This window comes from Sphingobium sp. MP9-4, assembly GCF_005281675.1.
GTDB lineage: Bacteria > Pseudomonadota > Alphaproteobacteria > Sphingomonadales > Sphingomonadaceae > Sphingobium > Sphingobium yanoikuyae.
In genome coordinates, this window is sequence record NZ_LUFI01000060.1 from 112,714 (window position 1) to 166,753 (window position 54,040).

Annotated in this window: 64 protein-coding genes and 1 tRNA gene (2 of these 65 running past the window's edge); 22 read left to right on the forward strand and 43 right to left on the reverse strand. The window is 65.4% G+C overall.

Going from position 1 to position 54,040, the window contains the following annotated elements:
* On the forward strand, positions 1-10 hold the final stretch of the coding sequence (locus A0U87_RS19035) for a 3-deoxy-7-phosphoheptulonate synthase class II (RefSeq protein WP_004208138.1). It extends 1,361 nt beyond the left edge of the window; only the last 10 of its 1,371 coding nucleotides appear in the window; the start codon falls outside the window, past its left edge; its stop codon occupies positions 8-10.
* A 65-nt stretch (positions 11-75) separates the two neighbouring features.
* Here A0U87_RS19035 and A0U87_RS19040 read toward each other — a convergent pair whose 3' ends face one another.
* On the reverse strand, positions 76-1,404 hold the full coding sequence (locus A0U87_RS19040; protein ID WP_137405879.1) for a cytochrome P450: 1,329 nt from the start codon (positions 1,402-1,404) through the stop codon (positions 76-78).
* Between the two features lie 139 nt (positions 1,405-1,543).
* Here A0U87_RS19040 and A0U87_RS19045 point away from each other — a divergent pair, with 139 nt between their 5' ends.
* Positions 1,544-3,397 carry an acyltransferase family protein gene (locus tag A0U87_RS19045; RefSeq protein WP_048937790.1) on the forward strand — a complete coding sequence of 618 codons (1,854 nt, stop codon included), beginning with the start codon at positions 1,544-1,546 and terminating at the stop codon, positions 3,395-3,397.
* Position 3,398: 1 nt separating this feature from the next.
* On the opposite strand, the gene A0U87_RS19050 is transcribed toward A0U87_RS19045, so the two are convergent.
* Complete coding sequence (locus A0U87_RS19050; protein WP_048937747.1) at positions 3,399-4,295, reverse strand: N-formylglutamate amidohydrolase; 897 nt, start codon at positions 4,293-4,295, stop codon at positions 3,399-3,401.
* A 135-nt stretch (positions 4,296-4,430) separates the two neighbouring features.
* Here A0U87_RS19050 and A0U87_RS19055 point away from each other — a divergent pair, with 135 nt between their 5' ends.
* Positions 4,431-4,808 carry a response regulator gene (locus tag A0U87_RS19055; protein WP_004208143.1) on the forward strand — a complete coding sequence of 126 codons (378 nt, stop codon included), beginning with the start codon at positions 4,431-4,433 and terminating at the stop codon, positions 4,806-4,808.
* Here A0U87_RS19055 and A0U87_RS19060 read toward each other — a convergent pair.
* Complete coding sequence (locus A0U87_RS19060) at positions 4,801-6,141, reverse strand: dicarboxylate/amino acid:cation symporter (protein WP_010338427.1); 1,341 nt, start codon at positions 6,139-6,141, stop codon at positions 4,801-4,803. The genes A0U87_RS19055 and A0U87_RS19060 overlap by 8 nt on opposite strands.
* Before the next feature lie 143 nt (positions 6,142-6,284).
* Here A0U87_RS19060 and A0U87_RS19065 point away from each other — a divergent pair.
* Positions 6,285-6,359, forward strand: a tRNA-Val gene (locus A0U87_RS19065).
* 109 nt (positions 6,360-6,468) lie between these two features.
* Positions 6,469-7,065: a 5'-methylthioadenosine/S-adenosylhomocysteine nucleosidase gene (locus tag A0U87_RS19070; RefSeq protein ID WP_107917652.1), complete on the forward strand. Its 597-nt coding sequence runs from the start codon at positions 6,469-6,471 to the stop codon at positions 7,063-7,065.
* Here A0U87_RS19070 and A0U87_RS19075 read toward each other — a convergent pair.
* From A0U87_RS19075 to petA, 5 genes are all read right to left on the reverse strand, one after another.
* Positions 7,062-8,135: an endonuclease/exonuclease/phosphatase family protein gene (locus tag A0U87_RS19075; protein ID WP_137405880.1), complete on the reverse strand. Its 1,074-nt coding sequence runs from the start codon at positions 8,133-8,135 to the stop codon at positions 7,062-7,064. The genes A0U87_RS19070 and A0U87_RS19075 overlap by 4 nt on opposite strands.
* Before the next feature lie 71 nt (positions 8,136-8,206).
* A complete protein-coding gene (locus A0U87_RS19080) occupies positions 8,207-8,743 on the reverse strand; it encodes an adenine phosphoribosyltransferase (protein WP_048938714.1) in 537 nt (178 codons plus the stop codon).
* An 80-nt stretch (positions 8,744-8,823) separates the two neighbouring features.
* Positions 8,824-9,672, reverse strand: a complete 849-nt coding sequence (locus tag A0U87_RS19085; RefSeq protein WP_037507701.1) for a cytochrome c1 — start codon at positions 9,670-9,672, stop codon at positions 8,824-8,826.
* 14 nt (positions 9,673-9,686) lie between these two features.
* Entirely contained in the window at positions 9,687-10,979 is a 1,293-nt protein-coding gene (locus A0U87_RS19090) for a cytochrome b/b6 (RefSeq protein WP_048938713.1), read from the reverse strand.
* Between the two features lie 11 nt (positions 10,980-10,990).
* Positions 10,991-11,557: a ubiquinol-cytochrome c reductase iron-sulfur subunit gene (gene petA / locus A0U87_RS19095; RefSeq protein ID WP_004208161.1), complete on the reverse strand. Its 567-nt coding sequence runs from the start codon at positions 11,555-11,557 to the stop codon at positions 10,991-10,993.
* A gap of 193 nt (positions 11,558-11,750) precedes the next feature.
* On the opposite strand from petA, the gene A0U87_RS19100 reads away from it, so the two are divergent.
* From A0U87_RS19100 to A0U87_RS19110, 3 genes are read left to right on the forward strand one after another with little or no spacing between them, the layout of a single operon-like run.
* Positions 11,751-12,209: a tRNA (cytidine(34)-2'-O)-methyltransferase gene (locus A0U87_RS19100; protein ID WP_004208162.1), complete on the forward strand. Its 459-nt coding sequence runs from the start codon at positions 11,751-11,753 to the stop codon at positions 12,207-12,209.
* Complete coding sequence (gene hemF / locus A0U87_RS19105) at positions 12,206-13,081, forward strand: oxygen-dependent coproporphyrinogen oxidase (protein WP_048938712.1); 876 nt, start codon at positions 12,206-12,208, stop codon at positions 13,079-13,081. The genes A0U87_RS19100 and hemF overlap by 4 nt, the downstream gene beginning before the upstream one ends.
* Before the next feature lie 4 nt (positions 13,082-13,085).
* On the forward strand, positions 13,086-13,685 hold the full coding sequence (locus tag A0U87_RS19110; protein ID WP_048938711.1) for a GNAT family N-acetyltransferase: 600 nt from the start codon (positions 13,086-13,088) through the stop codon (positions 13,683-13,685).
* On the opposite strand, the gene A0U87_RS19115 is transcribed toward A0U87_RS19110, so the two are convergent.
* Positions 13,667-14,461: a hypothetical protein gene (locus tag A0U87_RS19115; RefSeq protein WP_048938710.1), complete on the reverse strand. Its 795-nt coding sequence runs from the start codon at positions 14,459-14,461 to the stop codon at positions 13,667-13,669. The genes A0U87_RS19110 and A0U87_RS19115 overlap by 19 nt on opposite strands.
* A gap of 76 nt (positions 14,462-14,537) precedes the next feature.
* Between A0U87_RS19115 and lipB the strand changes: the two genes are divergently transcribed.
* The 3 genes from lipB (at position 14,538) to A0U87_RS19130 (ending at position 16,391) form a co-directional block, all read left to right on the forward strand.
* Complete coding sequence (gene lipB, locus A0U87_RS19120) at positions 14,538-15,242, forward strand: lipoyl(octanoyl) transferase LipB (RefSeq protein WP_048938709.1); 705 nt, start codon at positions 14,538-14,540, stop codon at positions 15,240-15,242.
* Between the two features lie 62 nt (positions 15,243-15,304).
* On the forward strand, positions 15,305-15,592 hold the full coding sequence (locus A0U87_RS19125) for a hypothetical protein (protein WP_048938722.1): 288 nt from the start codon (positions 15,305-15,307) through the stop codon (positions 15,590-15,592).
* Positions 15,593-15,695: 103 nt separating this feature from the next.
* Positions 15,696-16,391, forward strand: a complete 696-nt coding sequence (locus A0U87_RS19130; protein ID WP_048938708.1) for a hypothetical protein — start codon at positions 15,696-15,698, stop codon at positions 16,389-16,391.
* A 12-nt stretch (positions 16,392-16,403) separates the two neighbouring features.
* Here A0U87_RS19130 and queE read toward each other — a convergent pair whose 3' ends face one another.
* The 25 genes from queE to A0U87_RS19255 all read right to left on the reverse strand — a co-directional run bounded on the left by queE (position 16,404) and on the right by A0U87_RS19255 (position 38,564).
* Positions 16,404-17,048 carry a 7-carboxy-7-deazaguanine synthase gene (gene queE / locus A0U87_RS19135; protein ID WP_037507690.1) on the reverse strand — a complete coding sequence of 215 codons (645 nt, stop codon included), beginning with the start codon at positions 17,046-17,048 and terminating at the stop codon, positions 16,404-16,406.
* Positions 17,049-17,051: 3 nt separating this feature from the next.
* The gene (queC, locus tag A0U87_RS19140; RefSeq protein ID WP_004208170.1) at positions 17,052-17,753 is read right to left on the reverse strand and encodes a 7-cyano-7-deazaguanine synthase QueC; all 702 of its coding nucleotides are present in this window, start codon (positions 17,751-17,753) and stop codon (positions 17,052-17,054) included.
* Between the two features lie 47 nt (positions 17,754-17,800).
* Positions 17,801-18,208: a hypothetical protein gene (locus A0U87_RS19145; RefSeq protein WP_037507688.1), complete on the reverse strand. Its 408-nt coding sequence runs from the start codon at positions 18,206-18,208 to the stop codon at positions 17,801-17,803.
* A 126-nt stretch (positions 18,209-18,334) separates the two neighbouring features.
* On the reverse strand, positions 18,335-19,240 hold the full coding sequence (locus tag A0U87_RS19150) for an Hsp33 family molecular chaperone HslO (RefSeq protein ID WP_004208172.1): 906 nt from the start codon (positions 19,238-19,240) through the stop codon (positions 18,335-18,337).
* Between the two features lie 123 nt (positions 19,241-19,363).
* Positions 19,364-20,290: an ornithine carbamoyltransferase gene (gene argF / locus A0U87_RS19155; protein ID WP_037507687.1), complete on the reverse strand. Its 927-nt coding sequence runs from the start codon at positions 20,288-20,290 to the stop codon at positions 19,364-19,366.
* Positions 20,291-20,415: 125 nt separating this feature from the next.
* Complete coding sequence (locus A0U87_RS19160; RefSeq protein WP_048938706.1) at positions 20,416-21,612, reverse strand: aspartate aminotransferase family protein; 1,197 nt, start codon at positions 21,610-21,612, stop codon at positions 20,416-20,418.
* Positions 21,613-21,787: 175 nt separating this feature from the next.
* Entirely contained in the window at positions 21,788-22,189 is a 402-nt protein-coding gene (locus A0U87_RS19165; protein ID WP_004208175.1) for a flagellar protein FliS, read from the reverse strand.
* 16 nt (positions 22,190-22,205) lie between these two features.
* A complete protein-coding gene (fliD, locus tag A0U87_RS19170) occupies positions 22,206-23,618 on the reverse strand; it encodes a flagellar filament capping protein FliD (protein WP_137405881.1) in 1,413 nt (470 codons plus the stop codon).
* Positions 23,619-23,719: 101 nt separating this feature from the next.
* Complete coding sequence (locus tag A0U87_RS19175) at positions 23,720-24,199, reverse strand: hypothetical protein (RefSeq protein WP_010338839.1); 480 nt, start codon at positions 24,197-24,199, stop codon at positions 23,720-23,722.
* Between the two features lie 110 nt (positions 24,200-24,309).
* Positions 24,310-25,446: a flagellar type III secretion system protein FlhB gene (locus tag A0U87_RS19180; protein ID WP_137405882.1), complete on the reverse strand. Its 1,137-nt coding sequence runs from the start codon at positions 25,444-25,446 to the stop codon at positions 24,310-24,312.
* Between the two features lie 3 nt (positions 25,447-25,449).
* Positions 25,450-26,232 (reverse strand): flagellar biosynthetic protein FliR, encoded by a 783-nt coding sequence (gene fliR, locus A0U87_RS19185; protein ID WP_004208179.1) that lies wholly within the window; start codon positions 26,230-26,232, stop codon positions 25,450-25,452.
* On the reverse strand, positions 26,229-26,501 hold the full coding sequence (gene fliQ / locus A0U87_RS19190) for a flagellar biosynthesis protein FliQ (RefSeq protein WP_004208180.1): 273 nt from the start codon (positions 26,499-26,501) through the stop codon (positions 26,229-26,231). Before fliQ ends, fliR begins: the two co-directional genes overlap by 4 nt.
* A 10-nt stretch (positions 26,502-26,511) precedes the next feature.
* A complete protein-coding gene (gene fliP, locus A0U87_RS19195) occupies positions 26,512-27,249 on the reverse strand; it encodes a flagellar type III secretion system pore protein FliP (protein ID WP_169863187.1) in 738 nt (245 codons plus the stop codon).
* A 40-nt stretch (positions 27,250-27,289) separates the two neighbouring features.
* Positions 27,290-27,553, reverse strand: a complete 264-nt coding sequence (locus tag A0U87_RS19200) for a flagellar biosynthetic protein FliO (protein WP_004208182.1) — start codon at positions 27,551-27,553, stop codon at positions 27,290-27,292.
* Between the two features lie 83 nt (positions 27,554-27,636).
* Positions 27,637-27,975 (reverse strand): flagellar motor switch protein FliN, encoded by a 339-nt coding sequence (fliN, locus tag A0U87_RS19205; protein ID WP_004208183.1) that lies wholly within the window; start codon positions 27,973-27,975, stop codon positions 27,637-27,639.
* Complete coding sequence (locus tag A0U87_RS19210) at positions 27,972-28,856, reverse strand: FliM/FliN family flagellar motor switch protein (RefSeq protein WP_170978428.1); 885 nt, start codon at positions 28,854-28,856, stop codon at positions 27,972-27,974. Before A0U87_RS19210 ends, fliN begins: the two co-directional genes overlap by 4 nt.
* A gap of 48 nt (positions 28,857-28,904) precedes the next feature.
* Positions 28,905-29,576, reverse strand: coding sequence for a flagellar basal body-associated FliL family protein (locus A0U87_RS19215; RefSeq protein WP_137405883.1), 672 nt, complete (start codon positions 29,574-29,576; stop codon positions 28,905-28,907).
* A gap of 34 nt (positions 29,577-29,610) precedes the next feature.
* Positions 29,611-31,770, reverse strand: coding sequence for a flagellar hook-length control protein FliK (locus A0U87_RS19220; protein WP_137405884.1), 2,160 nt, complete (start codon positions 31,768-31,770; stop codon positions 29,611-29,613).
* A 1-nt stretch (position 31,771) separates the two neighbouring features.
* Positions 31,772-32,197: a hypothetical protein gene (locus A0U87_RS19225; RefSeq protein WP_010338845.1), complete on the reverse strand. Its 426-nt coding sequence runs from the start codon at positions 32,195-32,197 to the stop codon at positions 31,772-31,774.
* On the reverse strand, positions 32,194-33,522 hold the full coding sequence (locus tag A0U87_RS19230) for a FliI/YscN family ATPase (protein WP_010338846.1): 1,329 nt from the start codon (positions 33,520-33,522) through the stop codon (positions 32,194-32,196). The genes A0U87_RS19225 and A0U87_RS19230 overlap by 4 nt, the downstream gene beginning before the upstream one ends.
* Positions 33,519-34,160 carry a FliH/SctL family protein gene (locus tag A0U87_RS19235; RefSeq protein ID WP_069335732.1) on the reverse strand — a complete coding sequence of 214 codons (642 nt, stop codon included), beginning with the start codon at positions 34,158-34,160 and terminating at the stop codon, positions 33,519-33,521. The genes A0U87_RS19230 and A0U87_RS19235 overlap by 4 nt, the downstream gene beginning before the upstream one ends.
* Positions 34,153-35,169, reverse strand: coding sequence for a flagellar motor switch protein FliG (fliG, locus tag A0U87_RS19240; protein ID WP_004208190.1), 1,017 nt, complete (start codon positions 35,167-35,169; stop codon positions 34,153-34,155). Before fliG ends, A0U87_RS19235 begins: the two co-directional genes overlap by 8 nt.
* The gene (gene fliF, locus A0U87_RS19245; RefSeq protein WP_004208191.1) at positions 35,162-36,910 is read right to left on the reverse strand and encodes a flagellar basal-body MS-ring/collar protein FliF; all 1,749 of its coding nucleotides are present in this window, start codon (positions 36,908-36,910) and stop codon (positions 35,162-35,164) included. Before fliF ends, fliG begins: the two co-directional genes overlap by 8 nt.
* Positions 36,911-36,913: 3 nt before the next feature.
* The gene (fliE, locus tag A0U87_RS19250; RefSeq protein WP_037517575.1) at positions 36,914-37,273 is read right to left on the reverse strand and encodes a flagellar hook-basal body complex protein FliE; all 360 of its coding nucleotides are present in this window, start codon (positions 37,271-37,273) and stop codon (positions 36,914-36,916) included.
* A gap of 13 nt (positions 37,274-37,286) precedes the next feature.
* The gene (locus A0U87_RS19255; protein ID WP_137405885.1) at positions 37,287-38,564 is read right to left on the reverse strand and encodes a sigma-54 dependent transcriptional regulator; all 1,278 of its coding nucleotides are present in this window, start codon (positions 38,562-38,564) and stop codon (positions 37,287-37,289) included.
* Between the two features lie 312 nt (positions 38,565-38,876).
* Here A0U87_RS19255 and A0U87_RS19260 point away from each other — a divergent pair, with 312 nt between their 5' ends.
* Positions 38,877-39,776, forward strand: a complete 900-nt coding sequence (locus tag A0U87_RS19260) for a flagellin (RefSeq protein ID WP_137405886.1) — start codon at positions 38,877-38,879, stop codon at positions 39,774-39,776.
* Here the strand turns inward: A0U87_RS19260 and A0U87_RS19265 are convergent.
* Positions 39,740-39,997: a hypothetical protein gene (locus A0U87_RS19265; RefSeq protein ID WP_137405887.1), complete on the reverse strand. Its 258-nt coding sequence runs from the start codon at positions 39,995-39,997 to the stop codon at positions 39,740-39,742. The genes A0U87_RS19260 and A0U87_RS19265 overlap by 37 nt on opposite strands.
* Between A0U87_RS19265 and A0U87_RS19270 the strand changes: the two genes are divergently transcribed.
* Positions 39,990-41,477, forward strand: a complete 1,488-nt coding sequence (locus A0U87_RS19270) for a glucan biosynthesis protein (RefSeq protein WP_137405888.1) — start codon at positions 39,990-39,992, stop codon at positions 41,475-41,477. The two genes, A0U87_RS19265 and A0U87_RS19270, sit on opposite strands and share 8 nt — an antisense overlap.
* A gap of 60 nt (positions 41,478-41,537) precedes the next feature.
* Entirely contained in the window at positions 41,538-43,424 is a 1,887-nt protein-coding gene (gene mdoH / locus A0U87_RS19275) for a glucans biosynthesis glucosyltransferase MdoH (RefSeq protein ID WP_037490449.1), read from the forward strand.
* Positions 43,425-43,440: 16 nt separating this feature from the next.
* On the opposite strand, the gene A0U87_RS19280 is transcribed toward mdoH, so the two are convergent.
* The 8 genes from A0U87_RS19280 to A0U87_RS19315 all read right to left on the reverse strand — a co-directional run bounded on the left by A0U87_RS19280 (position 43,441) and on the right by A0U87_RS19315 (position 49,735).
* Positions 43,441-44,178 carry a FliA/WhiG family RNA polymerase sigma factor gene (locus A0U87_RS19280; RefSeq protein WP_097384312.1) on the reverse strand — a complete coding sequence of 246 codons (738 nt, stop codon included), beginning with the start codon at positions 44,176-44,178 and terminating at the stop codon, positions 43,441-43,443.
* Between the two features lie 12 nt (positions 44,179-44,190).
* Positions 44,191-46,308 carry a flagellar biosynthesis protein FlhA gene (flhA, locus tag A0U87_RS19285; protein WP_004208198.1) on the reverse strand — a complete coding sequence of 706 codons (2,118 nt, stop codon included), beginning with the start codon at positions 46,306-46,308 and terminating at the stop codon, positions 44,191-44,193.
* Between the two features lie 9 nt (positions 46,309-46,317).
* Positions 46,318-47,151 carry a hypothetical protein gene (locus tag A0U87_RS19290; protein ID WP_026109018.1) on the reverse strand — a complete coding sequence of 278 codons (834 nt, stop codon included), beginning with the start codon at positions 47,149-47,151 and terminating at the stop codon, positions 46,318-46,320.
* Between the two features lie 146 nt (positions 47,152-47,297).
* On the reverse strand, positions 47,298-47,609 hold the full coding sequence (locus tag A0U87_RS19295; RefSeq protein ID WP_004208200.1) for a hypothetical protein: 312 nt from the start codon (positions 47,607-47,609) through the stop codon (positions 47,298-47,300).
* Between the two features lie 15 nt (positions 47,610-47,624).
* On the reverse strand, positions 47,625-47,900 hold the full coding sequence (gene flgM / locus A0U87_RS19300) for a flagellar biosynthesis anti-sigma factor FlgM (protein ID WP_125986388.1): 276 nt from the start codon (positions 47,898-47,900) through the stop codon (positions 47,625-47,627).
* Between the two features lie 45 nt (positions 47,901-47,945).
* Positions 47,946-48,494 (reverse strand): flagella basal body P-ring formation protein FlgA, encoded by a 549-nt coding sequence (locus A0U87_RS19305; RefSeq protein ID WP_125986390.1) that lies wholly within the window; start codon positions 48,492-48,494, stop codon positions 47,946-47,948.
* 63 nt (positions 48,495-48,557) lie between these two features.
* Positions 48,558-49,070, reverse strand: coding sequence for a flagellar motor protein MotB (locus tag A0U87_RS19310; protein ID WP_137405889.1), 513 nt, complete (start codon positions 49,068-49,070; stop codon positions 48,558-48,560).
* Positions 49,067-49,735, reverse strand: a complete 669-nt coding sequence (locus A0U87_RS19315; RefSeq protein WP_170978429.1) for a MotA/TolQ/ExbB proton channel family protein — start codon at positions 49,733-49,735, stop codon at positions 49,067-49,069. Before A0U87_RS19315 ends, A0U87_RS19310 begins: the two co-directional genes overlap by 4 nt.
* Here A0U87_RS19315 and A0U87_RS26275 point away from each other — a divergent pair.
* From A0U87_RS26275 to A0U87_RS19350, 8 genes are all read left to right on the forward strand, one after another.
* Positions 49,715-49,987, forward strand: coding sequence for a hypothetical protein (locus A0U87_RS26275; RefSeq protein WP_170978430.1), 273 nt, complete (start codon positions 49,715-49,717; stop codon positions 49,985-49,987). The genes A0U87_RS19315 and A0U87_RS26275 overlap by 21 nt on opposite strands.
* A 6-nt stretch (positions 49,988-49,993) precedes the next feature.
* Positions 49,994-50,362, forward strand: coding sequence for a flagellar basal body rod protein FlgB (gene flgB, locus A0U87_RS19320; protein WP_004208205.1), 369 nt, complete (start codon positions 49,994-49,996; stop codon positions 50,360-50,362).
* Positions 50,363-50,364: 2 nt separating this feature from the next.
* The gene (gene flgC / locus A0U87_RS19325; protein ID WP_004208206.1) at positions 50,365-50,775 is read left to right on the forward strand and encodes a flagellar basal body rod protein FlgC; all 411 of its coding nucleotides are present in this window, start codon (positions 50,365-50,367) and stop codon (positions 50,773-50,775) included.
* Positions 50,772-51,431, forward strand: coding sequence for a flagellar hook capping FlgD N-terminal domain-containing protein (locus A0U87_RS19330; protein WP_137405891.1), 660 nt, complete (start codon positions 50,772-50,774; stop codon positions 51,429-51,431). Before flgC ends, A0U87_RS19330 begins: the two co-directional genes overlap by 4 nt.
* Before the next feature lie 34 nt (positions 51,432-51,465).
* A complete protein-coding gene (locus A0U87_RS19335) occupies positions 51,466-52,311 on the forward strand; it encodes a flagellar hook-basal body complex protein (protein ID WP_137405892.1) in 846 nt (281 codons plus the stop codon).
* A gap of 24 nt (positions 52,312-52,335) precedes the next feature.
* Positions 52,336-53,079: a flagellar basal body rod protein FlgF gene (locus A0U87_RS19340; protein ID WP_004208209.1), complete on the forward strand. Its 744-nt coding sequence runs from the start codon at positions 52,336-52,338 to the stop codon at positions 53,077-53,079.
* Positions 53,080-53,147: 68 nt separating this feature from the next.
* Positions 53,148-53,936 carry a flagellar basal-body rod protein FlgG gene (flgG, locus tag A0U87_RS19345; RefSeq protein ID WP_010338863.1) on the forward strand — a complete coding sequence of 263 codons (789 nt, stop codon included), beginning with the start codon at positions 53,148-53,150 and terminating at the stop codon, positions 53,934-53,936.
* 8 nt (positions 53,937-53,944) lie between these two features.
* Positions 53,945-54,040: the 5' portion of a flagellar basal body L-ring protein FlgH gene (locus tag A0U87_RS19350; RefSeq protein ID WP_026109016.1), read on the forward strand. The gene runs 585 nt beyond the window's last position; the window shows 96 of its 681 coding nt (coding positions 1-96); it begins with the start codon at positions 53,945-53,947; the stop codon falls past the right edge of the window.

Sequence of the window (54,040 nt, forward strand, 5' to 3'; positions counted from 1 at the left end):
CGCGGCCTAACGAAAAAGGAACCGGCCCCTCCGAATCGCAAGGAGGGGCCGGCTCATCCGGCCTCTGCTCCCTGTTCAGCCGGGATCCGCGATCGGATCGAACTCCAGATGCAGGTGCCGCAGCGCCCGCAATATATAGGTGGGCTCATAATCGAAGCGCAGCGCCTCACCCGCCCCATGATGGGCCGGGGACAGGCGGATATTGCCCATCCGCGCCAATAGCCGTTCGATGCTGACCGCCACCTCGCGCCGGGCCAGCGGCGCGCCGATGCAGGTATGGGCGCCCCGGCCAAAGGCCAGATGCTCCTTGGCGCGCGGCCGATCCATGTCGAACTGCGCCGGATTGTCGATGCGGCGCGGATCGCGATTGGCGGCCATGTGCGACATCAGGATCGTCGTCCCCGCCTTGATCTCGACCCCGCCCAGCTCCGTCGTCCGTGTGCAGATGCGCCCGCCACTCTTCACCGACCCGTCATAGCGCAGCACCTCCTCCAGGAAATTGGGGATGCGCTTGGGGTCGGCGCGCAACTGCGCCTGGATATCCGGCCGGATGGCGATGATGCGGAAGGCGTTGGCCAGCAGCCGGTTGGTCGTGTCCTGCCCCGCACCAAACAGGAAGGCCGCCATCGCCGTCAGATCGACCAGGGTCGGGTTCGTCCCATCCGGGAACTTCGCCAGCGCCAGCGTCGTCAATATGTCCTTCTTCCCCGTGTCCGCGCCCAGCAGCCGGCGCACCGGCAGCACCGCCGGATGGTTCTGGAAGCGGCGCCAGGCGATGTAGCGGAACATATGCTTGCCAAGACCGACCAGCGGATTGTGCTTCAGATCCTCGGGTGATCCGTCGATCTGGGCCGGCACCGCCCCCTCCAGCAGGACGCGGAAGGCCGCACGCCCCTTGGCCGGGATGCCCAGCAGGTCGGCGATCACCAGCGTCGCATAGGGGCCGCCATATTGGCGCACCAGATCGACCTTACCATCGACGGCAAATTCGTCGATCAGGCTGTCGGCGGTCGCATAGAGGGATGGCTCCAGCGCCTTCAAGCGGCTGGGTGTGAACAGGCTGCCGATCACCGATCGCAACTTGGCATGGCGGGTGCCGCTTTCCGTCACGATCTGGTCGGCGAAGGCGATCTTGGGTCGCGCCGCCTCCAGTTCCGCCGCGATATCGTCGCCCTGCGGCGTGAACGGCAGGTCCGTCATTGGCCCGGTCACGGCGTTGATGCTGGAAAAATGCTCGGTATCGAGCATCACCTGCACCGTTTCCTCATAGCCCGTCACCGCCACCACATTGCGATGGGGCAGCCGCGTCACCGGCCCCCGGGCACGCAGAAAGTCGAAATAGGCATGGGGATCATCGACCAGATCCACATCCTTGTAGAAGTCCGCCGTGGCGTAATCGCGCATGATCCTCACCCATTTATGATATACATTGGATCATATCACCCGCAATGCCGCTGTCAACGACGGCAAAATGGTAAAGCAAATCGCAGGGCTTTCGCGCTAGGACAGCGCCATGCATGGGTCGGCACCACAGGAAAGCAGCATGATCGCGGCGGGTCGCTATCGCCGCGACATTGACGGGCTGCGCGCCATCGCCATTCTGCCGGTGCTGCTCTTCCATGCCCATGTGCCAGGCTTTTCCGGCGGCTATGTCGGCGTCGACATCTTCTTCGTGATCTCCGGCTTCCTCATCACCGGCATCATCGCACGCGAGGTGGATGAACAGCGCTTCTCGCTCGTCCATTTCTACGAACGCCGCTTCCGCCGGATCATGCCGGCGCTCAGCCTGATGATCCTGGCCGTGCTGGCGGCGGCCTGCTGGCTCTATCTGCCCGGCGATATAGAAGGCGTGCCGAAATCCGCGCTCGCCGCCACGCTGTTCGCCTCCAACCTCTGGTTCTTCACCGACACCGGCTATTTCGCCGGCGGCGCCGACGTAAAGCCCCTGCTCCACAGCTGGTCGCTGGCGGTGGAGGAGCAATTCTACATCGGCTTTCCGATCCTGCTGATGCTGGTCGCGCGCTTTGCCGCCCGCTGGCGCGGCCTGATCGTCGGCGCGATCGCTGCGCTGTCGCTGGCACTGGCGATCGCGCTTCAGCGCGACACCAGCGGCTTCACCTTCTATCTGCTGCCCACCCGCGCCTGGGAATTATTTGCGGGCGCCTTGCTGGCGCTCGGCGCCATCCCGCCAGCGCACACGCGCTGGCTGCGGGAGGCGCTCGCGTGGAGTGGCCTTCTATCTGTCGCCTTCGCTGTCATCTTCTACACGCGCGAGACCGTCTTCCCCGGCATCACCGCCCTGCCCCCGGTGCTGGGCGCGGTGCTGCTGCTCCACAGCGCGCCGGGCACCAGCGTCGGGCGCCTGCTCAGCCTGCGCCCTTTCGTCGGCGTGGGCCTCATCTCCTACTCGCTCTATCTGTGGCACTGGCCGCTGATCGTCTTCACCGAATATGCGACCGATGCGGCCCTGACCGGCTGGACGGCAAGTGCCGTCGTGGCCACCTCCTTCATCGCTGCCATCCTCTCCTGGCGCTTCGTCGAGCGTCCCTTCCGCGATGCCCGCCGCATCCCCGCCCGGCGCATCTTCCAGTTCACCGGCGGCGCCATGGCGCTGCTCTGCCTCCTGTCGCTGGCGCTGCTGGCGATGGGCGGCTGGCCGCAGCGCTTTGCGCCGCAGGTGCTGCAACTCGCCGCCGGCCGCACTGACATCAGCCCCGCGCGCAAGGCCTGCCACGACACGTTCGCCCGCGGTGCCCAGCCCTGCATTCTCGGTGCCAAGGTCCGGCCCGACGCCCTGCTCTGGGGCGACAGCCATGGCGTGGAAATGGCCTATGCCCTGTCGCTCAGGGCCAGGGCAGAAGGCCGCGCCCTGATCGAGCGGACCACCTCCAGTTGCCCGCCGGTGCTGGGCTATGACGCGCCCAAGGATGCCCGCTGCGCCCGCGCCAACCAGGCCGCCTTTGCCGCGATCCGTGCCGATCCGGGCATCCGCCGCGTCTATCTCGCCGCCTTCTGGGCCAATAGCGAATTTGACGATCCCGCCTTCGTGGCAAAACTCGACGCCACCATCCATGCGCTGCGCGCCGAAGGACGGCAGGTCATCCTGATCGGACCGGTGCCGCCCCAGCCTTTCGACGTGCCACGCCATTTGGCCCATCTCGCCCGCGCCGGACAAATGGGCCAGGCCCAGGGTGTAGACCGCGCCATGATCGAGGCCCGCACCCGCAATCTGCGCGCGCTGTTCGCGCGATGGCAGGCTCGGGGCGTGACGCTGATCGATCCGATGGCGCGGCTATGCGACGCCCGCCGCTGCGCCATCATCCATGACGGCAAGCCGCTCTATTTCGATTCCCATCATCTGAGCGTCGCCGGCGCGCGGCTGGTGATGAACGACTAAATCATTCCGCCGCCATCGCGTAGCTGCGCGGCAGTTCGTTCGCCAGCGCCTCGGCAATCGCTGCCACCATGCCCTGCATCCGCGTCAGTCCCGGTCCCGGCCGGTCGAGCGTGACGTCGAGATAGAGGGCACGGTCCACCTCCAGCTGCAGCGCATGGAAATCGCGCTCCGGCCGGCCATGCCGCTCGATCAGATGGTCGCCGGCATAGGGATGGTTCTGCGAGGTCAGCACGCCATGCCCGGCCGCGACATCGGCCGCCAGCATCATCAGCCGTGTCGCGGCGCTGCGGCCGAAGCGATCGCCCAGCACCAGCGCCGGGGCAGCCTGTCCGGCGGCCGGTGGCGGCAGCGGCGGCATGGAATGCAGGTCGATCAGGATGGCATGACCATGCCGCTCCCGCGCCGCCGTCATCATCTGTGCTAGCCGGGCATGATAGGGCCGATGCACCGTCTCGATCCGCCGCCGCGCTTCTTCCCAGGGGATGGGGCGCTGCCACAATTCCAGGGCGCCGGGCAGGCGACGGGGAATGAGGCCCAGCCCGCCGCGCAATTTGGCGCTGCTCTGCAGCGGCTGGTCGCGGGGCAGGCCGGTCACCATCACCGGATCCAGCTCCCGCTCATGCCGGTTGAGGTCGATCATCGCACGCGGCGCGCGGGCGACCAGCACGCTGTAGCCCCGCGCGACCAGCGGCCCCGCCAGCATGTCGGCCCAGCGATCCTCCAGCCGACGCAGCACCTCTGGCCGCACCCGCGCCAGAGCGAGCAATTCAGGGGAATAGTCGCGCCCGGCATGGGGCACGGACACAATCAAAGGACCATTGGGAAGAGCAGGACCATGAAGATCATAGGCCGCCGTCGATTCGGTTGGCGGACACGTACCAAAATGATCCAACGCCATTCCTTTCACCGGCCGTGGAAAAATTTGGTCGGCTGGATAATCTTTAATCCTTGTCGCATATATCCGAACGGCTTGCCAGTCTGTGGGCAAGGCAAGGGGCGCCGCGGAAGACGGCTTACAGGAAATTTGGGGTCAATGGTTCGAATCCTGCTGGCGGAAGATGATGACAGCATGCGCGCCTATCTGGCGCGGGCGCTGGAAAAGTCGGGTTATGAGGTGGTGGCGGTCGCCACCGGCACCCAGGCCGTGCCGCATATCGAATCGGATCGGTTCGACCTGTTGCTGACCGACATCGTCATGCCCGAGATGGACGGCATCGAACTGGCGCAGCACACCGCCAATGTCGCGCCCCAGACCCGCATCATGTTCATCACCGGCTTTGCCGCAGTGACGCTGAAGGCCGGCAAGGCGGTGCCGCAGGCGAAGGTGCTGTCAAAGCCCTTCCACCTGCGCGACCTGGTGCTGGAAGTCGAACGGATGTTCGGCAGCGAGACGCTGACCGGCCTTAGCTGAGCGCTTCGGCCTCATCCGCGCCTTGCCCCAGCGGCGGCAGCGGCTTGCCCGCCATGGCCGCCGCGAAGCGCTCGCGATCCAGACCCTTTTCCCAGACCGACACCACCACCGTCGCCACCGCATTGCCGACGAAGTTGGTGAGGCTGCGGCATTCGCTCATGAAGCGATCGACGCCCAGGATCAGGGTCATGCCCGCGACCGGCACCGACGGCACGATCGACAGGGTGGCGGCCAGGGTGATGAAGCCCGCGCCGGTCACGCCCGCCGCGCCCTTGGACGACAGCATCGCCACCAGCAGCAGCAATATCTGCTCCTCCAGGCTCAGATGCACGTTGGTCGCCTGCGCGATGAACAGCGCCGCCAGCGTCATGTAGATATTGGTGCCGTCGAGGTTGAAGCTGTAGCCAGTCGGCACCACCAGCCCGACCACCGACTTGCGGCACCCCGCCTGCTCCATCTTCTCGATCAGGCTGGGCAAAGCCGCTTCCGACGAGGAGGTGCCCAGCACCAGCAGCAGTTCGGCGCGCAGATAGCGGATCAGGTGCAGGATGTTGAAGCCGGCGAACCAGGCGACCGTCCCCAGCACGACAAGCACGAACAGCAGCGAGGTGAGGTAGAAGGTCGCGACCAGCCCGGCGAGGTTGGCGAGCGTCCCGACGCCATATTTGGCGACGGTGAAGGCCATCGCGCCGAACGCGCCGAAGGGCGCCGCCTTCATCAGGAAGGATACCAGCTTGAAGATGGCGAGACTGGCCGATTCCAGCACCGTCATCAGCGGCTCGGCCTTCTCCCCGATCATGCTGAGCGCGATGCCGAACAGGATCGCGACGAACAGCACCTGCAGGATATTATGCCCGTCGGCCACCGCCGACACCAAGGTCGCGGGAATGACGTTCAGGAGGAAGGCGACCAGCGTGCGATCATGCGCCTGCTGCGCATAATCGGCGATCTTGCTGGCATCCAGGGTCGCCGGATCGATGTTGAGCCCGGCGCCAGGCTGCACGACATTGGCGATGATCAGGCCGACGATCAGCGCCAGGGTGGAGAAGGTCAGGAAATAGGCAAAGGCCTTGGCCGCGACCCGGCCGATCGCGCCCAGTTCCTTCATTCCGGCAATGCCGGTGACGATCGTCAGGAAGATGACCGGCGCGATGATCATCCGCACCAGCGCGATGAAGGCATCGCCCAGCGGCTTCATCGCCTCGCCCGTCGCCGGGAAATAATGGCCCAGCAGCACGCCCAGCGCGATCGCCACCAGCACCTGGAAGTAGAGATGGCGATAGAAGGGGAGCGGCCGAACCGGTTCCGTCGGCGTCGATGGCGTAGGCAACATGATGTTTTTGCGTCCCCCCTTATTTGCACCGCAGCATATGGCCTCCCCACCCCCTGTCCAGCGGGTTGGAAAAGTTTCTACAAAAAAGTGTCATTTAGCGCTTGCGCGAGTCACCGACCCCCGTTATTGGCCCCCTCCACGGCGGGCGTGTAGCTCAGTGGTAGAGCACTGTGTTGACATCGCAGGGGTCGCAAGTTCAATCCTTGCCACGCCCACCATGATAAGGCCTTGGAAGTCTCCGGATTTCCGAGGCCTTATTTTTTGCGCTTTTCCGGCTATGACGCGCAGCAGCGAGACGGAGACCAGCAGATGACGGCGACATGTGGGATGATGGGCGGACGGCGGCTGCTGTTCGTGATGGCGATCGACGCCGAATATGGCCCGCATCTGCAAGCCCGGATCACCCCGCTGATGACCGGCGTCGGCCCTGTCGAGGCGGCACTGGCCATGGCCGTGACGCTCGACCGGATGGCGCAGGCGGGCACCCTGCCCGATCTGGTGGTGTCACTAGGCTCCGCCGGGTCGCGGGTGGGCATGCTGGGCGAGGTCTATCAGGTCGCCAGCGTCTCCTGGCGCGACATGGATGCGTCGCGCCTGGGGTTCACCAAGGGGGTGACGCCGCTGATCGACCATCCGGTCGACATTCCGCTGGTCACGCCGCTCGAAATCCGCGCCCTGCGACTGTCGACCGGCGCCAATGTCGTAGGCGGCGAGGAATATGCCGCGATCGACGCCGACATGGTCGACATGGAAACTTTTGCGATTGCCCGCGCCTGCCAGCGCTTCGGCGTGCCGCTGATGGGGTTGCGCGGCATTTCCGATGGGCCGGGCGAGCTTGAAGACATGCTCGGCTGGACGCAGTTGCTCTCGCTGATCGACGAGAAGCTGGCGGTGGCCGTCGATGCCCTGGGCGAGGCGCTTTAACAGCCGCCCGGCTGGCGCGCGGCGCCGCGCGGCCAGGACAGTTCATAGGTAACAAGGAAGCCATCATGGTCGGACAGTTGCGGCCCGCTCGGCCCGCCATCGAACATCGCCTCCACCCGGATCGGGCGAACCGAGACCCGGTCACCGGGCCAGAAGAATTGCAGATCCTGCGTATCCATCCAGGGTTCGTCGCCATCCCAGGACATGCGCACATCGCAGCCTGACGCCGCATCGGCGCAGACGCGATGGACCAGGTTGAGCGCCTGATAGCGGGAGAAATTCTCCCAGCGCGGTTCGGAATGGCGCATGTTGAAATCGCCACCAAAAATCAGCGGATAGGCGTCGTCATGGCTGGCATCGATGAAGGCCGAGGCTTCGAGCGCCTGCCGTTCATGGGCGGCGAGGTTGCGCGGTCCGGGCGCGCGGGAGGCCCCGCGCGAGTTCATGTGGGTGTCATAGATGTCGATCGGCGTCGGCACGCCGGGCATGGCGATGCGGGCCAGCACGATCCCCTTGTTCGACAGGCAATCGAGGCCCGCACAGGATTTGCGCCCATAGGCGCGCCTCTGTGTCAGGAGAATCGGATAGCGGGAGGCGACCGCCAGACCGCTGCCGGAAAAATGGATACCAATCTCGCCCCGGTTGATATGCGACTTGCCGGGCAGCTTGTCCTTGGTCGACCCGCGCGCGCGGGTCGTGCGATGCGGGCCGGCGGCGATCGCCGGATAGCCGGTATCGGCCACCGCCTGCTTCGCCGATCCGCTGAACATTTCCTGGAACAGCACCACGTCGGGCGCCGTTCCCGCCGCGCGCATGGCGGCCAGTCGCTCCGCTATCTGGTCAAGGGACGGCCCCCGTCCGCTGCGTGCCGGCCAGCCCAGCCCCTCAATATTATAGGTCAGCACCGACAGGGTGGTGGTGATCCGCTGTGCATCCGGGGCGGCGAGCGTGGGCGCGACTGCCGCGCTACAGGACAATTCCCGATAGGGTGCCGGCGTCGCACAGGCCGATAGCAGCAGCGGCGCCACACAGCCGCCGAACCGGTGGAGGAAGCGGGAAGTAGCGGCCATATGCTCCTCGTCATCGGATCGGCGCATCATGGCGCGAAAGGGCGCCGGCGACAACCGGCGCCTAGACCGGATCAGTCGCCCTCGAACAACAGGATCGCGCGCGAGGGGACACCGTCCTGCTCCAGCGCGGCAAGCCCGCCCAGGTCCGGCAGGTCGATCGCGAACAGCGCCATCAGCACCTGCGCGCCCTGCTCGCGCAGCAACCGCGCCGCGGCCTGCGCCGTCCCGCCGGTGGCGATCAGATCGTCGACCAGCAGCACGCGCGCGTCCTGCTGCACCTGTCCTTCATGCAGTTCCAGCCGGTCGGTGCCATATTCCAGCACATAGTCGATGCCGACGGTCTTGCCCGGCAGCTTGCCCTTCTTGCGGACGGGCACGAAACCCTTGCCCAGCTTCAGCGCCAGCGCAGCGCCGAGGATGAAGCCACGCGCCTCCACGCCGACGATCAGGTCGGGGTCGAGCGGTCCTGCCACCTTCGCCATCTGGTCGATCAGTTCGGCCAGACCCGGCCCGTCGGCCAACAGGGTCGTGATGTCGCGGAACTGGATGCCCGGCTTGGGGAAGTCGGGGATGGTGCGGACCAGCGCGGTCAGACTGTCGATGCTCATGGTTGAAGCCCCATAAGGAAAGGGCGCGCTCCCGACAAGGAAGCGCGCCCTTTCTTTCATGCCATCGGGCAGAGGTGCGGTCAGGCCGCCTTCTTCTTGTCCGCCCAGATATTCTGATAGGCCATATAGGCAAGGCCCGTGGCGATCAGCAGGAAGAGGATGGTCGCCACGCCCGCGCGGCGGCGATTTTCCAGCTTCGGCTCGGCCGTCCAGGTAAGGAAAGCGGCCACGTCCTGCGACATCTGGTCGATGGTCGGCTTGGTGCCGTCGCCATAGGTCACCTGGCCATCAGCCGACAGCGGCGGCGCCATGGCAAGGTTCAGGTTGGCGAAATAGGGGTTGAAGTGCAGCCCCTCGGGCGTCTTGGCATCCGGGAAATGCTTGAGCAGTTCGGCCGGCTGTTCCTGGAAGCCCGTCAGCAGCGAATAGACATAGGCCGAACCATGATGGCGCGCCTTGGTCATCAGCGACAGATCCGGCGGGATCGCATTATTGTTCGCCGCCGCCGCCGCGACATTGTTCGCGAAGGGGGACGGGAAATAATCGGCCGGAATGCCATCGCGGGTCGAGGCCTCACCCGTCGCCGGATCGACGCTGGGGGTCTTGATCGCCCAGTTCTTGGCGATCGCCTTGATCTCCGCCTCGTTATAGCCAATGCCGGCCAGGTCACGGAAGGCGACGAACTTCAGGCTGTGGCAGGCCGAGCAGACCTCCTTGAACACCTGGAAGCCGCGCTGGAGTTGCTGATTGTCATAACGTCCCAGCGGCCCGTCGAACGAGAAGGAGACATGCTTGGGGGCCAGGTGGAACTCATGCTCCACCGTCTTGGCCGGAGGCTCCACCACGTAGGAATAGGCACCCACGAGGAAGGAGATGAGCAGCCAGCCGGCGAAGAAGAGGCCGACAAGGAATGCGCCGATGCGTACCATGCTTGTCTTCCCCCTTATTCGGCCGGGACTGCGGCGGTTTCGCCGTCAGCCTTGGCATATTTGGCCAGTACCGCTTCGGTGATCGAATTGGGCAGCGGCAGCGGCTTTTCGAAACGCGCGATCATCGGCAGGATGATCAGGAAATGCGCGAAATAATAGGCCGCGGCGACCTGGCTGATCATCACATAGGGCTCTTCCGCCGGCGCACCGCCGCAATAGCCCAGGATCAGCACGTCGAGCACCAGGATCCAGAAGAACGTCTTGAAGGTCGGGCGATAGCTGCCCGAGCGCACCGGCGAGGTGTCGAGCCAGGGCAGGAAGAAGAGCAGCAGGATCGATGCGAACATCGCCAGCACGCCCAGCAGCTTGGCCGGCACGAAGAAGAAGTCGACGGTGAAGGCGCGCAGGATCGCGTAGAAGGGCCAGAAATACCATTCGGGCACGATATGCGCCGGGGTCGAGAGCGGGTTCGCCTCGATATAATTGTCCGGGTGGCCCAGATAATTGGGCGCGAAGAACAGCAGGATCGCGAACAGGATCAGGAAGACGCCCGCCCCGAAACCGTCCTTCGCCGTATAATAGGGATGGAAGGGCACGGTATCCTGGGGGCCCTTCACCTCGACACCGGTCGGGTTGGAGGAACCGGGAATATGCAGCGCCCAGATATGCAGGATCACCACGGCCGCGATCACGAAAGGCAGCAGGAAGTGGAGCGAGAAGAAGCGGTTCAGCGAGGCATTGCCGGGAGCAAAACCGCCCAGCAGCCAGGTCTGAATCGGCTCGCCCACCACCGGGATCGCGCCGAACAGGCCGGTAATGACCTTGGCGCCCCAATAGCTCATCTGCCCCCAGGGCAGGACATAGCCCATGAAGGCGGTCGCCATCATCAGCAGGAAGATGACGAGGCCGAGCAGCCAGACCATCTCGCGCGGCGCCTTGTAGCTACCGAAATAGAGACCGCGGAAAATGTGCAGATAGACGACGATGAAGAAGAAGCTGGCGCCGTTGGCATGGGCATAGCGCATCAGCCAGCCCGCATTCACGTCACGCATCGTCTGTTCGACGGTGCCGAAGGCGACCAGCGTGTTGGCGCCATAATGCATCGCCATGACCACGCCGGTGACGATCTGGATCACCAGCGCCAGCCCGGCAAGCACACCGAAATTCCAGAAATAATTGAGGTTGCGCGGCACCGGATAGCCGGCACCGACAGCATTGTAGACGAGGCGCGGCAGCGGTAGCTTCTCGTCGACCCACTGCATCAGCGGATGCTTGGGGGTATAATGTTCAGCCCATGGAAAGCTCATGACGGTCCCCCTCAACCCACAAGAATGGCAGTGTCGGAAGTGAAGCTATACTTCGGCACTTCCAGATTCTTGGGGGCAGGCCCCTTACGGATGCGGGCGGCCGTGTCATAGGACGAACCGTGGCAAGGGCAGAAATAACCGCCGAATTCGCCGCGATTTTCGCCCTCGCCCGCGCCCAGCGGCACGCAGCCCAGATGGGTGCAGACGCCCATGGTGATCAGCCACTGCTTCTTGCCGTCGACGGTGCGTTCCGCCAGCGTCTGCGGATCGCGCAGCGTGGACGGGTCGACCTTGTCGGCCTCGGCAATTTCCTTGTCGGTGAGCTGGCGAACGAACAGCGGCTGCGACCGGAAGGTCGTCTTGATCGCCTGGCCCGGCTGGATCGCGGAAAGATCGACCTCGGTCGATGCGAGCGCCAATACGTCGGCGCTGGGGTTCATCTGATCGATGAGCGGGAGAATGACGCCAACGGCGCCCACCCCTGCGAAGCTCACCGCAGCGATATTGATGAAATCGCGGCGACGCACTCCGTCTTCGCCGGATAGACCCTGCCCGTCAACTTGTTCTGAGTTCGCCATGCACCTCTACCCTTGCAAGACTTCCCTATTCACGCCGGAATGCCTTGAGTGATCCTGATTATCAAGGGAGTTAGGGTATACCCCGCCTCCCCCCGGCGTGGGTCAAAGGTCTGATAACCGGACTGTCAGGGCTTTGCCAACCGCAAAGTCATCCAGACTATGACAAATCGCCGCGCTGCATTATGCGACAGCCATGCGTATCGCTCTCTACCAGCCCGAAATCGCCGGCAATGTCGGCGCCATCCTGCGCCTCGCCGCCTGTTTTGCCGTGCCCGTCGACATCATCATGCCGACCGGATTCGCCTTTTCCGACGCCCGGCTGAAGCGCGCGGCAATGGATTATGGCGCAGCGGCCGAAGTCGTGCGCCACGCCAATTTCGAGGCATTTGATGCCGAAAGACGGGCCGCCGGCCGCCGTTTGCTGCTGATGAGCAGCCACGCGTCGGAACGGCTGCCCGACGTGACATTTCGCAGTGACGATGTCTTGCTGATGGGATCGGAAAGCGCGGGCGTGCCCGATCATGTCCGCGATCTGGCCGATATTCGCGTGCGCATTCCGATGGCGCCGGGCTTCCGCTCGCTCAACATCGCCGTTTCCACCGGCATCGCCGTTGCCGAGGCCCTTCGCCAGACCGGGAGCTTCCCCGCATGACGCCTGACATACGCTTCACCCTGAACCCGCAGCAGCAGGCGGCCCGTACCTGGTTCGAATCGCTGCGCGACCGGATCTGCGCAGAGTTCGAGGCGATCGAGCGCGAAGCCGGCAGCGACGCCAGCTTCGCCTACACCCCCTGGGACCGCGAGGCCGACGGCGTGGCGCCGGGCGAAGGCGGTGGCGGCGTGCGCGGGGTGATGAAGGGCAAGGTCTTCGAGAAGGTGGGCGTCAATGTCTCGACGGTGACCGGCGATCTTGCCCCCGGCTTTGCCCAGACCATCCATGGCGCGGCCGACAATCCGGCCTTTTTCGCCACCGGCATCAGCCTGGTCGCGCATATGGCGAACCCGCATGTGCCGTCCGTCCACATGAACACCCGCTTCCTCAACACCAGCAAGACCTGGTTCGGCGGCGGCGCAGACCTCAATCCGCCCCTGCCGCGCGACGAGGATACGGCGGATTTCCATGCGGTGTTGCAGGCCGCCTGCGACGCCCATGATCCGGCCTTTTATCCGCGCTTCAAGGCCTGGGCGGACGACTATTTCTTCATCCCCCATCGCGGCGTGCATCGCGGCGTCGGCGGCATCTTCTACGATCATCTCGACTGCGCGGACGATGCCGCGTTCGACGCCAATTTCGCCTTCACCCGCGATGTCGGCGATGCTTTCCTGGCCGCCTTCCCGCCGATCGTACGGCGGCGGATGAACGAGGCGTGGAGCGAGGAAGAGTATCGCACCATGCTGGAATGGCGCGGCCGCTATGCCGAATTCAACCTGGTTCATGACCGCGGCACCCTGTTCGGGCTCAAGACCGGCGGCAATATCGACGCGATCCTGATGAGCCTGCCGCCGATGGCGAGCTGGAGCTGACCCGATGGCGCTGACCCCGGTCGATCCGCGCGAGATCGCGACCATCGTCACCCATCTGGAAATGCGCGAACGGCCAAAACCCGCGCCGATCCCGCCCGCGCCGCTGCGGCTGGTGCCGTGGAAGACGCCGGACCTTGCCGCCTATCGCGCCCTGTTCCGCCGCGTGGGCGAGCCATGGCTGTGGTTCTCGCGGCTGGTGATGCCGGACGATCAGCTCGCGGCCATTCTGCATGATCCCTTGGTCGAGGTCTATGCCGTCACCGATCCGCGCGGGGTGGAGGTCGGCCTGCTGGAGCTGGATTTCCGCAGCCCGTCACAATGCGAGCTGGCCTTTTTCGGGCTGGTGCCCTCGCTCAACGGCAAGGGCCTTGGCAAATGGCTGATGGCGCAGGCCAAGTCACTCGCCTGGCGCAAGGGGGTGGAGCGCTTCTGGGTCCATACCTGCACGCTCGACAGCCCGGCGGCGCTCGGCTTCTACATCAAGTCGGGCTTCACGCCTTATGGCCGGGAGATCGAAACCTTCGCCGATCCGCGCCTGCTGGGCCTGCTGCCGCCCGACGCGGCGCCGCAGATTCCGATGTTCGGTCAGCCCGCCGACGCCTGACGATAGATGCGGGCCAGCATCACCAGCATATAGACCTGGATCACCGTCGATACCGCCGCCGAGGCGACGCCGCCCACCAACCGGGCGGCCTCCGGCCCAGCGGCAAGGCCAGCGAGCGCACCGAAGATCGTCTGCGCCGCCATGCTGGCAATGCCCGACAGCAGGGTGATCAGGATGATGAAGCCCAGCAACCGCCAGAAGCAGCCCCGCGTCAGCACCCAGGCATGGCGCAGCGAGGGCACCACCCCCTGATTGCCGTCGATCACCGCCGGATTGAGCAGCATCAGCCGGACGCTGGCGAAGATCGTGGCGCCGCCGACAAAGGCGCCGAGGATAGCGCCGATGCTGGTGCCCACAGACTCCGAGACCAGGCTGGCCAGAACGGCGACCAAAATCGCGGCCAGCATCAGCCCGCCGATCAGGAACATGGCGAGCAAGGCTGTGCCCAGCAGCACAGGCAGTCGCGCGAAGCCGAGGCGCAACGCCTCCCCCACGCTGATGCCCGGCCGCAGCGCCAGCGCAAACAGCGTCAGCGATCCGAACCAGATGATGATAACGCCCAGCAGCGTCGCCAGCGCAAAGCCCGGCGGAATATCGGGCAGGCCGGTGCGCTGGGGATTGGCCATCCATTCGGCCAGTTGCGGCGGCGTCATTTCCTGCAGGATCAACCCCGGCAGGGCCAGGAACAGCAGCGCGACGGGAAAGAGCAGCGACGCTTCGCGGGCGACGAAGGCAACCGCCTCCTCCCACGCCTTGCCGATCGAGACTGCCGCCATATCTAATGCCTACCCCTGTCCTGCGAAATGCGGCCCGAGACTTGATCGCTCGCCCCGCTCAAGTCAAGGAAGCGCCATGACCGATCCCCTGCCCTTTCCTGACGTCGAGTGGCGCAGCGATGCTACCCCCGTCGACTATCCGACCGCCCTTGCCGATATGGAGGCGCGGGCCGCCGCCATTTATGAAGGCGATGCGCGCGAGCGCGTCTGGCTGCTAGAGCATCCGCCGCTCTACACCGCCGGCACCAGCGCCGATCCGGCCGAACTGATCGACCCGCGCTTTCCTGTCCATGATGCCGGACGCGGCGGCCGCTACACCTATCATGGGCCGGGCCAGCGCATCGGCTATCTCAACATCGACCTGCGCGAACGCGGCAAGGATGTGCGCAATTTCGTCCATCATCTCGAAGGCTGGATGATCGACGCGCTCGCCGACCTGGGCATTGCCGCCCGCCGCGCCGAAGGGCGCATCGGCATCTGGACCGACGACCGGCAGGGGCGCGAGGCGAAGATCGGTGCGCTGGGCATCCGCGTCCGTCGCTGGGTCACGCTGCACGGCTTTTCGATCAACGTCGATCCCGACCTGTCCCATTTTGGCGGCATCGTGCCGTGCGGGATCAGCGAGTTTCCGGTGACCAGCATCGCCGCACTGGGCCGCAATGCCTCGATGGAAGCCCTTGATGCCGCGCTCAAGGCGCATTTCCCCGCCTTTCTCGGCCGGCTGCGGCGCTGCGGATCGGGCGACGGCACGGGACTTGAGCAATGCGGGACCGCCCGCTAGGGTCCGCCACTTCGCCAGGTGGGGGGCCGCCGGGCATGTTGAGCCATGTTATGGAGACCCGGATGCGCCTTGACGCAAGGATGATGACTGCCGCCCTGTTGATCGGCTGCATGCCGCTGGCAGGCTGCGGCGGTGGCGGCGAAAAGAGCGGCAACACGGTGCAGATGAAGGATATGGAAGTGGTCGATGGCACCGCCACCGACGCCATGACCGATCTGGACGGCGTGCAGAGCGAGGGCACCAGCCTGGCCCTGCCGGACAACCGCACCGAACCCAAGGCCGCTGCCCCGGCCAAGGCGGACAATGGGACCGCACCCGCCAATGATGAGGAAGTCGTGTCGGATCAGTGAGGCTTTTGCCGTTCACTTCCGATACAGCCGCGCTATAGTCGATGCCGTTATGGGGGTATGGGGCGTTCGCGCCGTCAAGACCCCGGCTGAGAGGGTTTATTCAATGACGTTCCGTTTTCGCTCGCGCCAGGCCTTTGCCGCCCTGACGATCGCTGCCGCGTCGCTCGCCGCCGCGCAGCCGGCCACCGCGCAATTCTTCTGGTCGCCGCCCGACATGTCGGCCCCTGCCCTGACGGACGAAGCCGCCGCCACCGCGCTGGGCCTGCCTGGCGCCACGGCCGACGAGATCAAGGCTGGCCTCACCTGGAACCTGCGCGCCGCGATCAACGTCGCCGCGCTGCAGTGCCAGTTCGAACCGACCCTGCTGTCGGTCAGCAACTACAACGCCATGATCGCCCATCATGACGCCGAACTTGACGCGGCGCAGGCGACGCTGCTCAGCTATTTCCAGCGCACCAAGGGCAAGGGCAAGCCCGGCCAGTCGGCGTCCGACATGTATAATACCCGCATCTATTCGGGCTATTCGACGGTCCAGGCGCAACGCGGCTTTTGCCAGGCGGCGGCGGCGGTCGGTCGCCAGGCGATCTTCGCCGATCGCGGCCAGCTCAACGTCGTCGCGCGCCAGGGCCTGGCTTCGATCAAGAAGTCGCTCGTCCATGCCGGCGAGCAATATTATGGCGATCCGGGCTGGAACTATCAGCTCGCTTTGCCCTCGCTCGACGCCAAATGCTGGAAGAAGGGCGTGCTGCTGCCCGAATGCCACCAGCAGTGGAACCAGAAGGCAGGCGTCCAGCCCTGATCTGACGGAGACTTAACGCAGGCCCAGATATTTATGGGCCTGCACCGTCAACCGCCAGCGCGGCCGGGCCATCACCAGATCGATGGCCGCGCGGGCATTGTCCACGGCATGGGCATCGTCGAGCGGCTGGACCAGCAGATGGTCGAAGCCCCAGCCCTCCATCGCCTCGACATCGGCCAGGCTGTGGCCGCCATCGGGCTGCGGCCAGACCAGCTTCAGCTCATTGCCCTTCACTTGGACCACGTCGCTGCCCGCCTTGGGGCTGATGCAGACCCAGTCGATGCCCGGATGCGCCGGCAAGGTGCCGTTGCTTTCGATCGCGATGGTGAAGCCACGGGCATGGAGCGCGTCGATCAGCGCATCGTCGACCTGCAACATCGGCTCGCCACCGGTCAGGACGATATAGGGGCCTTCCCCCTCGCCCCAGAAGGCGAATGCCGCATCGGCGAGCGCGTCGGCGGTCGCGAACTTGCCGCCGCCATCACCGTCGGTGCCGACGAAATCGGTATCGCAGAAGCGGCATACGGCATCGCGCCGGTCCTGCTCGCGCCCGCTCCACAGGTTGCAGCCGGCAAATCGCAGGAAGACCGCGCGCCGCCCCGCCTGCACCCCTTCGCCCTGCAGGGTCAGGAACATTTCCTTGACCGCATAGGTCATGTGTCAGGCCTTTCCAGGACGCGTCGCATAGACGGTGGGATCGGGCAGCCCTGCTTCCTCGAAGCCCTTCGAGCGCAGGCGGCAACTGTCGCACAGGCCGCAATGCTTGTTGTCGGGCGTCGGATCATAGCAGGACCAACTGAGCCCGGCATCCAGGCCCAGGCGATGCGCCTCGCGCACGATGTCCGCCTTGGTCATGAACTGCAGCGGCGTATTGATGCGGATCGGATGGCCCTCGACCCCCGCCTTGGTCGCCAGCGTCGCCATTTTCTGGAACGCGTCGATAAATTCGGGACGGCAGTCGGGATAGCCCGAATAGTCGAGTGCATTGACGCCGATATAGATGTCGCTGGCCGAAGCGACTTCGGCCAGGCCCAGCGTCAGCGACAGGAAGATGGTGTTGCGCGCCGGCACATAGGTGACGGGGATTTCGTCGCCCACGCCGCCCTTGGGCACTTCGATGTCGGCGGTCAGTGCCGACCCGCCAAAGGCCGTGAGGTCGAGCGGCAGCACGATATGCGACATGGCATTGAGCGCCGTCGCCACCTTGGCCGCGGCGCGCAGTTCGACGCGATGGCGCTGATTATAATCGATCGTCAGCGCCAGGACGCGATAGCCCGCTTCGCGCGCGAGCCCGCCCGCGACCATTGAATCCAGCCCGCCCGAAAGCAGGACGACGGCGAATTTTCCATTCTGTGCGACCATGATGCTGCGCTAGACCTCGTTATGTTGCAGTGCAAGGGGGCCGCCGGTCAGCGGCATGCCCCGACATGGCGCCCTTCGACCATGTTGGAAAAGGGCGCGCCGTCGCTGATCCCCTGCGATCGTATCTGGATGAGGCGCGGCGTTTCGACGCGCAGGTCGGTGCGCGCATTGCCGGCCGCACCGCAATCGAAGGTCACGGTGGCGGCAGCAGGCGCATCGCTGACCACGAACGGCTTGCAGCCGGGGCCGGCATTGGCCGGCTCCAGCAACTGATGCGGCATCGTCACGCACAGGCGGCGGGGCGGCGCGGTGGGATCATCGCGCAGGCGCAATTCCCATTCGCCCGTTTCCAGCTTGGCGAGCGCAGCCAGTTGCGGAGCATTCGCCGCCCCGGCCCAGCTTGCCATCATCATTGCCGCCGCGGCGCCCAGCGCCTGCAGCCCCAGCCTTGCCATCTTGCGTCCAGACCTTGTCATCGGCGCCGGGGAGCGGCGCCATGCTTCATCCTGTTGTGCCGCGCAATTGCGGCAATTTGATAGCGCGGGGCGAACGGCCCTGCCGCAATTGCCCCGCGCCAGCTTTCAATGGGTGACGAAACTGTCCAGCGCCAACGGGAACAACCGCGAGCAGAAGGCGCAATCGACGCCGATAATGCCCTTCTCGTCCGCCATCGCCACCCGTTCGTCGGCCGGGAAGCGGCCGATCACATCGCGAATATGGGCAAGGTCACAGCGACAGCCCTTGGCAAGCGCCGTCGTTTCGGTGACGCGCACCTCTTCCTCCTCATGGAACAGGCGCCAGGCGATGTCGGTCAGCGGCAGGTCGAGATCGGTCAGTTCCTCGTCGCGCAGCGTGCCGGCCAGCGCCTGCACATGTTCCCATTCGGGATGGTCATGGCGCACATGCAGGCGCTCGCGCCCCACTTCGCCCTCGGGCAGATGCTGGAGCAGCAGGCCCGCCGCGACGCAGCCTTCGCCCGGCTCATGCCGGGTCGCGATCTGGACGATGCTGGGGATCTGTTCGGACTGGAAGAAATAATGCTCCGCCGCCTCGGCCAGCGACGATCCGTCCAGCGGCACGATGCCCTGATAGCGCTCGCCGGTCGCCGCCTGGTCGAAGGTGATCGCCAGATAGCCCTTGCCGAACAGGCCGAACAGGGTCGGATCGCTGCCGATTTCCGCCAGCCGTTCGGCATCGAACTTGGCATAGCCGCGCAGTTCGCCGCCCTTGTAATCGGCCACCAGCAGGCTGACGACGCCATTTTCGGTCTGCGCCTGCAGGGTCAACTGGCCGCCGGCATCCTTGAGCAGGCTACCGAGCAGCGCGCCCAGCACCAGCGAGGACGCCAGCACCCGCTCGATCGCCGGGGGATAGGCATGGGCAGACAGCACCTGGTCCAGCACCGGCCCCAGCCGAACGAAACGGCCACGCACATGGCGCGAGGGGATGGTGAAGCCAAGGGCCTGATCGACATTGCTACTGGTCACGATATTTCCTTCCGATCCACCCGCCCCGAAAGCCGCGAGGGCCCGTCCTCCGCTTCCCAGCGCAGGACAGGCCCCGTCATCTTTCAGGGCGAACGGAAAATTTCGCCCGAATATAGGGTGAGCTTACAGCTTTCCAAGCGCCCAGAGCAGAACCGACTTCTGGGCATGGATGCGGTTCTCCGCCTCGTCCCAGATCAGCGACTGCGGACCGTCGATCACCGCCTCGACCACTTCCTCGCCGCGATGGGCGGGCAGGCAGTGGAGGAATTTGGCGTCGGCCTTGGCGCCCGCCATCAGCTCCGGCGTCACCTGATAGGGCATCATCGCCGCCAGCTTTGCCTCGGCATGGGCCTGGCCCATGGAGATCCAGGTGTCGGTGACCACGACGTCGGCACCGGCCACCGCCTGCGCCGCATCGCGGGTCAGGGTGATGGTCGAACCCGCTGCCTGCGCTGCGGCGGCAAAGGACGGATCGGGATCATAGCCCTCAGGGATGCCCATGCGCACGTCGAACTTCATCAGGCCGGCGGCCTCGACGATCGAGTGGAGGACGTTGTTGCCGTCGCCCAGCCACGCCCATTGGCTGCCGGGCAGCGCCAGGCCATGCTCGACCACGGTCAGCAGGTCGGCAACGATCTGGCAGGGATGCGACAGGTCCGTGAGGCCATTGATGACCGGGACGCTGGCATATTCGGCCATTTCCTCGATCTTGGCATGGTCATCGGTGCGGATCATGATCGCGTCGGCCATGCGGCTGAGCACGCGGGCCGTGTCGGCGACGGTCTCGCCGCGTCCCAACTGACTGGTCGCGCCGTCCAGGATCAGCGAATTGCCGCCGAGCTGGCGGATCGCCATGTCAAAGCTGACGCGGGTGCGCGTGCTGTTTTTCTCGAAGATCATCGCCAGCGTGTGGCCGGCGAGCGGCGCATCGGCGTCGACCCAGCCCTTGGGCTTGCCTGCCCGTGCCGCCTTGCGATCGATGGCATCAGCGATCATCGCGGCGATCGCGTCGCCGCCCGCATCGGTGAGATTCAGGAAATGCTTGGTCATTGGAAACAACCTCTAACCCGTTCAGGCTGAGCGAAGTCGAAGCCCCCGCCTGAACGAAGTGAAGGCACCTCGCTTTGCTCGGCGATACCCTTCGACTTCGCTCAGGGCGAACGGAAACTAAATGGTCAGGCCGCCTTGGCGTCCGCGAAGCTCCGCGCACCGGCGGAAATCTTCTCGATGCACTCGGCGATATGGCTTTCGTCGATGACGAGCGGCGGCAGGATGCGCAGCACATTCTGGCCCGCCGATACCGACAGGAAACCATGATGGTCGCGCAGATGGCCGACGAAGGCGCGCGCATCATAGGCGTCCTTCATCTTGACGCCCAGCATCAGCCCCATGCCGCGCACATCCTCGAACATGTCGTCATGGTTTGGGATCATCTGCTCCAGCGCGGAGCGTAGACGCGCGCCCATCGCCGTCACCTGCTCCAGGAAGCCGTCCGCCAGCACCTCTTCCAGCACCGCGATGCCCACCGCCATGGCGAGCGGGTTGCCGCCATAGGTGGAACCATGGGTGCCGAACACCATGCCCTTGGCCGCTTCCTCGGTGGCGAGACAGGCGCCGAGCGGGAAGCCCGCGCCGATGCCCTTGGCCACCGCCATGATGTCCGGCGTCACGCCATATTGCTCATGGGCGAAGAAGGTGCCGGTGCGGGCATAGCCGCACTGCACTTCGTCCAGGATCAGCAGCAGGCCATGCTCGTCGCACGCCTTGCGCAGGCCGGTTAGGAATGCCTGGGTTGCCGGGGTCACGCCACCTTCACCCTGCACCGGTTCCAGCAGGAAACCGGCGGTATTGTCATCGATCGCGGCCAGTGCCGCGTCGAGATCGTTGAAGGGCACGACCTGGAAACCGGGCAGCAGCGGCTCGAAACCATCGCGCATCTTGGGCTGGCTGGTCGCCGAAATGGTGCCCAGCGTGCGGCCGTGAAAGGCGTTGTCGAAGCTGATGATCTTGTGCCGGTGCGCTTGCCCATTGGCATAATGATAGCGGCGCGCGGTCTTGATCGCGCACTCGACCGCTTCGGCACCCGAATTGGTGAAGAAGACGGTGTCCGCGAAACTATTATCAACCAGCTTCTGCGCAAATTCCTCCCCCAGCGGCGAACCGTAGAGGTTGGAGATATGCATCAGCGTCGCAGCCTGATCGGCAATGGTCTTCACCAGCTTGGGGTGGCCATGGCCCAGCAGATTGACGGCGATGCCGCTGGCGAAGTCGAGATAGCGCTCGCCGCGCTCCCCGATCAGGTAGCAGCCCTCGCCTCGGACCGGACGCACATCGCACCGGGGGTAAACGGGCATGAGCGGCGTAATCGACATGTGCCTTCCCTTTCTGGGTTGATGCTGCGCGTCCGTGCGCATTGGATATAACGCAAAAAGGCGGCCCCCGCCGGGCCGCCCTTGTGCGAGTGCCGCCTATACAGGCCACCGGAAGGGGGTGCAACCCCGCAACCGGGCCAGTCGACAGCCTATGGACTGATCGCGCCGTGAGCGATCAGGGCTGGCCGATCTGGCTCCAGGCATCGGCAATCTCGCCGACCATGGCGCGGGCCTGCTCGACCGGCGCGGCATCATGCTCCTTGGCGCTGACCAGCAGCAGGCGGCGGGCCTCGCGATAGATGCGCGCCAGGCCGGTGGCAATGTCGCCGCCCTTGTCGAAGTCGAGGCTCGCTTCCAGCGCGAACAGAATCGACATGGCGCGCGCCTGCTTGTCGGACACCTTCAGCCGGTCGCCATTGCGTTCGGCCAGCGCCGTGGCATCGAGCGCGATCAGCAGTTCGTCGAACAGGATCTTGACCAGCGCGTGGGGCGTGGCGCCCTCGATCCGGCTGCCCGAATGCACCGCCGCATAGCGCCGTGCCGCTGCCGTACCCGCAAAGCTGTGATTATAGAACATGTTTCAAAGTCCCCGATTAACTGTCGCTCTTGTTCCAGGCATCGATCTGCTGCTGGAGATAGCTTTGGGTTGCGTTGAGCGCAGACAGCTTGGTCTGCATTGCCGAATAGATGGAAGTCAGGCGCGCCTCATAGTCGGCCATGTCCTCGTCCAGCTTTTCGAGCTGTTCGGTCAGGCTGTCGGCCAGCTTCTCATAACGGTCCTGCGCCGCCCTGATCGGGCCGTTGTCCAGCTCGATATTGTCGCGCACGCTGTCCATCAGGCCCGACAGGCCCAGATTATCGGCGGTCGACTTGGCGGGATTGAGCATCTTGGTGATGCCCGCCGGATCGGCGGCCAGCGCCTTGTCCAGCGTATCGGTGTTGAGTGTCAGCGTGCCGTCGCGGTTGGTCGCGATGCCGATATCGGCCAGCGTCTTGTAGCTGCCGATCGAGGCCAGCTGGGTCGATGTGATCTTCGACAGCTGCGACTTCATGTCGCGCACTGCCGACACACCGTTGAGGACGCCCGCGGTCGACGAATCCGTGCCGGTCGAGGTCGACGTGTTCAGCGCCTTCATCAGCGTATTATAGGCGTCGACAAATTCCTGCAGCAGATCCTTCATCGTCGCGGTCGGCTGCGTCATGGTCAGGTTGACCGTGCTGTTGACGTCCGCCGCGGTCAGTTCGATCCGCAGATAGGGGATCGCATCGTCGATGGTGTTGCTGGCATATTCATAGTCGGTGCCGTCGAGCGTGATCTTCGCATTGGCCGGGTCCGACGTCGAGGTCATCGCGCTGCTGTTGAGGCCGGCGAGAACGCTGGTCGAGCTGTCGGCCGAGCTGGTGATGGTGAAATCATTGGCCGCGCCGGTTTCGCCCTTGAACACCAGCCGCGTGCCCTGTGCATCGGTGACGACGCTCGCGGTCACGCCGATGTCGGCGGCGTTGATCGCCGAAGCCAGGCCGGAGAAACTGTTATTGCTCGAATCGACGGTGATCGTCGCGGTCTTGCCGCCCGCCGTCGTGATGGTGAGCGATCCGGTGCCGACCGCCGTGCTGCTGGTAGCGCCGCTGGTCGCGGCCGAGGCGAAGATGCGGGCGGTCGCCAGCGACTTCACCACCAGCTGCGCCGGCAGACCAGCCGGCGTGCCGCCGCTCAGCAGGCTGACCGACGCGATGTTGGTGTTGGTCGAATTGGGCGTGCCGGTATATTCGGCACCCGACAGGACGCTGGTCAGTGCATCAGCGAAGGTGTCGAGCGAACTGATGGCCGACGCCAGTGCCGAGATGCGGGCATTGTTGGTCGTCTGCTGGGTGGTGATCGCGGACTGGCGCGGGTCACGGGTCGCGCTGACCAGGCTGGTGACGAGCGCGCTCGTGTCGATGCCCGAATTGGCACCCAGCGCCGACAGGATGCTGCTCCCTACCGATGTCGTCGTCGTTGCCATGGGCCGTCCTTTCAAATGAGAGAACGGCCGTAGCGCGAAGATGTTTAGGAATGATTTTCAAGCTGATGGCAAAGCCCGCAAAAAAGCGGGCATGGCCGCGATCAGATCGCCGATGCGGACAGGATCTGGTCGACGGTCCCGCGCGCGACATGCGCCTGGGCCGCATAGGCATAGCTGGCCTGCTGGGCGATCCGCTTGGCCAGGTCGGCGGCCTGCTCCACCGCCTCGCGGGTGGCGGGCGGCAGCGGAATGTAGATGAAGGGCTGCGGCATCATCGCCTGGACCGCCGCCGATGCGCCATCGACCGACACATCCCCCTGCCCGGCGCGCATATCGGCCAGGATATCGGCGATCCGGGCATGGATGCGCGCATATTCGGCGGCGCCGGCGGCATCTTCGTCGACCGCAACGATATCGACTGCAAAACTCTCCTGCCTGCGCGCATCGCTGGCAGACATGTTGCCCTGCTCGGTCGCAGATTCCGTCGCTGAAACCGGCTGAACGGCCGCAGCCGGCACCGGCGCGCGAACGACGCTCCGATCCACTGGCGAAATCTCGCTACGCGAAAAATACTCGTTCATGACGCACCATCCTAATGCGTCCCCGTAAACAGAATACGGACAAGCGTGGCTAAACCTTAATTCACCATCGCCCTATTTCTTCGATCAACTGCCAAGTATCAGCAAATTCTCTACAATTTCTTTCCATCCGGATCGAAACGCAGATCTTCGGGTACGGTAATGAATGGACGGTCCATTTCCGTCGCCATCTTGTTCTCGACCCGGAAGACGAAGGCCAGCACCGTCGCCACCGCCATGTAGAGGCCTTCATTGACGATTTCGCCAGCGCGCGAGGTGAAGTAGATCGCGCGCGCCAGTTCGGGATATTGCAGCACCGACACGCCATGATCCTCGGCCAGTTCACGGATCGAGGCCGCGATCGCGTCACAGCCGCGCGCGACCACGACCGGCGCGGCATCCACGCCGGGTCGATAGCGCAGCGCCACCGCGAAATGGGTCGGGTTGGTGATGATGACGCTGGCCTCTGCCACCGCCTGGCGGGTCGATCCGTTCAGCACCTCGAACTGGCGCCGGCGGATCTGGCCCTTGAGTTCGGGCGAGCCTTCGCTTTCCTTATGCTCGTCCTTGATGTCCTGCTTGCTCATGCCCAGCCGCTTGCCGCGCTGGAAAATCTGCATGGGCACGTCGATGCCGGCGATCACGAACAGCCCGCCCGCCATCACCAGGCAAACCAGGATGAACATGTTGCCAAGGTCGCTGATCGCATTGCCGACCCCCGCCTTGCCCAGGCCGATGATCGCGGTCAGCCGGTCCCAGATCATCCAGAAGCCGACCGCGCCCAGCAGCCCCACCTTGGCGATCGACTTGACCAGTTCGATCAGCCCCTGTGCGCCGAACATGCGCTTGAGGCCAGAAGCCGGGTTCATCTTCGACGCCTTGGGCGCGAAGGCGCCGGGACGAAAGCCCAGCGAACCGAGCAGCGCCGGCGCCGCGATCGCGGCAAAGAAGGTCGCGAGCAATACGCCGCCCACCGGCAGCGCGATGTCCGCCAGCAGGTCGGTGCCACGCGTCACCGGCGAGAAGTTCACGATATCCTCGCGCCCGAAGCGCAGTGCGCGGGTCAGCATGCCCGACAGCGCGTCGATCAGGCCCGGCCCGGCAACCGCCAGCCAGCCGATGCCGGCCATCACCACCAGGGCCGTCCCCAGTTCGCGGGACTGGAGGATGTCGCCTTCCTTGGCGGCATCCTGCAATTTCTTCTGTGTCGGTTTTTCGGTCTTTTCGCCGCCCTCGGACCCGCCCGCCATGGCTCAGCGTCCTTCCGAGATGGCGCGGGCCTGTTCCAGCCCCGACTTGAGCGCGATGGTGATCCCCTCGCCCATCACCGGCACCGCCATCGCCAGCAGCACCAGCCCCGCCATCACCGCCATCGGCATGCCGACGGCGAACAGGTTGAGCGCGGGCGCGGTGCGCGCCAGCATGCCCATGACGATCTGCACCAGCACCAGCGCGAAGCCGACCGGCAGCGCGATCGTCACCCCGGCACCCAGCAGCGAGCCGCCAAACTGGATCATGTGCCAGACCGCATCATTGCTGAGCATCGCCGCGCCCGGCGGCAGCGCCTTGTAGCTCTGCACCACGAAGCTGACGAGCAGCAGATGGCCGTCCATCGCCAGCAGCAGGAAGGTCGAGAGGATCGACAGGAACTGGCCGACCGCCTGCGTCCCCTGCCCCGATCCCGGATCGACCATCGCGGCAAAGCCCAGCCCCATGGTGTTGGCAATCGCCTCACCCGCGACGAAGGCGGCGGAATAGCCGATCTGCACGGCAAAACCCATGGCAAGGCCCGTCAGCACTTCGCCGGCGACCAGCATTACGCCTTCGAAACTGGCGACGCCGTCATGCGGCAACTGGATGGTGACGCTGTTGAGGGCGGCCATGCCAAGCGCGAGCGAGAGGATCAGGCGCAACTGAAGCGGCATCGCGGGCGCACCGAAGACGGGCGCGGCCAGAAAGGCCGCACCAGGGCGGATCATGGCGATCAGCCAGATCCACAATTGCGTCTCGACGCCTGCGAAGCCGGGTGCGATCATTGCAGCAGGTCCGGTATCCGCTCGAATATCTCGCGCGTGAAGTCAGCGATCAGCACCATGATCGATCCGCCGAACAGGGTCAGCATCGCACCCACGACCAGAATCTTGGGAATGAAGCTGAGCGTCTGTTCGTTGATCGACGTTGCGGCCTGGACCATGCCGATCAGCACGCCCGCGACCAGCGCCGGAATCAGGATCGGCGCCGTCGCCAGCGCCGTGATCCACAGCGCATGCTGTGCCAGGCCCATGAAGAAATCCGCATTCTCCATTGCCGCCCTCCTATGTCGCGAAGGAGCCGGCGAGCGACCCCATCGTCAGCGCCCAGCCATCGACCAGCACGAATAGCAACAGCTTGAAGGGCATGGAGATGATCGTGGGCGACAGCATCATCATGCCCAGCGCCATCAGGGTCGATGCGACGACCAGATCGATGATGAGGAAGGGCAGGAAGATCATGAAGCCGATCTGGAACGCGGTCTTCAACTCGCTGGTGACGAAGGCCGGCAGCAGGATCGTGAAGGGGATGTCGTCGGGCGTGCGGAAGGCCGGGGCCTCGGCCATGTTGGCGAACAGCTTGAGGTCGCTCTCGCGCGTCTGCTTGGCCATGAAGCCGTGCAGCACCTTGCCCGAACGGCCGACCGCTTCCTCGATCGATATCTGGCCCTTGCCATAGGGATCATAGGCCTGGCCGTTGATCTGGTCGATCACCGGTCGCATCACGAACAGCGACAGGAACAGGGCAAGCCCCACCAGCACCTGGTTGGGCGGCGTCTGTTGCAGGCCCAGCGCCTGGCGCAGCAGCGAGAGGACGATGATGATCCGAGTGAAGCTGGTCATCATGAGGATCAGCGACGGCAGGACCGACAGCAGGCTCATGAGGACGAGGATCTGCAGCGACAGCGACAGCGAGCGGCCGTCGCCCGAAATCTGACCCATCGCGCGGGTCAGCGCGCCGCCATTGTCGACCGGCGCCGGCGCGGCCGGCACCGCCTGCGCCAGCGCAGGATCGACCAGCATCAGCCCGGCGGTCAGCAGGATGCCGCCGACCAGCCAGTGACTAGCGCGCACGATAGGGGTCGCCTTCCGCGATCTTCTCGATCCGGCCACGGGTGACCGACAGCAGGATCTTCTTGCCCTCGAACTCGACCACGGCCAGCTTGCCGAACGTGCCCATCGGCAGCGCTTCCAGCAGCTTCAGCGACCGGTCATTCTGGCCGACCATCATGCCGGGCTGATATTTGCGCCACAGCCACAAGGCACCAAAGGCCATGCCGCCCACAAGCGGCAGCAGGATCAGCAATTTGACGAAATACCAGAACATGCACGCGCCCCGCGTTTAGGTTAATGCGTCATCCGATCCGCAAGAATGGGCCGCAAGGCAAGCGCAAAAGCACGGCCCTGCGATCAGCCGCGCCGTTCGACCCCGGCCATGCGGGTTTCGGTGGCGGCGATATCGACGATGCGGATGCCATAGCGGCCGTTCACCGTCACGACCTCGCCCTTCGCGATCAGCGCGCCATTGACCATGATGTCGAGCAGTTCGTCGGCCTGGCGATCCAGTTCCACGATGCTGCCTTCGGCCAGGTCCATCACTTCTGCCAGGCGCAGCGAGGTCGATCCGACCTCCACCGACATGCGCACCGGAATATCGGCCAGCAGCTTGAACTGGCGGTTGGCCGCCATGCGGCTGGCGCTGTCTTCCCCACGGGGATCCATCATCGGGGCGTCGCTCATATCACTCATTGTTCCGGTCCCTGTGCAATCTTTTCAATCTGGAAGGCGGCACGACCATCCTGTTCGCCGATCGTGCCGTGCGCGACGATCCTGTCGCCGACGATCAGCGGCAGACTGCGGCCGATCGTCACGGGTATGATGTCGCCGGCCTTGAGCTGCATCAGCTCCGCCAGCGAGAGATTGGGGCGGGCCAGCACGGTGCGGGCCGGCAGGCGGATGTCGCGCATGCGGCGCGCCACACGGGCCTGCCATACCGGATCAACATGCTCGTCGTCGCTTGCGACCTTGCTGCCCATCAGGGCCTCGACGCCGCGCAGCGCCGCCAGCGGGAAGACCATGTCGATCGACCATTCGCGATCCCGGTCCAGCCCGACGCGGAAGCGCTGCACCACCATCTGGTCGGCGGGCTGGGCAGCGGCGGCAAAGCCGATGCCGGTTTCACGCAGCAGCAGGCCGGGTTCCAGCGGCAGGACTTCGGACCAGCATTCGACCATGCGGGCCATGATGGTTTCCGACAGGCGGGCGATCAGCCGGTCTTCGGTCGGGGTAAATTCGCCGCGCGCGGGCAGCGCCCGGTTGCCAAGGCCGCCATAGAAGCAGTCGACCAGGGTCGAGATCATGGTGGCGTCCATGCACAGCAGCATCTGGCCCTTCAGGGGCAGCAGGCGATAGATGGACAGGCTGCAGAAATTGGGAGCGCCGGCCGACCAGGCGCCAAACTCCAAGACCCGCGCATCCTCTGCCGCGACATGCGGGCGGATGCCGGAAATGGGTTCGATCAGCGCACGGATACGCCGGCCGAGCTTTTCACCCAGCCGGTCGAGGCCCGACAGCATTACCGGAGCTTGCGCGTCTCCCCGCCCGAAGGCGAAGGATTGAACGTGATTCATGTCTGTCCCCTGCCCTCGGCCAGGGGACTTCCCAGCGTTCAGGCAGCGCTATTGAATAACGAAATTGGTAAAATAAACGTTATCGACACCGCCATAGCCGGTCTTCTGCTTGAGTACATCGTTGATGATGCCCCGGATTTTTCCTTGCAGCATGCGCTTGCCGTCGGGCGTGACCAGCTGCTCCTCGGGCTGTTCGGCGAGCATCATCAGCACCTGACTGCGAATCGCCATCTCGTGCATCTTGATCGCGGCGATCACGCGATAGTCATAATAGGTCGACACCGCGACGGTGATCTGGGCGAAGGCGTCGGTGTCCGTCATGTTCGACGTGAAGGGCGCCTGGAGCTGGAAATAGGTGGCCTGATAGGCGGTCGGATTGGCCGGCGCGGGCAGGTCGATGCCCTTGCCCGGCGCATGGGCGGCCGACGGGGCATGCCCCTCGCCACCGGCGCTCGCATGGCCGCCGCCTTCGCCACCACCACCGCCTTCACCGGCCCAGCCATGGGCGGTGGCGACAGCCTGCGCATCCTCGCCCGCCAGGACGAGCACGGGCTTGTTGGGATCTTCCTTGGGGCCCTCAGCCTTGGGGCTGAAGAAGCCGGCGGCATACAGGCCGCCCGCGGCGCCGGCACCGCCCACCACCATGGCGACGGCGACCAGCAGGATGAGCTTCATCCCCCCACCCTTCTTCTTCTTCTTCGCCTTGGGTTCATCGCTCATCGTTCACGTCCCCTGGAATATCCCGTCCCGGCCGTCAGGCGTAGCGCGCGCGGCGGACGTCACCGGCGCTATCGCCGGTGTCACCATGGTTAAGAACGGCCGGATCGCTCCCGGCTTTATGGCCAAGGCCATTATTTTCACGGCCCTGCCAGCGGCCCTGCGACGAGGATTGGCCCATCGACTGGCCCGCCATCTGGCCGGCACCTTGCCAGGCGCCCTGCTGTTGAGAGGCATTGCCCTGCTGGCCGTTCGACTGGCTGCCGGTCTGGCCATTGGCATCGGCCTTGGCCGCTTCGGCGACATGCGGCGCGCGCTCGATCTTCACCTCATGGATGCGCACGGCGGCAAGGCCCGCGTCCAGCTTCAGCCGGTCGCTATCCTGGCGCAGCGCCATTTCCGCCGCCTCGCTGGCAACGGTCAGGCTGACCGCCGCGCCATCGCCATCCTGGCGGATATCGACCTGGATCGGGCCAAGCTGGTCGGCGTTGATCTGGAACCGGCCCTGCGCGCCATTGGCCGACAGGCCAGCAATGTCGCGGGCCAGCCCGTCAATCCACTGTCCCGACACGCCCATATCGACCACCTGCTGGCCAAGGCTGGCCGACAGGTCGACCGTCGGCATCGCCGCCGGGGTAACCGAAGGGGTCTGAGGGGCTGCGGCCTGTGGCATGGACATGTCTGCACCACGATGGGGCGCGGCCGGGGTGGCGGCGACCAGCGGATCGACGGCCGTGGTCGCCTTGTCCGGCGTGCGATCGCTGACCGGCGCTGCCGCATCGGCGCTGTCGCGCACCGGCATCCCCCGGCGGTTCATATGGTCGCGCACCAGTTGCAGCAGCGACAGGGCCTCCGCCTTGGCCGGCTTGGCGGCCACGGGCGCGGCCGGGACGTCGGTGCCGGCGGATGCGATCTCGACATCGGCCTCTTCCGGGCTGCTGGTTACAGCCGCAGGCGCGGTCTTCTCGGTCGGTTTGACGGCCGCCACGACCATTTCGGCCGGCATGTCAGGGTTGACCTCCGGCGCCGCAGCGACGGCGGGCATGACCTGCTCGACCGGGCGCGGTGCCATCACGGGCTGTGGGGCGGCCTGGACCGGGGCCTGCACGACATTCGGGGCCGCGTTGACGGCTGGCGCAGGCTGGGCCGGGATCATCGCAGCGACCAGTTCGGGCATCATTTCAGGCGTCGTTGCAGGCGCCGCAACGGGCGTTGCAACGATCTGGTCATCCTGCCCATCCGCGCCGACCACCGGGGCCATCACCGCTTCCTGTCCCACGGCCGGTTTCGAAGGGGCCTGGGTTTGGGACAATGAAGGTGACAGCGAAGGAGACACGCTCAAAGGCATCTCCCGGGTCGGCGCGGATGGAGCCGAAGATGCGGGGGCATCGATCGGCGCCTGCGGCAAGGGGGGGAGTGCAGCAGGCAAGGAATGGGCAATCGGATCGGCGACAACTGGCGCATCGCTGTCGACGGGCGCATCGGCCGTCACTATGTCAGCTTCGCTGTCACCATCGGCGATGTCGTCGGCCTCGGGCGCGACCATCGCAGCCGGCAGAGGCTGCGGCGCGTGCGTCGGCACGGTCTTGATCGGCGCGTCGGCAAGGGCGAGCGCGATCGGGCCTTCGGCTTCCACCGGCAGCGGCGCGGCCATATCGGCAGTCGGAACCGGCGCCGGAGTGCGGATATCGGCAGGCGCAGGCGCGACCACCGGCGCCGGGGTCGGCAAGGGCAGCGGCAGGGCTTCAGCGTCAGCCTCGCCTTCGGGCAGGACGATCGGCGCGGGCTCGGCCGATACGGGCGCGATGGCCGCCTGATCCTGGACCGGCGCAGCGACGGGCAGGACCGGCTCGGCGACCGGCAATGCGGCCTCAATGATCGGCAACGCCGGTTCTGCGACCGGCTGGACCGGCATGGCCCGCTGGGTCAGGAATTCGGCGGTATCCGGCAGAGCCGGCGCCTCGATTGCTTCGGGCATCACGACCGGCGCATCGCCCTCGATCGTCGCTTCCGCCGGCAGGGCGGCCGCACCCACGGTCGTGGCAGGCGCAGCCGGCTGCGGCGCGCCATCGACATCGCTCAGCAGCGCGGCGAAGTCGGCCGCACCCTCGGCCACGGCCGAAGCAGCGGCCGTCGTCGCACCGGCCAGCGGTGTCGAGGAGAAGAGCAGCGATTTGAGGCTGGCGAGCATGGTCATGTCAATTGTCCCCCGTGCGCTGCATGCGGCGATAGCGCGGCAACGCGGCAAGCTTGTTCTCGCGCCATTCTTCCAGCGCGACGCGGGCCCGATCCTTCAGGCGCGCAGCAATTTCCTTCTCGCGGTTGGCCGCGATGCTGAGCCCTTCCTTCGCCTCCACCTTGCGGCGGGCGTCGTAGAGCGCGCCGTCAAGCTGGCGACCGGCCTGCTCCAGACGGCTGGCCAGTTCCTGCATCGAGGCGAAGGAGGCACCGGTAGCGCCGCCCTGAACGCCGAACAGCTCGCCCCGCACCCGACGCAGACGTTCGAGGTTGGTGGCAATCCCCTCCGCCTCGTCACGGGCGCGCGCGGTCTCGGCCATGGCCATGGCATGCTGGACATGGCGCACGCGCAGCACGCGATGACGGCGGGACACCAGCCCCTTCACGCGCCGAACTCCGCGATCAGCGCGTTGGCGCTGGTATCAAGGTCGATCCGGCTCTTCTGGTCCTGGCGGATGAAATTCAGGATTTCCTGGCGACGCTGCACCGCCTCGTCGATCACCGGATCATTGCCGGGGCGATAGGCGCCCATCAGGATGAGGTCGCGATTTTCCTCATAGGCAGCCCAGAGACGGCGATAGGCGGCAGCGGCCTGGCGATGCTCGTCGGGCACGACGTCGGCCATAACGCGCGACAGGGACTTGCCGATGTCGATCGCCGGGAAGATCGCCTGTTCCGACAGGCTGCGCGACAGCACGAAATGCCCGTCGACAATCGCGCGGGCAGCGTCGACGATTGGATCGTCGGTGTCGTCGCCATCAGCGAGAACGGTGTAGAGCGCGGTGATCGAGCCGCCGGTGCGGGCATCGACGCCGGCCCGTTCGACCAGACGCGGGATCAGCGCCAGCGCCGAGGGTGGATAGCCCTTCATCGCCGGTGGTTCGCCAAGCGCCAGGCCGATCTCGCGCTGGGCATGGGCGCAGCGGGTCAGGCTGTCGATCAGCAGCAGCACCTTCTTGCCGCGGGCGCGGAAATATTCGGCGATGGCGGTAGCGCGGGCGGCCGCGCGCAGGCGCAGCACCGGCGGATGGTCGGCCGGCACGGCCACCACGATGCTCTTGTGCATCGCGTGCTTGAGCTTGGTTTCGAGGAAGTCGCTGACCTCGCGGCCACGTTCGCCGATCAGGCCGGTGACGACGATATCGGCTTCCGCGCCGGCGATCATCTGGCCCATCAGCACCGACTTGCCGACGCCCGAACCGGCGATGATGGCGATACGCTGGCCGCGACCGGCGGTCAGCAGCGCGTTGACGGCGCGCACGCCAAGGTCGAACGGCTCGGTCACGCGGCCGCGATCGAGGACATTGCCCTTCACCCCGTTGAGCGGCCAGACGCCGCCGGCGATGATCGGCCCCTTGCGGTCGAGCGGCTGGCCCATGGCGTCGATGACGCGGCCGATCAGCCCCTCACCCACCTGCACCATATTGGCCTGGCTGTCGGGTTCGACACGAATGCCGTTTTCCAGCGGCGCGTCGGCATCGAGCGGCACCAACAAAGTGCGCTCACCACGAAAGCCAACGACTTCGGCGCGGCAGACCGACCCGTCGCTGGCAAGGACGCGGGCGCCCGAACCGATCGGACGGCGGAAGCCGGTGACTTCCAGCATGCCGGCATCATGGCTGACCAGACGGCCGACATGGCGCGGCTGGCGATTCTGGACCTGAAGATGCTCGAACAGGGTTTCGGCCTGCGCCAGCTCGGCGCGGATCATGCCTTACCCTCCATGTCATCCATCAGGGCACGCAGGCGCGCCAGACGAACGTCCGGGCCATCCTCGACCCAGCCATCGGCGGTTTCGAGGCGCACGCAGCCGCGCTGCATGCTCTTGTCCGACACCAGCGGCACGCCGATCTGCTCGCCTTCGAGCAGGGCTACGTCGTCAGGATGCAGATGCAGCGCGCTCTTGTCGCTGCTGTCATCGATGAAGGCGGCGACCGCTTCGCAGCGCTGGGTCAGCCGGTCGAGATCGATCTGCACTTCGCCGACAATCTGTTCGACCAGGCGGACGACCGTGGCCGACAACATGGTCGACAGGCTGCCGCTGGGTGCCGGCGCCAGCATTTCAAGCGCGGCGGTCAGGCGGTTGCGCGCCTCGATCTCGTTCGCCTGATCCTCACCGGCGGCGCGATAGCCTTCCTCGAACCCCTGCGAGAAGCCCGCCATATGGGCTTCGTCGATCGGATCGGTTTCCGGTTCGGCATGGATCGGCGCGCGGGCGGGCGCCGCGACGACGTCGCCGGGCAGCGCCGAATAGAGGCTGCGGAAGCCGTTGCTGGCCACCTGGCCAACGCCGATCATCGGCACGCTCGATACGTCGTGGCTGGCTTCGGCGGCCCAGATCTTAGACAAAGTCGTTCCCCTTGCCACCCAGCATGATGGTGCCGGCATCCGCCATGCGCCGGGCGGTGGCGATGATCAGCTTCTGCGCGTCGATGACTTCGGCCAGGCGGATCGGGCCGCGTTCCTCGATTTCGTCGGCGATCGCCTGCGCGGCGCGGGCCGACATGCAGCTGAAGATCTTCGCCTTGAGCATGTCGTTCGCGCCCTTGAGCGCCACGACCAGCACCTGGCTGTCGACGGTGCGCATCAGCGTGCCCAGATTCTTGTCATCCATGTCGATCAGATTATCGAAGACGAACATTTCCTCTTCGATGGTCTGGGCGATCATCTTGTCGCGCTTGGCGACGGCCTTCATGATCCGCTGCTCATTGTCCTTGCGGACATTGTTCATGATCGCAGCCGCTTCGACCGTGCCGCCGCGCTGCGACGCCGCACCCTGCTTGTTCACCGGACCGCGCAGCAGCAACTGCTCCAGATCGTCCAGCGCCTCGTTCGACACCGGGCCGAGCGTGGCGATGCGATAGACGATCTCTTCCTGATATTCGGTCGGCAGCAGTTGCAGCACGTCGGCGGCAACCGGCGCTTCCAGATGCGCCAGCACGATCGCCATGATCTGCGGATGCTCCATCTCGATCAGGACGGCGATTTCCTTGGCGTCCATCCACTTCAGCATTTCCAGCTGGGTGGAGCGGGTCGGCGGGGTGATGCGGGCCAAGATGGTTTCGGCCCGTTCCTCGCCCAGCGCCTTGGTCATCGCGCCGCGGATATGGCGGGTCGCGCCATAGCCGATGGTGGTGCGCTTCTTGGCCTTGGTGACGAAATGGTCGAGCGCCTCGTTCACTTCCTCCGGATCGACATCCTGCACGTCATACATGGCGTAGCCGAGCTGACGGACTTCTTCGGGCTCCAGGCGCGACAGGATCTGGGCGGCCTCATCCTCATCGAACAGCATCAGCAGGACGGCGGCGGCGGCGCTGCCCTTGAGCGCCTCGGGACGGCCGGGGACGATCTCAGGCATTTTCCTTCTTCCCTTCCTTCAGAAGGTCGCGGACCACCAGGGCGGCGCGATCGGGATCCTGCTTCACGAAATTGCGGATCAGGTCGGCGCGCTGGGCATAGTCATAGGTGGACGAGATCATGTCGAGCGTCACCGGACGGCTGGGATCGGGATTTTCGGTCGCCTGCTTGGTCAGTTCGCCCGAGATTTCGCGACCCAGGCGCTGACCGGCTTCAGCGGTCTCCACGACCTTCGCTTCCTGGGCGGCGGCGCGGCGCTTGAGCAGCGGGCGACCGATGCCGAAGATCACCAGCAGCGCGACCAGCAGGGCCGAGACATTGCGGATCAGCGGCGACATCCAGTCGGCCTCATACCAGGGGGCCTTGACCTCTTCGGCCTTGGCGAAGCTGCGGGCCGACAGGGCGACGACGTCGCCACGGGCCTGATCGAAGCCGACGGCACCCTTCACCAGCGCTTCCAGCGCGGCGATTTCCTGGGCGGAGCGCGGCTTGCCGTCGGCGCCGGTGTCGAGCGCCACGGCGACCGACAGGCGCTTGACCGTGCCGACCGCATCCTTGGTGACCGACACTTCACGGCCCAGCTCGAAGCTGCGGTTGAAGGTTTCCTCGGTCTTCATCGGCGGCAGGCCCGGCGTGGCCGGCTGCTGCTGTTCGGCCGTCTGGCCCTGCGTCACGGCCTGGCCGTTCGGGTTGGTCTGGGTCACGGTCGGGTTGACCGGCGCCTGGTTGCTGAGCGCGCCGGGGATGCCCGAAGCCTCGCCAGCCTTCTGGCCCCGCTCGTCCGACGACCAGCTACCCTGCTCGGCACGCAGGCGCGCCTCGTCCTGGGGGAAGCTTTCGCGGGTCGCCTGGCGTTCGGCGAAATTCAGTTCGGCATGGACCTCGGCCGAGAATTTGCCGTCGCCCAGGATCGGGGTCAGCAGCGCGACGACCGACTGGCGATAGCGATCCTCGATCCGGGTCTGGATGGCGAGCTGGCGATCGTCGGCGGCATTGCCGTCATTATTGCTGAGCAGGCGGCCATTCTGGTCGACGACCGAAATATCTTCCGGGTTCAGTTCCGGGATCGACGAGGCGACGAGATGGACGATGGCGCTGACCTGCGCATCGGTGAGCGTGCGGCCCTGCGACAGACGCAGCATCACTGAGGCAGACGGCTTGGTGCGTTCGCGCAGGAAGACGCTGGGCGCTTCGACCGCGAGATGAACCTTGGCGCTTTCGACGCTGTCGATCGCCTCGATCGTGCGGGCGAGATCGGTCTCGCGGGCGCCGCGCAGCTTCTCATTCTCGACCGCGCGGCTGGCGCCCATCGGCAGGCTGTCGATCATGCTGTTGCCGTCGGGCGCGCTCTTGGGCAGGCCCTGGGCGGCGAGCATCATCTTCGCCTTGAAATAATCGCCTTCGCCAACGGTCATGCCGCCAGCATTGTCGAAGTCATATTTGATGCCATTCTGGTCCAGCACCTGGGCGACGGCGGACTTGTCGCCATCGGGCAGGCCGCGGAACAGGTCGCGCTGCGGCGGTTCGCGCAGGGCCAGCCAGGCAGCGCCGGCCACCGCGACGGTGCCGAGCAGGCCGAGCAGCGGCAGGCTCTTGGCCACGGCCGGCTGCTTGATGAAGCCGGCGAAGCGCGCCTTGAGCGCATCCACGCCCTTGGCATTGCCGAAGCTGGCACCGGTGACGGCCGGGAGGGCCGGGGCAGCGGCCGAGCCGCCATCGATGGTGAGTGCGTTCTCGCTCATGGGTTAGACCGGCATGCTCATGATGTCCTTGTAGGCGGACAGGAGTTTGTTGCGGACCTGGAGGGTCGCCTCGAAGCTGACCGATGCCTGCTGCTTGGCCAGCATGACCGCAGCGATATCGGTGGTTTCGCCCCGCTCGAACGCCGAGGCGGCATCGCCAGCCTGGGTCTGCAAGCCGTTGACCTGCTGGAGCGCGTTGTTGAGCGCGTCGGTGAAGCCGCCCGGCGCAGTGCCCTGGGTGGCGCCGGCGCCACCGGTCGAACCGACATTGCCGGTCGAGGCGACGTCGCGCAGCGCGGCGTTCTTCTGCAGGATGGCATTGCGCATCGCCATCACGCTGTCGGTGGGAGAGATACCGGTCATGCCCTAACCCTCCTTAAGCCGCAGCCAGCTCACGCATCTCGGCGAGCCGATAGCGCAGCGTGCGTTCGGAAATGCCCAGCTTGCGGGCGGCGGCGGCGCGATGGCCATCGGTCTCGCGCAGGGCGGTGCGGATCGCTTCCAGCTTGGAATGATGGGCGACGTCGCGCAGGCGGATCGGTTCGGCCGGTGCGGCAGCGACTGCGGCGACCGGCGCGGCCGAAACGATACGCAGCGGCTGCGGCGCGCCCGCGACATGCAGGTCGTCGGCTTCGATACGCTCGCCGTCGCGCAGCACCAGCGCGCGCTGCAGCACATTGCCCAGTTCGCGGGCATTGCCCTGCCAGCGATGAGCGGCCAGCTTGTCGAGTGCGGCGGCGGTCGGCCAGACAAAGCCGTCCTTGCCGGCATCCTGGTGGCGCAGCAGCATGGCGGCGGCGATCGCGGCGATGTCGCCGGGACGTTCGGCCAGCGGGCGCAGTTCCAGCGCCATGACATTGAGGCGCCAGTAAAGGTCTTCGCGGAAGCGGCCGGCGGCGACTTCGTCGGCCAGGTTGCGGTTGCAGGCGGCGACGATGCGGACATTGACCGGCACCGGATGAGTGGCGCCAACCGGTAGCACTTCGCCTTCCTGGAGGGCACGCAGCAGCTTGGCCTGGAGCGCGAGGGGCAGCTCGGCGATTTCGTCGAGGAACAGAGTGCCGCCGTCAGCGGCCAGGAACAGGCCGTCCGAGGCATTGGATGCGCCGGTGAAGCTGCCCTTCTTGTGACCGAACAGCATGGCTTCCATCATGGTTTCGGGCAGCGCGGCGCAGTTGACGGCGATGAAGTCATGGGTGACCCGGCCGGACTGGGTATGAAGGAAGCGCGCCATGCCTTCCTTGCCGGTGCCGGTATCGCCCTGGATCAGGACGGTGGCCTCGCTGCGGGCCACGCGGCCGGCGAGCGTCATCAGGCGGGCACTGGCGGCATCGCCAACCGCCGGGACCGAAGTCGGGCGGGCCAGTTCGGCGATCAGCGCAAAGGCAAAGCCCATGTCTTCGAGGCCAAAGGCGACGCGGGCGGGCAGGCCATTGGCCGCCGGCACCAGCGACGGCTTGCCGTCGACCATGTTGATGAGGATATCGCGATGGGTGGCATGGCCGATCTCGGTCGCGAGAAGGACGCGGCGGCTATCCCGCTCACGCGGGCTCTGCGCATCCACGATCCGCACCGTGTACAAGGCATTTTCGAGCCAGTGCTGCAAGCCCGGAACGAGCGCGCAGACCCCACGGCTCACGTCAAGCGATGACATGAACTGTCCCCAGTGTCTTGGCAGGTTTGTGCCCCCGCACGCCCCTACCCCCTTCGATGACTTAAATTTACGCCAGCGTGGTTATTAGATGGTTAACGCGGCCATTAACTTGCCGGTGACCGGCAATTTTTTTCCGCTCCGCCGGCAGAAAAATCGCACTCTATATATACGCGCACGCGTAGAGGGCTGTTTTTCCGTCTTTTTCCAGAAAAATCGCATCAGCCCCTAAAAGCTTTTCGCGGCCCGCCGTTATCCCCTTTCGAGGCCGCAAGCGTCAGACGACAGCGACCTGATGAACGGAAAGGGAATATCATGACTGTTATCGGAACCAACTCGTCGGCGCTGCGGGCCACCAATGCTTCGGCCGCCGCCAGCAAGGCTCTGTCCACCGCCATGGAGCGCCTGTCGACCGGCAAGCGCATCAACTCGGCCAAGGACGACGCCGCCGGCCTCGCCATCGCCTCGACCATGACCTCGCAGATCCGCGGCATGACCCAGGGCGTGCGCAACGCCAATGACGGCATTTCGCTGGCCCAGACGGCGGAAGGCGCGCTGAGTGAAATCGGCAACATGGTTCAGCGCATGCGTGAACTGACCGTTCAGGGTCTGAACGGCACCAATGACGACAAGGCGAAGGCTAACATCCAGTCTGAACTGGATCAGCTTGCCGGTCAGATCACCGACACGCTGAAGAACACCGAATTCAACGGCACCAAGCTGTTCGACGGTTCGAAGGCGTCCGTCACGATCCAGGCCGGCGCCAACGCATCCGACTCGATCGATCTGGCGCTGGGCGAGCTGGTCGACGACACCGACCTGGCCAAGCTGGTCGACTTCGACACCGGCAAGGCTGCCTTCTCGCTGGTTGCCAAGGCTGCTGACGACAACGGCACGCCCGGCGACACCAGCGATGATACCCCCGCCGTCGCGGCCGTCACCGACGCAATCCTCGCGGACTTCGACACCGGCCTTCAGAAGCTGGCGAACAATCGCGCCGATCTGGGTGCCGTGCAGAACCGCCTGGAATCGACGGTCAACAATCTGACCAACAACATCACCAACCTGACCGACGCCAAGAGCCGCATCGAAGACGCCGACTTCTCGACCGAGACCACGGCGCTCGCCAAGGCCCAGATCCTGAGCCAGGCATCGACCGCGATGCTGGCCCAGGCCAATCAGAGCCAGCAGAACGTCATGAAGCTGATCCAGTAATCCGGATCAGACACCGAAAATGACGGGTTGAGGTATTGGTCACCGGCAACCCGCCATGTCACCCCCGGCACATCAACAGTCCCCACCGTGCCGGGGGTAACACCTTCGATCAAACGGCCAAATTCGAAGCCTCCGTCCCCCCGGGCGGGGGCTTCATCGCGTTTGATTACAGGCACATCTTGCAATGGCGCGATCAGCACCCATGATGGACGCATGACCATGATCGACCGGCGCGCCTTGATCGCTGCTTCGGGCGCAGCGCTGCTGCTCCCCCGCCCTGCCCTTTCCCAAGCCAGAAACGACCGTTTCTCGTTGGACGGCATCATCGCCATGGCGCAGAAGCTGGCGCGTGCGCCCTTTGCCGAAACCCCGCCCAATCCGGTCGCCGCCAAGGTCGGTTATGACCAGATGCACCAGGCGCGGTTCCGCGACGAGAAGACGATCTGGGGCGACCTGCCCGGCGACACCGGCGTCCGCCTGTTCCCGCTGAGCGGCACGGCCCAGCAACCGGTGCAGATCGCGCTGGTGGACAAGGGCGTGGCGACGCCTCTGCGTTATGATCCCACCATGTTCGAGACGCCGGACGGCAATGCCGTCGCGGACCTTGGCCCGGACGCTGGCTATGCCGGCTTCCGCATCATGAATGCCAAGCGCGACGGCGACTGGCTGTCCTTCCTGGGTGCCAGCTATTTCCGCGCGCCCGGCCCGACCAAGCAGTTCGGCCTGTCCGCCCGCGCGATCGCGATCAACACCAGCATTCCGGGCAAGGAGGAATTCCCCCGCTTCACCCATTTCTGGCTGGAGCGGACCGGCGATAGCAGCGTCACCGTCTATGCCCTGCTGGACGGGGCGTCGATCACCGGCGCGTTCCGCTTCGTCAACCAGCTTGGCCCCAAGGGGGTGACGCAGGACGTGACCGCCGCCCTCTTCCCGCGCCGGCCGATCCCCGAACTGGGGCTGATGGCGATGACCAGCATGTTCTGGTATGACGAGGCGCACCGGACCAAGGGCACCGACTGGCGCCCGGAAATCCATGATTCCGACCTGCTCTCCATCGCCAGTGCCGATGGCAGCGCGCAGGCCCGGCCGCTGGTGAACCCGTCCGTCCCGCGCGTCGATGGCTTTGCCGAGACCAGCCCCAAGGGCTTTGGCCTGTTGCAGCGCGACCGCAATTTCGACCATTATCAGGATGACGGCGTCTATTATGACCGTCGCCCCTCGCTATGGGCGACGCCGTCTGCGCCGCTGGGTGCGGGGCAGGTGCGGCTCTACACCTTCCCGACCGACAGCGAATATACCGACAATGTCTGCGCTTATTGGACGCCGGCCAAGGCCGCGCGTCCCGGCAGCCGGATCGATGCCGCCTATCGCCTGGACTGGACCGCGGACCGGGCACCCGCCGGCAGCAATCTGGCGATCGTGCAGGCGGTCTGGCGCGGTCGTGGTGACGAAGCCGGGGTCGAGCGACTGGTGATCGACTTTGCCGGCCTGCCCGCCGATGCGAAGCCCGAACTGTGGACCGACATCGGCAATGGCACCATCGTCAAGAAGGGCGGATATCCGGTGCTGGGCCAGGCGGGATTGTATCGCGTGGCAATCGACATCCGCAAATCGGGCGACAGGGCGGCGGATATCCGGGTCCAACTTCGCTCTGGCAATCGCGCGTTCAGTGAATATGTGCATTATCCGATAGGCGCATGAAGGGAACCACGCGGGTAGCGAAAGGTTCTAGCGCTCGGGTTAACCAGGAATGGGTCTGACATGACATCGACAGGAGGCACGAACGTGGCCGATGGGGCCACGGGGTCGCAAGCGCTTGTCCGGGCGTTCGAAAGCGTGCCGGCAGAGGCGCCGCTTGCCATGCCGGTGCAGGATTTCGCGACCGCGCCGGGTCGGATCCATCGGCCGCTGAACATCGACCTGTGGGCCCGTCGGCTGCTGGTCGTGCTGCTGGCACTGCTGCCCGCCGCGCTTGCCGCACACGAGATGCGCCGGTCGATCGGCCTGGACGGCATTTCCTTCTGGGAGGGCGTCTATCTTGCCCTGTTCATCCCGCTCTTTGCCTGGATCGCCTTTGGCTTTGCCACTGCCGCGATCGGCTTCCTGTTGCTGACGGTCGGCAAGGGCAAGGGCGTTCGCCCCTATATCCCGCGCGACCGCACGCCGCTCAAGGCGCGTACCGCGATCCTGCTGCCGGTCTGCAACGAGGATTTCCTGGGCGTGCTCGGCCGCCTGTCGATCATGGAACGATCGCTGTCGCAGGTAATGGGTGGCGAGCGCTTCGAATTCTTCATCCTGTCGGATTCCAACCCGGAAAATGGCGAGACCGAGCGCAAGGCCTATCTGGAAATGCGCAAGGCCTTCTCGCGCCCGGTCCATTATCGCCGTCGCGCCCGCAATATCGGTCGCAAGCCGGGCAATATCGAGGAGTGGGTGACCCGTTTCGGCGGCGCATATGACCATATGATCGTGCTGGATGCCGACAGCGTGATGAGCGGCCAGACCATGGCGCGCCTGTCGGTCGACATGGAACGTCACCCGCATCTGGGCCTTATCCAGACCGTCCCGACGGTGATGGGCGCCGCCACGCTGTTCGCCCGCTGGCAGCAATTTGCCAGCCGCCTGTTCGGGCCGATCTCGGCCGCCGGCATGATCTGGTGGGCCGGGTCCGAAGGCATGTTCTGGGGCCATAATGCGATCGTCCGGGTGCGCGCCTTCGCCGAAAGCTGCGGCCTGCCCGAACTGCCGGGGCGTGCGCCCTTTGGCGGCCATATATTGAGCCATGACATGCTGGAAGCAGCGCTACTGCGCCGGCGCGGCTGGGACGTCCACATGGTCACCGCCGACGACAGTTTCGAGGAATTTCCGCCGGCCATGCCCGACCTGTTCACCCGCGATCGTCGCTGGTGCCAGGGCAATATCCAGCATGTCCCGCTGCTGGCGAAGATCAAGGGGCTGCACCCGGTCAGCCGGTTCCAGCTGTTCGTCGGCGCATCGGCCTATTGCACCTCGCCGCTATGGCTGGCGATGATGCTGGTGGTTCTAGGCGGCGTCGCCACCGGCGTCTGGCCGCCGGCCGCCGTGCTGCCATCCAGCACGCTGCTGACGGTGACCGCGGTGCTGCTGTTCGGTCCCAAGATATTGGCGATCGGCTGGGCCATGGCCGACCCGTCGCGGCGGATCGGCTTTGGCGGCGCAGTGCGGATGACGCGCGGCGTGATTGCCGACATCCTCCTGTCGATCCTGATGGCGCCGGTCGCGATGCTGACCCAGACGATCAACCTGTTTTCCATCCTGATGGGCCGCAAGGCGAGCTGGAACGGCCAGACCCGCGACCGCGACGGCATGGCGATCCTGGGCGCGATCTGGCTGTTCAAATGGCATATCTTGCTGGGCGTCGGCCTGGCCGTGCTGGCGGTGCGCGCCAATGCGATCGGCTGGATGAGCCCGGTGCTGGCCGGCCTGTTCGCCGCGCCCATTCTGGCCGCCCTGACTGCGCGCAAGGATCTGGGCCAGCGGGCGGAAAATAGCGGCCTGTTCCAGGTGCCCGAACCGTGGTGGCGGACACAGAATTACCGGCCGCTGCGTTTCCGCTGGCCGGTTCCGGGTCGCAAGGCATCGGTGTCGCGCCCCGCCAACGACGGTTGACGGGCGCGCGGACCGGTCAGTTCCAGTCGCTGAGCTTCCCGCGCAGCTTGTCGAGCGCGGACTTCTTGATCTGGCACACGCGCGCCGCGCCGATGTCCAGCGTCTGGCCGATTTCCTCCAGATTGAGTTCCTCGACGAAATAGAGTTGCAGCACCAGTGCCTCGCGCTCGGGCAGTTCGCCGATGCATTTGGCGAGCGCGCCCTTGAGCGATTCCCGCTCCATGATGTCGTCGGCGCGATCCTCGACATCGGCGAACCACATGGACTGGTCGGAATAGACCTCATCCATGCTGGTGTGCTGGACCATCTCGGCGCCATCGGCCGCCTCGCGATAGTCGGCGGCATCCATGCCCAGTTCAGCGGCCATTTCCGCTTCCAGCGGCGTCCGGCCTAGCTTCTGTTCCAGCTTCGCGCGGGTGGCGGCCAGCTTCTTGCGGGTCGCCATGGCGGAGCGGCACAGGGTCGAATGGCGCCGCAGATGATCGATCATCGCGCCGCGCACGCGCAGTTGCGCATAGGAGGCAAAGCCCAGGCCTCGATCCTCGAAGCTGTTGGCAGATTCCACCAGCGCAACCATGCCGATCTGCAGCAGATCCTCCACCTCGATCGCGCTGGAGACGCGGCCATGGACATGCCAGGCGATCTTACGCACCAGCGGCATGTAGCGGCGCGCCAGCTGTTCAGGGGAATTGGCAAGCCCTGCCCGTCCATAGGTGAGGACATCCGAGCCTGCAGCGACCTTATTCATATACATTGGTCAGTCTCCTCAGGCGACGCGTTCACGCGGCAGCGGGTCGTGCCGGGGCGTGGGACGCTGCTCGCCACCGACGACGGCGACAACCTCGACACCCTTGCCGTCCGGGATTTCCAGGAAGGACAGCACCGGGGTCTCGGGCAGATGGGGTTTGAACAGCCGGGCAAGCGCGCGGCGCGCGACCGGCGAGGTGACGATGGCGAAATTGCGCGCCTGGCCCAGCATCGGCCGGGCGGCATGCACGACCGATTCGACGATGCGATTGCCCAGGCTCGGCTCGATCGGATGCTTGGCGTCGCCCGCAACCCGCATCGCCTGCGCCAGCATCGCTTCCAGATCGCCGTCGAGGGTGATGACCGGCAGCGGCATCTTCACCGGGACAAGGCCCTGGATGATGAGCGCGCCGATGCGCTGGCGCACCGCTTCGACAAGCTGTTCGTGGTTCATGTCCGGGCGGGCCGCGTCGACCATCGCCTCGCAGATGCGGCGGAAGTCCTTGAGCGCGATCCCTTCCGACAGCAGCGCGCGGCACAGCGCGGAAATCTGCGTCAGGCTGAGCGTGCCGGGGGTCAGGCCGTCGACCAGCTGCGGCGCGACATCCTTGAGATTGTCGAGCAGCTTGCGGGCTTCGTCCAGACCAAACATCTCGGCCGCGTTCATCGCGATCAGCTGGTTGAGATGGGTGGCGACCACCGTCGGCGGATCGACCACGGTATAGCCGGCGACCACCGCCTCGCTGCGCTTGGCCGGCGAAATCCAGACGGCGTCGAGGCCGAAGGTCGGATCCTTGGCCGGGCGACCAGCGACCGTGCCTTCCAGCATACCGCTGTCCAGCGCCAGCAGATCGTCGGGCCAGATATCATCCTCGCCCACGACGACGCCAGCGATGGTGATGCGATACTGATTGGGCTCGAGCGCCAGATTGTCCTTCACGCGGACCATCGGCACGACAAAGCCCAGTTCCTTCGACAACTGGCGACGAATGCCGGTGATGCGGGCCATCAGCGGCGCGCCCTTGCGCTCATCAACCAGGCCAATCAGGCCATAGCCGATCTCCAGCCCCAGGATCGCGCCATCGGACACGTCGTTCCATTCGATGATGGCCGGGTTGGGCGGCGGCGCGACCGGTTCGGGTTCGGCGGCCTTGCGCTGACCCGCCTTGCGCAGCTGCCAGGCGATGCCGCCGGCGATGGCGGCGGCCGTCAGGATGATGAGGTGCGGCATGCCCGGCAGAATGCCCAGGAAGCCAAGGATCGCGGCCACGGGCACCCAGGCCTTGCCGGTGCCGAACTGGCCGGCGACCTGCGCCGAAAGATCCTGTTCGGACTTGACGCGGGTCACGATCGAGGCGGCGGCGATCGACAGCAGCAGCGCCGGGATCTGCGCGACCAGCGCGTCACCGATGGCGAGCAGGATATAGGTCTGGGCCGCATCGCCCATCGCCAGGCCATGGCTGACCACGCCCAGGATGATGCCGCCGATGATGTTGATCGCCAGGATCAGGATGCCGGCGATCGCGTCGCCCTTCACGAACTTGGACGCACCGTCCATCGAACCGTAGAAATCCGCCTCGGTCGCGACTTCGGCACGGCGCAGCTTGGCTTCTTCCGGCGTCATCAGGCCGGCATTGAGGTCGGCGTCGATCGCCATCTGCTTGCCCGGCAGGGCATCCAGGGTGAAACGCGCCGACACTTCCGACACGCGGCCCGCGCCCTTGGTGATGACCACCAGGTTGATGATCATCAGGATCGCAAAGACGAAGATGCCGACGACATAATCGCCGCCGATCAGGAAGTGGCCGAATGCCTCGATCACCTGGCCGGCCGCGTCCGATCCCTCATGGCCGGACACCAGCACGACGCGGGTCGAGGCGACGTTGAGCGCCAGGCGCAGCAGGGTCGCGAACAGCAGCACCGTCGGGAAGCTGGAAAAGTCGAGCGGCTTGGCGGCGTTCAGCGCCACCATCAGCACGGCAAGGCTGATCATGATGTTGGTGATGAAGCCGATGTCCAGCATCACCGCCGGCACCGGCACCATCATGAACAGCACGACCATCAGCGTGGCGAACGGCAACACCGCCCCCTTGGCGGCGCTCATCCAGATCTTCGCTTTGACTTGGGTGGGAGTCATGAGAGGCCGTTACCTTCCGAGGGTGGCGAGCATGAGATAGGCGAGACGCGCGGTCTGCGGTTCCGGGCGGACGGTGACGTCGGCCTGGGTCGCAAGGCGCTGGGTTTCGATCCGCACATAATCGGCGGGGGCGACGGTCTTCGCGCCGCTGGGCAGCCCAGTTGCGCCAGAAGCGTCGGCATATTGGACATTGCCGGTGCCGATCGAATCGACACCCTTTTGCAGCTTGCTGGCGAAGCGATCGCGAATATCGGCGAAGCTGCGGGCATTGCCCTGCTTGTCATAGAAGATCGAGCGATTGGCGCGGGCCGCCGCCGGGAAGATCGAGGCGGCCGTTGCGCCAGGCGCGCGATCATTCATCGACAGGAATTTGGACGCACCACCCACGCCCAGGAAATGGGCGAGGTAGAGATCGACCGGCTCGGCCTCACGACCCAGGCGGCTTTCCAGATAGGCCTTGTTGTCGGCGGCATGTTCCGCCGCCATGACGGAGGCGGTCTCGGGGTGCTTGCGCAGGTCCAGGATCTGCTGGCGCAGATCAGGGTCCGACACATAATAGCGGCCATTGCTGCCCTTGCTGATCGCGTCAGCCGCCCAGCCCAGTCCATATTCGGCGCCATGCTTGTCGACGACGGCGAGCCAGCTCTGGTCGACGAACTGATAGAGACCGGTGGCGGAAGAGGTGGCGGCACGGGCGCTGGGGTTCAGGCTGGATTCGATCTTGGCCTGACCAAGCAGGTAGGAGAAGTCCACGCCGGTACGACGGCTCGCCATCGCAATCGCGTTGGTGACGCGATTACCGGCCGAAGCTCCCGTTGCTGAAATGTCTGCAAGTGCCGACACTGACCCACAATCCCCATTTGGTACCGTGGGCTATTAGAGCAATGCTTGTGCCAAGATTTGGTTAACGCGGTTAAACAAGATTCTGCGTAAAACGAAAAACGGCGCCGATTGGCGCCGCTTTAGCCCGAAAGCAAAATTTATTTTTGTCAGCGCCGACCGTAGGTGAGCGGCGCATTGCGAGCGCCGTTGGAGGTCAGGATCGCGAGTCGCTGGCTGGTATAGTCCGCCAGCACATTGGTGCGCACGCGCGCCGCTTCGATCAGCGGCAGGAGCCGGTTGAGCCGTTCGACCACATCGGGTTCGGAACGCCAGGCGCCGATCGCACGGGCGGCCGCCGCCGCCGTGCTGACCCTGGTGCTGGCAGCTTCGATCGCGGCCGCATCATTGCCGTCCAGCGCAGCGCGCAGGTCGTCAAATGCGGCGAAGAGACCATCCAATGCAGCAAGGCCGAGGGGCATGAAGGAATGTCCTGTTTAGGCGGGAAGATCGAGCGCCATCATCCGGTCGGCGATCACCGACGGGTTGACGGGATAATTGCCCGAAGCGATCGCGGCCTTGATGGCAGCGATGCGGTCCATGTCGACAGGCGCGCCTTCGGCCGCCATGCGCGCCGCGGGGCTGGCCGACGTCGATGCCGACGCGGTGGTGCCGGTCGATCCGGTTGCCGATGCGACGCGGGTCCTGCCCCCTTCGCGCAAGCGGTTTGCCTCGATTGCCGAACTGATGCTCTGGCCGACTGAGTTGATCATTGGTTCATTCCTTCACTCGTCCCTTGAACGCTATAACGGACAAGTTCAAAAATTATTAAATCCCGGAATGCGCACTACGCCCAGGTCCACGATCTGGGCAAGTACAGGCGATGACTTCTTGTCTTCGCGCACGCGAATCGTCTCGCCAATTGCGCCATCTTCATCGGCGATCATCATGCGCGAGACGCTGAAACTGGCATTGCCGGCCATGAGCTGGACCGGATCGCCGCGTTTGACGACCGATTCCTTGGCGACCGGCCGCGCGGCCGGGGCATAACGGCCGACCGGGCCGGAGGCAGCAGCGGCGGCCCCCGCGACCAGCGGCACGCGAATGCGCCAGCCCAGCGCATCGCACTTGACCATGGCGGCGCCGAAGATCGGCCCTTCGACGCTGGGCGTGGTCGGGCAGGCTGCGAGGCGGAGGCGACGATCGACCGGCGCCAGCGGGCCACCGGGTTCGCCCATATTCGCGCCGACGGTCATCGCGACCAGGCTGTCGATGCGATCCAGATTCTCGAACTTCTGCTGCGCCAGCGCGGGCTGCGCAGCGGCGCAGGCCAGGGCGATGGCGAGGAACTGAACGGGTCTGGTCACGGCGCTTCTCCGAAAATGCGGACTTTCGCCATGGTTAAAAGCAACAAACGTGCCAGTTTAGGCTCAGGGCTTCACGGTCTCGCCCGGCGCGATGCGGATCACCTGCCCCTGCCCGTCGGCGCTGTCCGCCTGATCCAGGCCGCGGATGAGCAGGCGATCGCCCACTATGCCCTGCGCCTTGAGCGCGCGCGCCACGGCGCCAAGCCGCGCTGCCGCCAGATCCCAATCGTCGAAACGCTGTCGTGCCCGGTCCTGCCCCTGGCTGCGCAGCTCGATCATGCGGTCATCCTGCATATAGGGCCGCACCGCTGCGCGCAGGCGTATCTGCCCCTGCGGCGTCAGCATCGCCTCGCCCGGCGCAAACAGTTCTGCCGCGCGCAGCTCGATCGCCGTGCGGGCGGGACGGCCACCAAATTGGCGACTGACCTCAGCCAGCATCGCATCGCGGCGCTGGCTGCCGGTCGCCTGGAGCAGCACGAAGAAGCCGAGCAGCAGCATCAGCAGATCGGCAAAGCTGACGGCCCAGCGATTGCGCCGGGCCGCCGTTGCGGCCGATGGGATTGCGGGCGCGGTCATGCGACTTCGCGGATCGATGCGCGGCGCAGCGGCGCATTTTCGCGCCGTGCGATCGCCAGCATGCGCGCCACCGCCTCCTGCTGCCAGGCCAGTTCCTGTTCGGACAGGGTCGCCAGACGCGCAGCGATCGGCGCGGCGAGCAGATTGGCGATGACCACGCCATAAAGGGTTGTGAGCAGCGCAAGCGCCATGGAAGGACCAAGCGCGGACGGATCATCCATCGCCGCGAACATGCCGACCAGCCCAATGATCGTGCCAGCCATGCCCAGCGCCGGCGCCGCATCGGCGACCGACAGCCAGACATTGCGCACGCTGGCGTGGCGCTGGGCCCGATCGGCCAGCGCCTGCGACGCCCAGGTTTCGAATTGTTCGACGCGATCGCAATTGGCAAGGCGACGCGCGGCATCGACCATGAAGCCGCTGTCACTCCTCACCCGGTCGATGCACATCAGGCCGCGCAACTGGGCCACCTGGTCAATCTGGAGCAGGGCCGTGCGCGCCGCATCCCGGTCGCGCAGCGGATCGGCGCGCAGCAAAGGCCGCAACGCCACGCAGGCCCGGCCGACCGCCTGGACGCCATTTTGCGCCAGCGCCACGACCGCGACACCACCCAGCATCGCGGCGAGCGTGAGCGGATCGAACAGATGCGCCAAAATCCCGATCATGCCACCTTCCGTTCCGCCATGCTGACCGGGCGGCAAAAGATTGCCGCCACCCGGCAAATTTTTGCCGCCCTTGCCGCCCGATGCCGCGAAAGCCCGAATTTCCGGCAGTTTGCCGCGCCACCCTGCGTCACCCACGCAAATTGGCACGGTCCTTGCGGATATCCGGCTGGATCGCTCGCATCGAACGCCATCAGGCAGGAGAACGACGGGACGATCGAAAGCTTTAGGCCCGAATGGGCAAAAAGGGACTGACGGGAAATGTCGCTGGAAGACGGTTTGTTCGGGATCCACGGAAAGGCGCTGGCGCTTCGCTCGCAGCGCCTGTCCCTGCTCGCGTCCAACATCGCGAACGCTTCGACCCCCAATTACAAGGCGCGCGACATCGACTTCGATGCCGCGCTCAAGGAAGCGACCGCCCAGAGCGACCGCGGCCCGGCCGATGTCGGCCAGGCGGTGGACGATGCCATGGGCTATCGCGTGCCGTTGCAGCCCAGCCTTGACGGCAACACCGTCGAACTGAGCACCGAACAGACCCTGTTTGCGGAAAATGCGGTGAAATATCGCACCACCCTCTCCTTCCTGGAGGGCCGCATCAACACCATCAACCGCGCGCTGAAGGGAGAATGAGCATGAGCGGTTCAGGCCCCATGAATGTGTTCGACATCGCCGGCCGCGCCATGAGCGCGCAGCTGGTGCGTCTGAACGCCACCGCATCGAACATGGCCAATGCCGGCAATGTCACCGGCAGCGCCGCCGAAGCCTATCGCGCGATCAAGCCGGTTTTCCAGTCGGTTACCGACAGCCCCGGCGTGTCGACGGTCAAGGTCGCCAATGTCGTGACCACCAATGCGGAACCGACCAAGCGCCACGACCCTAATCATCCGCTGGCCGATGCCAATGGCGATGTCTGGGAATCTGCGGTCGATAGCAATGCGGAGATGGTCGACATGATCGAGACCGCCCGCATGTACCAGAATAATGTGCAGGTGCTCAACACCGCCAAATCCCTGATGCTCGAAACCATAAGGATCGGCAAATGACGACGACGTCTACCGTCACCGATAGCGCAGGCCTTTCGGTCTACAACCCGAATGCCAATGTCGGCACGGGCAGCGCAACCATGGATCAGTCGAGCTTCCTGACGTTGCTGACCGCACAGATGCAGTATCAGGATCCGTTCGAACCGGTCGACAATACCGAGATGGTGTCGCAGATGGCGACCATCACCCAGTCGACCGGCATCGCCGAAATGAACCAGTCGCTCAAGTCACTGGCTTCGGAACTGAGTGGCACGCGGCTTGGCGATGCAGCCAGCTGGATCGGCAAGTCGATGCTGGTCCAGAGCAATGTCGCAGTGCCCGATTCCAGCGGCTATTATGCCGGCCAGATTACGCTGAGCGGCTCGAGCGATGCCGTCAGCGTCGACCTGGTCGATGGCGACGGCAATGTCGTCAAGTCGATCGACCTGGGCGCGCAGAGTGCCGGCGAGGTCGCCTTCTACTGGGACGGCAAGGATGATGCGGGCGAAACCGTTTCCTCCTCCGCCCTGCAGGTCAAGGTCAATGGCGGCACCACCAGCCAGGTCGCGACCTGGGCCACCATCGCCGCCGTCCAGTCACCCGCTGACGGTTCCTCCTCCAAACTGATCACGGCGCTCGGCAGCTTCGCCCCGACCGACGCGATCAGCCTGATGTAATTTCACCCATCCTTTTCACCCAAGGAGCTACGCCATGTCCTTCTATGTTTCGCTTTCCGGCCTCAAGGGCGCACAGGCCGACCTGTCCGCCGTCTCGAACAACGTCGCCAACGTGAACTCGACCGCTTTCAAGAAGAGCAAGGCCCAGTTCGGCGATATCTTCGCCGCTGCGCCGATGCAGACCACCCACCAGGTCGCCGGCCAGGGCGTGCGCGTGCAGGGCATCACCCAGCAGTTCACCCAGGGCACGATCGAAACCACCGACAAGACGTTGGACCTGGCGATCTCGGGCGAAGGCTTCTTCACCGTGAAGGGCGAAGATGGCACCATCAGCTATACCCGCAACGGCGCCTTCTCGGTCGACAATGACCGCTATGCCGTCGACACTACCGGGTCGCGCATCCAGGTATTCGCGGTCGATCCCGACACCGGCGAAATCACCACCCCGGCGACCAGCGCGACCACGCCCAACGACCTGACCGACCTGCAGATCCCGACCACCTACAAGGGCGAAGCCGATGGCGCGCAGCTGACCAGCGTGGGCGTGGGCAAGGACGGCCTAGTGTCGGCCATCTATGCCGACGGTTCGACCGTCTATCTGGGCCAGGTCGCCATGGCATCGTTCAACAGCCTGGAAGGCCTGCGCCAGCAGGGCGACGCGCACTGGACCTCGACCGTGGAAAGCGGCAACGCGATCATCGGCACGCCCAACCAGGGCATGTTCGGCGCCGTCAACTCGGGATCGCTGGAACGTTCCAACGTCGACATCACCGACGAACTGGTCCAGCTGATCGCTGCCCAGCGCAACTTCCAGGCGAACTCGAAGGCGATCGAGGCGGCCAACACGCTGACCACCACCATCGTCAACATCCGTAGCTAAGGCTTAGGGTAGAAGGGGTAGCCCATGGACCGGCTCGTCAACACGGCACTGACCGCGATGCGCGGTGCGATGGCCCGCCAGGCGTCGATCGCGAACAATCTCGCGAACGCCAACACGGTCGGCTTTCGTGCCGAAATCGCCAATGCCGAGACGCGCTGGATCAAGGGCGATACCTTCGATACCCGGGCCCAGGCCTCCGAACAGGTGATCGCCGCCGACATGGCGCAGGGGGCGGTCACCGAAACCGGCAATCCGCTGGACGTGGCAATGAACGGCGACGCACTGCTCGCCGTTCAGGCCCCGGACGGACAGGAAGCCTATACGCGCCGTGGCGACCTGAAGGTCAATGACAGCGGCCTGCTGACCACCGGCGACGGCCTGGCCGTGCTGGGCCAGGGCGGCCCGATCACCCTGCCCCAGATGGACAGCGTGTCGATCGCCCAGGATGGCAGCATCTGGGGCGTGCCCCAGGGCGGCGATCCGGCCAATCCGCAGCAGGTCGACAAGCTGAAGCTGGTCAATGCCGCCGGTTCCAGCATCGCCAAGGGCACAGACGGGCTGTTCCGCGAAGTGAATGGCGGCGCCCTGCCCGAAGATCCGATCGCGACCGTCACATCGGGATCGCTGGAAGGATCGAACGTCAACGCCACCGCCGCGCTGGTCCAGATGATCGAGGCCAGCCGCGCCTGGGAAACCCAGATCAAGATGATCGACACCGCCAAGCAGATGGATGACGGCGGCGCATCGCTCATGAAACTGGATGGTTAATTTTGGCACGCATCTTGCTGTGAACGACGCATGAGCATCCCCTCGGGGAGCCGCACGGAGATTGAACGATGACCAACGCCGCCCTTCATGTCGCCCGCACCGGCCTTGACGCGCAGAACACGAAGATGCGCGTGATCGCCAACAACCTGGCGAACGTCAACACGACCGGCTTCAAGAAGGACCGGGCCGACTTCGAGACGCTGGCCTATCAGCAGATCGTCGCCGCCGGCGCTAACAGCGACAGCCAGAACAAGTTCGCCACCGGCCTCAATCTGGGTTCGGGCGTCTCGTTGCAGGGCACCAGCAAGATCAACACGCAGGGCACGTTGCAGGAAACCGGCAATGCGCTAGACATGGCGATCGAGGGATCGGGCTATTTCCAGGTGCAGCAGGCCGACGGTTCGACCGCCTATACCCGCGCCGGCAATTTCAGCGTCACCGCCGAAGGCACCGTCGTCACCAGCGACGGCCTGCCGCTGATCCCGCAGATCACCGTGCCGCAGGGCGCGACGTCGGTCACCGTCGGCAATGACGGCACCGTGTCGGCGACGCTGCAGGGTGAAAGCGAACCGACCCAGCTGGGCCAGATCGAACTGGCGAGCTTCATGAACCCGGCAGGGCTTCAGTCGATCGGCGGCAACCTGCTGGTCGAAACCGCAGCCAGCGGCACACCGCAGGTCGGCACCGCAGGCCTGGAAGGTCGCGGCCTCATCCGCTCGGGCAATCTGGAAACCTCGAACGTCAACATCGTCGAGGAACTGGTCGACATGATCGAGACCCAGCGCGCCTATGAGGTCAATTCCAAGATGATCAAGGCGACGGACGAAATGCTCCAGTACGCCAACCAGAATATGTGAGCCGGCTGATGCGCGCGCTCTCCACTTCGCTCGTCGCCCTCGCCATGCTCTCCATGGCCGCGTCGCCCGCCTTCGCTGCAAAGAAGAAGCGCGAGGTCGAGCGC

Excerpts from the sequence above, each read along its gene's own strand:
- flgG (WP_010338863.1), top strand. The coding sequence starts at position 53,148 with ATGACCAACGCCGCCCTTCATGTCGCCCGCACCGGCCTTGACGCGCAG.
- petA (WP_004208161.1), bottom strand. The coding sequence starts at position 11,557 with ATGGCGAACTCAGAACAAGTTGACGGGCAGGGTCTATCCGGCGAAGAC.
- A0U87_RS19330 (WP_137405891.1), top strand. The coding sequence starts at position 50,772 with ATGACGACGACGTCTACCGTCACCGATAGCGCAGGCCTTTCGGTCTAC.
- A0U87_RS19200 (WP_004208182.1), bottom strand. The coding sequence starts at position 27,553 with ATGTTCTGGTATTTCGTCAAATTGCTGATCCTGCTGCCGCTTGTGGGC.
- A0U87_RS19100 (WP_004208162.1), top strand. The coding sequence starts at position 11,751 with ATGCGTATCGCTCTCTACCAGCCCGAAATCGCCGGCAATGTCGGCGCC.
- A0U87_RS19230 (WP_010338846.1), bottom strand. The coding sequence starts at position 33,522 with ATGATCCGCGCCGAGCTGGCGCAGGCCGAAACCCTGTTCGAGCATCTT.
- fliN (WP_004208183.1), bottom strand. The coding sequence starts at position 27,975 with ATGAGTGATATGAGCGACGCCCCGATGATGGATCCCCGTGGGGAAGAC.
- A0U87_RS19180 (WP_137405882.1), bottom strand. The coding sequence starts at position 25,446 with ATGGCGGGCGGGTCCGAGGGCGGCGAAAAGACCGAAAAACCGACACAG.
- flhA (WP_004208198.1), bottom strand. The coding sequence starts at position 46,308 with ATGACTCCCACCCAAGTCAAAGCGAAGATCTGGATGAGCGCCGCCAAG.
- A0U87_RS19145 (WP_037507688.1), bottom strand. The coding sequence starts at position 18,208 with ATGGCAAGGCTGGGGCTGCAGGCGCTGGGCGCCGCGGCGGCAATGATG.
- fliQ (WP_004208180.1), bottom strand. The coding sequence starts at position 26,501 with ATGGAGAATGCGGATTTCTTCATGGGCCTGGCACAGCATGCGCTGTGG.
- flgM (WP_125986388.1), bottom strand. The coding sequence starts at position 47,900 with ATGATCAACTCAGTCGGCCAGAGCATCAGTTCGGCAATCGAGGCAAAC.
- hemF (WP_048938712.1), top strand. The coding sequence starts at position 12,206 with ATGACGCCTGACATACGCTTCACCCTGAACCCGCAGCAGCAGGCGGCC.
- A0U87_RS19265 (WP_137405887.1), bottom strand. The coding sequence starts at position 39,997 with ATGGTCATGCGTCCATCATGGGTGCTGATCGCGCCATTGCAAGATGTG.
- A0U87_RS19075 (WP_137405880.1), bottom strand. The coding sequence starts at position 8,135 with ATGGCCGCTACTTCCCGCTTCCTCCACCGGTTCGGCGGCTGTGTGGCG.
- A0U87_RS19315 (WP_170978429.1), bottom strand. The coding sequence starts at position 49,735 with ATGATCGGGATTTTGGCGCATCTGTTCGATCCGCTCACGCTCGCCGCG.
- A0U87_RS19335 (WP_137405892.1), top strand. The coding sequence starts at position 51,466 with ATGTCCTTCTATGTTTCGCTTTCCGGCCTCAAGGGCGCACAGGCCGAC.
- A0U87_RS19055 (WP_004208143.1), top strand. The coding sequence starts at position 4,431 with ATGGTTCGAATCCTGCTGGCGGAAGATGATGACAGCATGCGCGCCTAT.
- A0U87_RS26275 (WP_170978430.1), top strand. The coding sequence starts at position 49,715 with ATGCGCCAAAATCCCGATCATGCCACCTTCCGTTCCGCCATGCTGACC.
- lipB (WP_048938709.1), top strand. The coding sequence starts at position 14,538 with ATGACCGATCCCCTGCCCTTTCCTGACGTCGAGTGGCGCAGCGATGCT.
- A0U87_RS19085 (WP_037507701.1), bottom strand. The coding sequence starts at position 9,672 with ATGGTACGCATCGGCGCATTCCTTGTCGGCCTCTTCTTCGCCGGCTGG.
- A0U87_RS19310 (WP_137405889.1), bottom strand. The coding sequence starts at position 49,070 with ATGACCGCGCCCGCAATCCCATCGGCCGCAACGGCGGCCCGGCGCAAT.
- A0U87_RS19050 (WP_048937747.1), bottom strand. The coding sequence starts at position 4,295 with ATGGCGTTGGATCATTTTGGTACGTGTCCGCCAACCGAATCGACGGCG.
- A0U87_RS19080 (WP_048938714.1), bottom strand. The coding sequence starts at position 8,743 with ATGAGCATCGACAGTCTGACCGCGCTGGTCCGCACCATCCCCGACTTC.
- A0U87_RS19255 (WP_137405885.1), bottom strand. The coding sequence starts at position 38,564 with ATGTCATCGCTTGACGTGAGCCGTGGGGTCTGCGCGCTCGTTCCGGGC.
- A0U87_RS19070 (WP_107917652.1), top strand. The coding sequence starts at position 6,469 with ATGATGGGCGGACGGCGGCTGCTGTTCGTGATGGCGATCGACGCCGAA.
- fliD (WP_137405881.1), bottom strand. The coding sequence starts at position 23,618 with ATGGCAACGACGACGACATCGGTAGGGAGCAGCATCCTGTCGGCGCTG.
- A0U87_RS19115 (WP_048938710.1), bottom strand. The coding sequence starts at position 14,461 with ATGGCGGCAGTCTCGATCGGCAAGGCGTGGGAGGAGGCGGTTGCCTTC.
- A0U87_RS19060 (WP_010338427.1), bottom strand. The coding sequence starts at position 6,141 with ATGTTGCCTACGCCATCGACGCCGACGGAACCGGTTCGGCCGCTCCCC.
- fliE (WP_037517575.1), bottom strand. The coding sequence starts at position 37,273 with ATGACCGGTATCTCTCCCACCGACAGCGTGATGGCGATGCGCAATGCC.
- A0U87_RS19130 (WP_048938708.1), top strand. The coding sequence starts at position 15,696 with ATGACGTTCCGTTTTCGCTCGCGCCAGGCCTTTGCCGCCCTGACGATC.
- fliF (WP_004208191.1), bottom strand. The coding sequence starts at position 36,910 with ATGAGCGAGAACGCACTCACCATCGATGGCGGCTCGGCCGCTGCCCCG.
- flgC (WP_004208206.1), top strand. The coding sequence starts at position 50,365 with ATGAGCGGTTCAGGCCCCATGAATGTGTTCGACATCGCCGGCCGCGCC.
- fliG (WP_004208190.1), bottom strand. The coding sequence starts at position 35,169 with ATGCCTGAGATCGTCCCCGGCCGTCCCGAGGCGCTCAAGGGCAGCGCC.
- A0U87_RS19210 (WP_170978428.1), bottom strand. The coding sequence starts at position 28,856 with ATGAATCACGTTCAATCCTTCGCCTTCGGGCGGGGAGACGCGCAAGCT.
- A0U87_RS19295 (WP_004208200.1), bottom strand. The coding sequence starts at position 47,609 with ATGCCCCTCGGCCTTGCTGCATTGGATGGTCTCTTCGCCGCATTTGAC.
- queC (WP_004208170.1), bottom strand. The coding sequence starts at position 17,753 with ATGGTCGCACAGAATGGAAAATTCGCCGTCGTCCTGCTTTCGGGCGGG.
- A0U87_RS19125 (WP_048938722.1), top strand. The coding sequence starts at position 15,305 with ATGCGCCTTGACGCAAGGATGATGACTGCCGCCCTGTTGATCGGCTGC.
- A0U87_RS19110 (WP_048938711.1), top strand. The coding sequence starts at position 13,086 with ATGGCGCTGACCCCGGTCGATCCGCGCGAGATCGCGACCATCGTCACC.
- A0U87_RS19165 (WP_004208175.1), bottom strand. The coding sequence starts at position 22,189 with ATGTTCTATAATCACAGCTTTGCGGGTACGGCAGCGGCACGGCGCTAT.
- A0U87_RS19160 (WP_048938706.1), bottom strand. The coding sequence starts at position 21,612 with ATGTCGATTACGCCGCTCATGCCCGTTTACCCCCGGTGCGATGTGCGT.
- A0U87_RS19090 (WP_048938713.1), bottom strand. The coding sequence starts at position 10,979 with ATGAGCTTTCCATGGGCTGAACATTATACCCCCAAGCATCCGCTGATG.
- A0U87_RS19340 (WP_004208209.1), top strand. The coding sequence starts at position 52,336 with ATGGACCGGCTCGTCAACACGGCACTGACCGCGATGCGCGGTGCGATG.
- argF (WP_037507687.1), bottom strand. The coding sequence starts at position 20,290 with ATGACCAAGCATTTCCTGAATCTCACCGATGCGGGCGGCGACGCGATC.
- queE (WP_037507690.1), bottom strand. The coding sequence starts at position 17,048 with ATGACCTATGCGGTCAAGGAAATGTTCCTGACCCTGCAGGGCGAAGGG.
- A0U87_RS19175 (WP_010338839.1), bottom strand. The coding sequence starts at position 24,199 with ATGAACGAGTATTTTTCGCGTAGCGAGATTTCGCCAGTGGATCGGAGC.
- flgB (WP_004208205.1), top strand. The coding sequence starts at position 49,994 with ATGTCGCTGGAAGACGGTTTGTTCGGGATCCACGGAAAGGCGCTGGCG.
- A0U87_RS19045 (WP_048937790.1), top strand. The coding sequence starts at position 1,544 with ATGATCGCGGCGGGTCGCTATCGCCGCGACATTGACGGGCTGCGCGCC.
- A0U87_RS19040 (WP_137405879.1), bottom strand. The coding sequence starts at position 1,404 with ATGCGCGATTACGCCACGGCGGACTTCTACAAGGATGTGGATCTGGTC.
- A0U87_RS19280 (WP_097384312.1), bottom strand. The coding sequence starts at position 44,178 with ATGTATATGAATAAGGTCGCTGCAGGCTCGGATGTCCTCACCTATGGA.
- fliP (WP_169863187.1), bottom strand. The coding sequence starts at position 27,249 with ATGCTGGTCGATCCTGCGCTGGCGCAGGCGGTGCCGGCCGCGCCGGCG.
- mdoH (WP_037490449.1), top strand. The coding sequence starts at position 41,538 with ATGACATCGACAGGAGGCACGAACGTGGCCGATGGGGCCACGGGGTCG.
- A0U87_RS19260 (WP_137405886.1), top strand. The coding sequence starts at position 38,877 with ATGACTGTTATCGGAACCAACTCGTCGGCGCTGCGGGCCACCAATGCT.
- A0U87_RS19270 (WP_137405888.1), top strand. The coding sequence starts at position 39,990 with ATGACCATGATCGACCGGCGCGCCTTGATCGCTGCTTCGGGCGCAGCG.
- A0U87_RS19215 (WP_137405883.1), bottom strand. The coding sequence starts at position 29,576 with ATGAGCGATGAACCCAAGGCGAAGAAGAAGAAGAAGGGTGGGGGGATG.
- fliR (WP_004208179.1), bottom strand. The coding sequence starts at position 26,232 with ATGATCGCACCCGGCTTCGCAGGCGTCGAGACGCAATTGTGGATCTGG.
- A0U87_RS19220 (WP_137405884.1), bottom strand. The coding sequence starts at position 31,770 with ATGACCATGCTCGCCAGCCTCAAATCGCTGCTCTTCTCCTCGACACCG.